The following is a 55,524-nucleotide window of genomic DNA, read 5'->3' as shown; positions in this document are numbered from 1 at the left end:
GGTCGACGACCTGGTCGAGCGCGTCGTCCAGCCGGTCGCCGACGAGCTCGTCGCGCGCGACGCGTCGTTCTCCGGCCTGCTCTACGCCGGCCTCGCGCTGACCTCCGAAGGTCCGCAGGTCATCGAGTTCAACTGCCGCTTCGGCGACCCGGAGACCCAGGTCGTGCTGGCCCTGCTGCGCACGCCGATCGCCGGGCTGATGCAGGCCACCGCCACCGGCAAGCTCGCCGAGCACCCGCCGCTGGAGTGGGCCAGCGGCGCCGCGGTCACCGTCGTGATCGCCGCCGACGGCTACCCGGGCAAGCCGCGCACCGGCGACGTCATCGGCGGTGCCGAGCTGGAAGGCGTGCTGCACGCGGGCACCCGCCGTCGCGACGACGGCGCCGTGGTCTCCTCCGGCGGCCGCGTGCTCTCGGTGGTCGGCACCGGCAAGACGCTCAAGTCGGCCCGCAAGCACGCGTACGAGACCGTCGAGAAGGTCCACCTCGCGGGCTCGCACCACCGCACGGACATCGCGCTCAAGGCGGCGAACGGCGAGGTCGACGCCCCGACGGTCAAACAGCGGGCCTGATTTCGGCGGACCCGGGAACCGGCGAGCGGTGGTCTTCGTCCAAACTCAGCCTGCTGTCACACCCGGGTTGGTAGCCTCGACGGGAGTCGGCCGGTCACTGTCCGTATGACGTCAGGGGAGAGCATGTCAGGACCCTCGTACGACCTCAGCTCGGCCGTCCCCGTGGCGCCGGCGGCCGCGGACGTCCTGGTCCACCCCGACAAGCTCCTGGACGTCGCCCGGATCGTCGAAGAGCAGGCCAACTCCCTCGAAGACCAGCTGCTGACCAAGCTCGGGCAGCTGCGGATCGACGCGCCGTCGGCCGACGTCATCAGCACGCAGTCGATCGACGCCTGGAACACCCTGATCGCCGACGGCGATCGCTCCTACGCGGGGCAGGTCCGCGAGTACGTCGCCGGCCTGAAGCGCCTGGTTTCGCAGCTGCGCGAAGCCGCCAAGGACTACAAAGTCAGCGAAGAGGAGAAGGCGGCGGTGTTCGGTGACCGCGCCAAGCACGGTGCGTAGCCGGAAGGTGCGCATCGTCACCGGGGGCGTGCTCGCGACGGCGGCGCTCGCCGGCTGCTCGGCGGGCACCGAAGGCACGCCCTACCCGGTCGAGACGGCCGCCACAGCGGCGTCGCAGAGCGCCAAGGCGGCCCAGCTGCCGCAACGGCCGGCCGAGCTGACCCTGCAGGGCGTCAACCTGTGCGAGGTGTTCCCGCAGGTGCAGCTCGACGCCATGAAGATCACCAGTGCTCCCCGGGAAGCACCGCCGGAGGACGGGCCGACGTGCGTGTTCGACGCCGACGGCGCCGAGCCGGTGCACGCCTACCACGTGCGCGCCGTCTCGGCGGACCTCGACGAGTGGATCACCGGGGCCCGCAAGAAGAACAGCATGACCACCGAGCCGAAGACCATCGGCGGTTACCCGGCGCTGACGAACTACCGCGCGGCCGGCGACCCGGCCGACTGCGAGGCGCTCGTCGGCGTCGCGCGCGGCCAGACGCTGGCCGTCCAGACCTTCGCCATCACCCGCGGCAAGTTCACGCAGCCGCAGCTGTGCGACCTGTCGGTGCAAGCCGCCGACGTCGCGTTGCAGACCTTGAAAGCACGCAACTAGGGAGGGCGCGTGGAATTCTCCGAGCTCGCGGCCGGGATCCAGAACCACCGGTTCGACGGCTGGACCAACACCGCGATCGCCGACCAGATCACGCGGATGGTCAACGGTGACGGCACCGGCAGCATCGGCACGGCCGTCGACGCGCTGAAGGCCGTCGCGACCGCCCTCGCCCACACCGACCAGACGCTGCGCGCCCAGCTGCTCAAGCTCGGCGTGGAATGGCAGAGCCAGGCCGGCGGTGCGGCCAGCCAGGTGCTCACCGAGCAGGCCGGGTTCTCCCAGGACGCGACGACGAAGGTCGCGCACGCCGCGGAAATGGTGTTCGAGCAGGGCGAGTCGTTCAACCGGACCAAGTACAAGCTCCCGGACGCCGAGACCGTCCGGAAGGGCGCGGGCGGCTACACGCTGGGCGACGGCCTGCTGCTGAGCCTGATCGGTTTCGAGACCGACCACGCCCGGCAGGTCGAGGCCGCGAACGACGCCAAGGCGCAGGCGACGCAGGCCCTGAACGAGTACGCGCAGGACAGCGGCGGCAACCTGCTCTCGACGCAGTCGCTGTCCGACCCCGAGTCGCTGAAGCTGGCCGCCCCGGGCGTGACGCCGGGCGTGCTGGACGTCGCGGGTGCCGCCGTCGCGGTGACGCCGGACGGCGGCGTGAAGCCGGCTTCGGACAAGGTCCGGTCGGTGCACGTCGACCCGCCGGTGGTGCAGCCCGTGTCGCACACGGTGCACGCCGACCCGCCGACCCCGGTCTACGGCGTCGCGGCGCAGCAGCAGCCGTCGAGGCCCGCCGCGCAGCCGCCGCGCCAGACCGGCGCGGGCTCCCCGCCTGCGCAGCACACGACGCCTTCGTCGTCGACGACTCCGGCCGGTGTGCGGCCGCCGACGTCGGCGCCCGGCCCCGGCTGGGTCAACGCGCCGGGCCGCGGCACGGCGTCCGGCGACGCTTCCCACTTCTCGCCGGGCTTGGCCACCGGCGGCGGTGGCGAGCAGTTCGTGCCACCGGGTGCGCCCGGCTCGCTGCCACCCGGCTCGTCACCGGCGACCGCGCCGATCAAGTCGCTCGGCGGCGGTGGCTCGTCCGGCGCCGGCGCGACCGGCGTCGAAGGTTCGCTCGGCAGTGGCAACCGCGGCCCCGACGGCCTGCTGGCGAAGGGCCGCACGGTCGGCGCGATGCCGCAGGCCCCGCTCCCGCCCGGGCAGTTCACGGCCGAACGCGGGTTCGTGGCGAAGCCCGGCGCGACACCGGGCGACATCGGCGCGGGCGCGGCGGCGATCGGCGCGGGCGCGGCCGGCGGCGCGCTGAGCGGCGACAAGGAGCGCTTGCGGCGGGAGAAGGGCGAGGCGAAGGGCCCGGTCCGGCCGCTGCCGGTCGGCGAGCTGCCCGAGGAGGAGGCCGTCGCGCTGCGGAAGTCGGAGCAGATCAGCCCGAAGCAGCAGGCCGGCGAGTCGAAGTTCCTGTCCGAGGCGGCCCCGCAGGAGGACGACGCCGAGCACGTCCGCCGCTTCGGCGTCGACGACCAGGACCTGTTCGCCGACCAGCGGATGGTTTCCCCCGACGTGATCGGCGACCACGGCGGGGACGGGCGCTGACCGTGTCGCTGGTGCTGTCCGCGCGGGAGTTCGACGTGCTCTGGGAGTCGTTGGGCCTGCCGCGCAAGCACGTCGCGCTCGACGTGCCGAGCGAAGGAACGACCCGCGCCGAGCGGCGGGAAGTGGTGGAAGCGGCCTGGGCGTCGCTGAGTGAGCGGCGCCTGGCCCGCAACGGCCGGGTGTCGGGCGAGGTGGCGGACCAGCTGCACCTGCTCGCCCGCCCCCAGTTCGGCATCGACGTGTGGGTGTGGGCCGAGCGCGAGATCCGCGGCCGCGCGGTGAGCGTCCGCAGCCAGGCGGTCCTGGCGGTGGTGGACCACGGCGAGGTCTGGCTGATCCCGGCGACGGAGGACGGTCTCCCGGAGGCGGCGGTCTCGGTGGCGGGCGACCTCGGACCGGGCATCGGCCAGACGGTGAGCATCCCGTACTCGGTACTGCGCGAGGCCGACGCGTCCGCTCGCGGCGAGGCAAAGGCTCTGGTCACGGCGTTGGAGGACCGGGGCGTCGAGCTGTTCCAGGCCCAGGAGCTGTCGGGGATGCTGCTGGGCCAGGAGGCCCGGGGTCAGTTCGGGGCCGAGCGAGTGGGCCGCGACGGAGTGGTCCACCGGGCGGGCCGAGTGGCGGCGTTCTTCGACACGGACGCGGGGCGGTACCTGTTCCAGGTGGTGTCGGACCGCGACGGTCGCGAGTGGGCGACGGTGACCCCGGCGGACAACGCCCTGCTGGCGACGCGGATCCGCGAACTGATGGCGGAGGCCTGATCCCCGCCGGGTGGAAGTTGGCGTGGAGCCGTACCCGCGACCGCGCGGAAGTCATAAAGTAAGCGCGGGAACCGTTCTGGTCATGACGACGTCTGATCGGGCGGACGCAAGTTTGCGAAGGGGATGACGAACCGTGCCTGTCTACGACACCGACTCGATGGCCATCGCGGCCGGCCAGGTGGAGAAGCTGAAGGACGAGTTCGAAAAGTCCAAGCAGAAGGTCACCGGCATGGACCACGAGCACGAAAGCCCCTTCGGTGGAATGGACGACAAGGGCGACGCACACAACGCGGTCGGCAAGTTCAAGGACGGCGTGCACAGCCAGTTCGATGCCGCGGGCAAGCACATGGAGGCGCTGGGGTTCGCCATGCGCAAGGCCGCCGGCCTGCTCGTCGAGACCGACCAGGTCGGGGCGAGCGACCTCACGCTGCACGTGGACAAGTGACGGACTGAGCAGGGGGCACGAGAGTGGGCTTGAACGACGTCGGCGCCGGAGAGCCGGACAATTGGGACGCCTTCATGAAGAAGGTCGATCAGGTCGAAAAGGTCGACCTGAACAAAATCACGGCGGCGGCGACGCAGTTCCGTGAAGCCGGCAAGAACGCCGGCGACCACACCGCTTCCTTGAAGAATTCGACCGACGCGCTCAATGGCGGCGTGTGGGCCGGCCCCGCGGCGGACCAGTTCTTCCAGTACGTCCGCCAGGTGCGCGACGCCGGCACCAAGGTGCAGACCCACCTCGAGGACGTCGCCAAGGACCTCGAGACGCTGGGGACCAATCTCGCGGAGATCAAGCGCAAGGTCTCGGACAAGCAGGACTCCGCCGAGACCGCCGTCAACGCCCGCAACCAGCAGGCCAAGACCGACATGGAAGCGGCGGACCGAGTGGCCGCCGAGCACGCGAAAGACCCGGACAAGCCGGCGCCCAGCCCGACCGCCGCGGAGATCAAGGCGAAGGCGGCGACGGACATCCACACGATCACCGCCGGCTTCGACGGTGACGTGACCGGCCTGCAGACCCAGGCCGACACGCAGATCAAGGCCTCGCAGAAGCTGATGTCCCAGCAGATCGAGGGCGGCTACGACCAGGTCCCCCTGCCGAGCAGCACCCCCGCGGCGCCCAAGAGCACCGGCGGCATCCACAGCAACGGCTCCTCCCACCATGGCGGTGGCGGCGGAGGAGGCGGAGGCGGTGGTGGAGGCGGCGGCCTCGGCCCCAGCGGCGGACCCCCGTCCTCGCCGCCCCCGGGCAACGTCCAGCAGTGGATCCAGGAAGCCATCAAGGCACTCCAAGCCGCCGGCGTGCCCGTCACGGACGCCGACATCCCCAACATCTGGGCGATCATCCAGCACGAGTCGGGCGGGAATCCCAACGCCATCAACAACTGGGACTCCAACGCCGCGGCCGGGCACCCGTCCAAGGGGCTCATGCAGTGCATCGACGGGACGTTCAACGCCCACAAGCTGCCCGGCCACGACAACATCTACAACCCGGTCGACAACATCATCGCGGGCGTCCGGTACTCCTACGACCGCTACGGCGGCCTCGGCAACGTGCCGGGCATCAAGGCCATGGCCCACGGTGGTGCCTACCAGGGGTACTAGAACTAGCCTGGCCGCATGGTCGACCTCGGAGCCTTCGCGGGGCCCGCGCTGCGGGCCGGTGTGCCGCCCTTCCACGTCATGGACGTCCTCTCCGCGGCCGGCGCCCGGCAGCGCAGCCACGGCGATCTCGTGTCGCTCGCCGCCGGGCAGCCGTCCGTGCCCGCGCCGAAACCCGTCCTCGAAGCCGCTCGTGAAGCGCTGGGCAAAAGCACCCTCGGCTACACCGAACAGCTCGGCATCCCGGAGCTGCGGGACGCCGTCGCCGGGCACTACCAGCGGAAGTACCGGCTCGACGTCAGCGCGCAGGACGTCGTCCTGACCACCGGGTCGTCCGGGGGCTTCCTGCTCGCCTTCCTCAGCGCCTTCGACCCCGGTGCCAAGGTCGCGATGGCGCGGCCGGGCTACCCCGCCTACCGCAACCTGCTGTCCGTCCTCGGCTGCGAGGTCGTCGAGTTCGCCACCACCGCCGAGACGAACTTCCAGCCCACCGTCGCCCTGCTCGACGAGCTCGGCCCGATCGACGGCCTGATCGTCGCCAGCCCCAGCAACCCGACCGGGACCGTCCTGCCGCCCGGGGAGCTCGCCGCGATCACCGGCTGGTGCTCGTCGCACGGCGTGCAGCTGATCAGCGACGAGATCTACCACGGCATCTCCTACGGGGCCGAGCTCGACTGCGCGTGGCAGTTCGGCCGCGAGCCGCTCGTGCTCGGCAGCTTCTCGAAGTACTTCGCGATGACCGGCTGGCGGCTCGGCTGGATGCTGGTGCCGCAGCGCCTCCACCGCGCGGTCGACGTCCTGACCGGCAACTTCACCATTTGCCCGCCCGCGGTCTCGCAGTACGCGGCGCTCGCCGCCTTCACGCCCGAGGCGTACGCGGAGGCCGACGCGCACGTAGAGCACTACCGCGCCAACCGCGACCGGCTCTTCACCGGCCTCAAGGGCATCGGCCTCGACCGGCTCGCGCCCGCCGACGGCGCCTTCTACGCGTACGCCGACGTCAGCGCGTACACCCAGGACAGCCTGAGCTGGTGCCAGCGGCTGCTCGCCGACACGGGCCTCGCCATCACCCCCGGCGTCGACTTCGACCCGGTCGACGGCGGCAAGTACGTGCGATTCTCCTTCGCCGGCAGCGCGGCCGACATCGACGAAGGCGTCCGCCGGCTCGGGGCCTGGCTCGGCCAGGGGGAACCCTGATTCATCCCTGAACGTTGGCTCTACGAGGGGAGTTTCCCCGGCCGAGGTGTCACAGTGGAGACATCGGGCCACCAGCGGCCACGGGAGCAATCGGAGGAAGCCATGTTCTGGAAGATCGTCGGCGGCCTGATCGTCGCCTGGGTGGCGTTCATGGTGCTGGGCGCCGTGATCGGCTTCGTGTTCAAGGCCGTCCTGTGGATCGCCATCATCGGTGGCATCGCCTTCCTCGGCGCCGCCGGCTACCGCGCGATCAGCGGCGGCAAGAAGGACCCGAGGCGCATCAACCGCTACTGAGCAAACCCGAAGACCGCGTCACGTCGCCGAGTTCCACCGGCGCCGGGCGCGGTTTTCCGCTGTTCACGGCGATGTTTCTTTGATCAATTCCCAGTCCGGCGAACGTGACATTTCAACGTCATGTCGACGTGCAGATGCACGTGTTCTTGCACGTGCATGACAAGCTCGGTACGCTGAGTAGTGAGTTCGAAGACGGTTTCCGATGATCTTTGACAACAGGAGATTCCCGCGATCGAGGGGTCCGGAACATCGGTTCCGGACCCCTCGATCGACGTGAAAACAGGCGTTTACCGCGCCTTTTCCCGGTGAAGACGTCGGTCTCGCGACCTCCGCCGGCCACCGGTGCCCAAGTGTCGGCATGATCGGTCACTCCTCATAAGATGATCACCTGCCGAGTCTGCGTCTCGGTCTTGATCAGCAGCTCGGCTCCTTCCTCTTTGGTGGCCCGGTAAAGCACTTCGCCGTAACCGATCAACCGGCGAACGGCTTCGGTGAGCGTGACGCCTTCGCGGTCGATGACCCGCTGGAGGGCGTCGACCGTCTCGGGGTTGACCGCGACGTTGATCCGTTTCGGTGCGGTCCCCTTCGTGTGGGCCACTTCCGAACGTTCTCGAGGCGGGGCGGCGGGCTCGATGGTCGTGTCCGGGGCTGTGGTCCTGGCGGCCATGCTCTCTCCTTTGGCGGGTCGTCGCCCCCGTCCGGCAAACGACCGGTGCGTGGCTTCGGTCGCCGCCAGTGTGAGGGGCGTGTCGCGTGCGTGGCAAGTGCGTGGTTAGTCGGTGCGGTGACGCTACCTGTTACGTGCGTGAGCGCTGACTGGTTCAGTGCGTCCGAGCTGCTGCGGACGGGCATCCAAAACCGCACGTCATAGTGCATTTCCAGCCAACTTACCAGTGGATTACACGTGGTGACCACGTACATCCACTCAACCACTTTTCACTCGAAAGGGCCACAGCTTGAGGTGACGTGTTCACATAAGCACACGCTTAGCGAGTGTGCGCTGACGTGCGCATGTGAGAAATCTGCGCAATGAAGGCATGTTTCGAACACGTGCAACGTGTCTGTGAACCACGTATTCGACACAAGTCCGGTAAAGTTTCCGGCGTGGTGAGCTTGCTCACTCCCCTGGCTTGCTCCCGAAAGATCGACTCTCGACCCCCCTCGCGCGAGACAAGGAGTCTGCACATGCCCGCCCCCGATCGTCCCCCGACCGCGATGAAGCTGACCAATCCGTCGGCGGCTGCCTATCCCGACCCCGGCGAGTACTTCGAACCCACCGCTCGCGGCATCGAAGGAGCCGAAGAAATCTCCAGTGACCCGTTGTACGCCGAGTACGACGTATGAGTGGCGAATCCGCCGCGACGGCGGAAAGCGGTCCCGGAAGACCCGGCGACCAGGCGAAGGGCGACGAGTGGATCGACCCCAAGGCGCCGCCGGAACCCGGTGAGGCGCAGTGGGAGGACCTCGAGCACCCGTCGCCCGGCGAGACCGAGCCGACGCATCGGCGCCCTGGCCAGGCACCGTTGTTGCTGGAGCGGCCCACCTTCCGTGAGGTCCAAGAGGCCGCGGACCGGCAGCACCGCGCGGAGATGCAGTCCAGCCAGGCGGAACATGCCGCGCAGTTGCAGCTTCAGCAGACCAGGCACGCGGCGGGCATGCAGCAGAAAGTACTGCTCGGCGTGGGTTTCATCCTGCTGGCCGTCTTCGGGACCATCTTCGCCGCGGTGTGGAACCACGCGGTGGCACCGGACTTCGCGTTGGAGATGAGCAGGATGATCATCCCGGCGTTGCTCGGTTCGGCGAGCACCATCGTCGGCGCGCTCTTCATCGTCGGCGGCCGGAGGCGGCGGTGAGCCGCGTGGCTCAGTCCAGCCAGGCCTGAGCCGCGTCGGCGCCGTTCCACACCTGGGCCTTGAGGCCGACCGCCCGTGCTCCGTCCACATTGGACGGGCGGTCGTCGAAGAACAGGCAGTCGGCCGGCTCCGCGCCGAGCTCGTCGAGCAGGAGGCGGAAGATCTTCGCGTCCGGCTTGACGCACCGGACGTCACCCGAGAAGAGCGTCACGCGGAAGTGGCGCGCCCACTCCTGCGCGCGAACCCATTCGCCGAACACCACTGGGGCGTTCGACAGCAGCGCCAGTGATGCGCCGGCCTCGGAAAGTGTCTCGAACAGCGCCTGCGAGGACGGTTCGAGGTGGCTCCAGCCCTCGACGTCGATCTGCGTCAGCTCGTCCGACAGTTCTTCGCCGACGGACACACCCAGCGCCTTGCCGACCGTCTGCCAGTACTCGAGCGGAGTGCTCCCGGCGTCGTAGGGAATCCGGTAGTCCCAGTACGCCTTCTCGAACTCCGGCAGCGGCGCGCCCATCGCCGCGGCCATGGCCGGGCGGGCCGCGCTCGGCTTGCTCAGCACGTCGCCGTAGTCGAACACGATCCAGTTCACGCTGTCCCCAGTACTCATCGGGCGCCGGTCTTGATCCGGCGCAAGGCTTCTTCGACTTCGGCCGCGCTCAGGTCCCGGTGCGTGACGAACCGGACCTTGCCCGCCATCGGCACCGCCCGGATCCCGAGCGAGTCCAGCCAGGCCAGCGCGGTCGGGATGTCGGGGACCTCGGCGAGCACGATGTTGGTGTCCGGCACGTTCGTCGGCCAGCCGTGCTCGGTCAGGCCTTCGGCCAGGCGCCGGGCGTTCTCGTGCGACTCCGCCAGCTCGGGGACGCGGTCCAGCGCGACCAGGCACGCCGCGGCCAGGACGCCGCCCTGCCGGACGCCGCCGCCGAGCATCTGCCGCATCCGGCGGGCCCGCTCGACGAACGCGACGCTGCCCGCGACGACCGAACCGACCGGTGCGCCGAGGCCCTTGCTGAAGCAGGCCGACACGCTGTCGACGCCGACGGTCAGCGCGGCGGGCGGCACCTCGAGCGCGACCGCGGCCTGCCAGAGCCGGGCGCCGTCGAGGTGCACGGTCAGGCCGGCTTCCTTCGCGACGGACAGCAGCTGGGCGTGCTCGTCGGGCGGCGTCACCGCGCCACCGGCGGCGTTGTGCGTGTTCTCGAGACAGAGGAGCGATGTCCGTAATGTGAAGTACGGCCCGGGTTGTCCGATCGCGGCCGCGAGGGCGTCGGGCGAGGGGCGGCCCGGGCCGCCGTCGTGCTCCAGGATGTCCGGCATCCCGCCGGCCAGCCACGCCGCGGAGCCGAGCTCGTTGCTCAGCACGTGGGCGCCGCGCGTGGCGAGGAACCGGTCGCCGCGCTGCAGGTGGAGGCTCAGCGCGACGAGGTTCGCCATGGTCCCGCTCGGCACCCACAGGGCGGCCGGCATGCCCAGGACGTGCGCGGCGCGTTCCTCCAGCGCCTGGACCGTCGGGTCGCGTTCGAGGACGTTGTCGCCGACCTCCGCGGACGCCATCGCCGCGCGCATCGTGTCATCCGGACGGGTGACGGTGTCGGAACGGAAGTCCAGCGGCGGCAGCGTGAAGGTCACGGAGTGATCACATCACACCCACCCGACGGGGATCAATGAGCCCTCGGGTGGTCGAACCCACTCGGTCCATGCAACCGTGGACGCCCCTGATTCCGTCCTACCCACCGACGACAACAGAGCGGAGCACGACTGCGCGTGGACCAGCGCGACGAGGAGGAGTTCGCGGAGTACTTCGCCGCCAGGCGGGACGCCGTGCGCCGGACCGCGTACATGCTCTGCGGCGACTGGCACCGGGCGGACGACCTCGCGCAGACGGCGTTCGTCGCGCTGCACCGGAGGTGGAAGAAGATCAGGGATCGCGCGGCGACCGACGCGTACGTCCGCACGACGCTCGTCCGGGCGTCGATCGACGAATCGCGGCGTCCGTGGCGGCGCGAATGGCAGACCGAGACGCTGCCCGAGCCCGCCGACGACTCGCCAGGCCTCGACGACCTCGTCGCGACCAGGGAAGACCTGCTCGCGGCGTTGAAGGAAGTGCCGCCCAAGCAGCGGGCGGTGCTGGTCATGCGGTTCTTCGAAGGGCTCGACGTGACCAGCGCGGCGACGGCGCTGGGCTGCAGCGAAGGCAACGTGAAGAGCCAGACCGCACGCGGGCTGGCGAACCTCAAGCAGGTGCTCGAACGGGAGGTGGAGACCAATGGATGAGCAGGAGCTGCGCTCGTTGTTCTCCGCCGCGCCCGGCGAAGCGCCTTCGCCGACGTTCTCGCAGGACGACGTCGTCCGCGAATCCCACCGCCAGACCGTGCGGCGCCGCAACCGGATCACCGCCGGGGTGAGCGCCGCGGCACTGGTGGTCGTCGGGTTCGGTGCGTACGGAGTGTTGTCCGGGGGTACCCCCGAGGCACTGACGTCCGCGGACAACGGCGCCATGTCGTCGCAATCCGGGCCGGGATCGGGGCAACCCGGGCTGAGCCCGGCACGTCCTGAAGTCGGTGGGGGGTCACCGAACTTCTCGTCCGAACCACCTCGGCAGGGAGGTGACCAGGGCGGGAAGACCGGCCAGCTGGCCGAAGGCGCCTCCGGGTGCGAACAGGTGGACGGGGAGCTCGCCATTGCCCTCGCTGGCGAGCTCCCCGGCCACGTCGCCGGTACCCCGGCTGTCCCGGGCGGCGCCTGTTCGACGGGCTCGCGCTCCGCCGGGTTCCCGGTTCCGGGCGGCGAGGTGTCCGCGGCGGTGTACCCGAAGGGCATTCCCGTGGTCTTCAAGTCCCAGCCGGCCGGCACGGTCACGGCCCAGGTGGCCACCGCGTCCGGCGGATCGTTGGTGCTGGTCAGCGTGCCTTCGTCCGGGGCGACGGCACCGTACGCGGGCCAGGTGCAGGCGTTCGCGCACGATCTCGCGCCCCGCTTCTGAGCCCGGGTCCGCCCGGTTGGCAGAATGACCGGTCATGACCGCAGCGACCACCCCGAAAGGGGAACGACGGCGCGCCGCGCTCGTCGAGGCCGCCGCGAAACTGCTCGTCGAGGGCGGGTTCGACGCCGTCCGGCACCGGGCCGTCGCCGAGCGGGCGGGGCTGCCGCTCGCGTCGACTACGTACTACTTCGACTCGCTGGAAGAGCTGGTCACGGCGGCCGTCGAGCACCACGGGCATGGGGAGCTGGAGACGGGCCGCCGCCGGCTGGAGGAGCTGGCGACCCGCAACCGCGGCGTGCAGGCGACCGTCGACCTGGTGCTGGAGATGCTGCTCGGGCCGGAGACGGACGACCCGGAGGCTGACGCGGAAGCCGTGCTGCTGCGGTACGAGCGGCTGGTCGCGACCGGCCGCCGTCCGTACCTGCGGCCGCTTATGCGGACGCTGTCGGCCCAGCTCAACGAGCTGCTGACGGAGATCTTCGCCCGCTCGGGCACGCCGGTGAGCGAAGCCGACCTGGAACGGCTGGTGGCGCTGGTCGACGGCGCCGTCGTCAACGCCCTGATCGCGATCGACCCGGCCCCGCGCGCCGCGGCGTCACGGATGCTGCAGAACGCACTCGACGGCACCTGAGTCGTTACTGTCGTGCAGGTGGATCTGAACCTGCTGACCGCCTTGGACGCGCTGCTGGAGGAGAACTCCGTGCAGGCGGCCGCCGACCGGTTGCACCTCACGCCACCCGCGATGAGCCGCACGCTCGCGCGGATCCGGGCGACTACCGGGGACGACATCCTGGTGCGCACCGGCCGCACGATGACCCCGACGCCTCGCGCGCTGGCGATGCGCGACGAGGTGCGGACCCTGGTGTCCCGCGCGAACCGGGTGCTGGCCCCGGCCCGCACGGTGGACCCGGCGACGTTGCGGCGCACGTTCACCATCCAAGGCCACGACGCGCTGCTCGCGGCGTTGTTCCCGGCGTTGCTGCGCACGGCATCGGCCGAGGCGCCCGGGATCGGCTTGCGGTTGCTGGCGGAGGCCCCGGTGGACACGCCCGACCTGGCCCGCGGGCACGTCGACCTGGAGGTCGGCGCCACGGTGCCGGGCTCGCCGGAGATCAGCCACGACGTGGTCGGCGAGGACCGGTTGGCCCTGGTGACCCGCGCCGGTCGCGCGCTGGACCTCGAGGAGTTCGCGGCGGCCGAGCACGTGATCGTGTCCCGGCGCGGTCGGTTGCGCGACGCGGTGGACAAGGCGCTGGCCGAGCTGGGGATGCGCCGCCGGGTGGTGGCGGCGCTTCCGACGGCGGCGCTGGCGCTGCAGGCGATCGCCCACAGCGAAGTGGTGGGGGTGATGCCGATCCGGGCCACGGCCCAGGCGCGCGCGGACACGGGGTTGGCGGCGACCGAACTGGCGCTGGACCTGCCGGGCGCACCGGTCGTGTTGAGCTGGCACAGCCGTTACGACACGGACCCGGCGCACGAGTGGCTGCGCGGCCACTGCCGCACGGCGCTCGCCCAGGTGCTGGAGCCCGAGACTCCGGCGCCCGAAGGTCTTGAATGAGTCATTCAGGTCTTCCAGCGTCTTGAATGACTCATTCAAGACGTTTCGGCCCGGCCGGCTCACTTGGGCAGCGCCACCAGCACTTCCCCGCGGGGTCCGTCCTCGGCCGCGTCCAACATCGCCGCCGCCACTGTCGCGTGCGTGACCATTGCCGGGAACCACCGGCGTGGCACCGAATCGATGCCCAGCACCCGCCGCGTCGGGCTGATCGGGCCGGCCTTCATCGGGCCCACTTGGACCACCGTCCCACCCATGCCGAGGATCGCCGCGTCCGCGCCCACCTTGTCCGGCAGCTCGGCCTTCATGAACCGCTCCACCAGCGTCCGCGTCAGCCAGCCCGCCGCGCCCGCCGACGGCCCGGTCCCGAACGCCCCCACCGACACCGCCCGCGACGGCCTCGCGGCCACCACCGCACGAGCCCCGGCGGTCAGCACGCCGGGCGGATCGCCCTTCCGCAAACCCAGGGCGTCGAGCACGATTTCGCTTCCTCGCAAGGCATCCGCGATTCCCGCGGCATCATTGACGTCGGCGGCCACCGGAGTCAGCCGCTCGGTGGGAGGCAGCGAGGGACGCCGGCTGATGGCCACCACCTCGTGCCCGCGCGACAGCGCCTGCCGCACCAGCTCACTGCCCACCGCGCCCGACGCGCCGAGCACCGCCACCCGGCTCACTTCAGCACCTCCAGCGCCGCGGCGTGCAGACCCGGGGCGGCGACCAGGATGTCGGCCGAGTTGACGTCCCACGGAGCACCCGCGAGGTCGGAGACGACCGCACCTGCTTCGCCGGCCAAGAGGCTGCCGGCCGCCGTCCCCGGCAAGTCGGGTTCGTACTGCCAGAACACGTCGTACTGCCCGGAAGCCACGCCCAGCAAGGGGAACGTCGTCGGAATCGTGTTGCGCACCAGCAATGCCCGTGACGCCATCGCCGCGAACGCGCCCGCGAACCGTTCGTAGACAACGGAGTCGTTGCCGCCCTGGCTCGCCGTGACCGCCGCCGCCGAGAGGTCCGTCTTGGTCGAGACGCGCAGCCGCTGTCCGTTGAGGAACGCGCCCTGCCCGCGCGTCGCCGTGTACGTCAGGTCGCCGATCGGCTGGCGGAAGACGGTCAGCTCCGGCTGTCCGTCCGTGACCAGCGTGATCGTCACGCCCCACTCCGGCAGGCCGTGGACGTGGTTGACCGCGCCTTCGGTGCCGTCGACCACCCACCAGCGCCCGGCCGGCACGACCCGGCCGCTCTCGTCTTCGTCCCACCAGCCCACTCCGGCGACGCCGTCGAGCGCCTCCCGCACGATCGCCGTCGAGGCCGCTTCGAGGCCGGTGCCGAGCTCGTACATCGCCGTCCGGTCCGCCGGCCGGCTCGCCGGGTCGAACGAATCCAGCAACGCGAGTCCGGCTTTCTCGGCCGCCTGAGTCATCACCGCAAGAACGTTGTCGTTGGTCATGACTCCATTACGGCACGCCGAACGCCCTGATTCCAGTGCAATCTACTTAATCGACGAGTTACCGTCGTGCACTTGACTCAGGACTTGCGCTGAGCCTTCGCCAGGTCGTCGCGGGACTTCGTGACGAGCGCCAGCATCGCCTGCTCGGCCGCGACCGGATCGCCGGCGACGATCGCGTCGAACACCTTCCGATGGCTCGGCACCGGGTCTTCCGCCGCCGATGCCCCGTGCACGAGCTTGTCGCGCTCGGCCAGCCCGATCGCGATGACGCGTTCCATCCGCATCAGGAAGTTGTTGTGGGTGGCGGTCATCAGCCGCCGGTGGAACGCGAGGTCGGCCTGGACGCTCGCCTCCGCGTCGTCGGCCGCGGCCATGTCGGCCAGTGCCTCCCGCAGCGACTCGAGGTCTTCCTCCGACGCGCGTTCGGCCGCGATCCGCGCCGCCGCGGGCTCGACGACCGTGCGGACCTCGGTGAGCTCGTCGAGCAGGCCCGGGTCGTCGGCGGCCGCGGTCTGCCAGCGCATGACGTCGGTGTCGAGCATGTTCCACTTTTCGCGCGGCTGGACGAACGTGCCGCGCTTCTGCCGGGCGTCGATCATCCCCTTCGCGGCCAGCACTTTCAGTGCTTCGCGCAGCGCGGTCAGGCTGATGTCGAGCTCTTCGCGCAGCGCCGGCAGGTCCAGGACGGTGCCTTCGCCCCACTCGTCGGAGAGGATCCGGCTGGCCAGTGCCTCCACGGTCTGGCCGTGCAACCCGCGTGGCCGGTGTTCGGTCAATGGAGGGGCCCTCTCAGCTGGCAGGTCGTGATCGGAGTCATCCTACGCCGCCCGCTAAGTCGTCATAAATTATGAATACATCTTGACACCGGCGTCGCCCGGTTGCACTCTTTGGCAGCAGTCACGCCCGTGAGGGCGCCGAAGACAGCACCATGACAAAGGGGTCACGACATGACGAGTGCAGGCCTGTCCCGCCGTCGTTTCCTGCGCAACGCGAGCCTGGCCGGGCTGGGCGCGATCGGGTCGTCCGGCTTCCTCGCCGCCTGCGCCACCTCCGCGAACTCCGGCCCGGTCAAGCAGGCCGCCGGCGCGGTCACCGTCCAGTCGAACCTGTCCTCGCCCGAGGCGAAGAAGGCGATCGAAGCGCTGGCCCAGGCGTTCGGCGCGAAGGGCGGCGCGACGGCGACGGTCAACACCGTCGCGTCGGAGACCTTCCGCACCCAGCTGCCCAGCTACCTCACCGCGGCCACCCCGCCGGACACCTACACGTGGTACCCGGGTTCGCTGCTGTCCGGCTACGCGCGCAAGGGCCTGCTGCTCGACGTCGGCGACGTCTGGCAGACCATGGGCGACTACAGCGCCGCGTTCCGCGCGCTCTCCGGCGACGGTGCCGGGCACCAGGTCTTCGTCCCGACGTCCTACTACTGGTGGGGCTTCTTCTACCGGAAGTCCAACTTCGCGAAGTGGGGCGTGCAGCCGCCGACGAACTGGAGCGAGTTCCTCGCGCTGTGCGAAACCCTGAAGGGCAAGGGAATCGCGCCGATCGGGCTCGGCGCGGGCGGCAACACGCCGTGGACCGCGTCCGCGTGGTTCGACTACCTGAACATCCGGATCAACGGCGCGCCCTTCCACCGCGAGCTGCTCGCGGGCAAGCAGCGCTTCGACGACCCGCGCGTCAAGAAGATCTTCGACCCGTGGCGCCAGGCCCTGCCGTACTTCGACCCGAACGGCACCGCGATCGCCTTCCAGGACGCGACGACCGTGCTGCTCCAGGGCCGCACCGGCATGGTCCTCACCGGCACGTTCTTCGCCGACGCCGCCCCGAAGGACGCGCTCGACGACCTCGACTTCTTCCAGTTCCCGATCCTCGACCCGGCCGTCCTGGTCGCCGAGGAGGGCCCGACCGACGGCTTCTTCGCCAGCGCGCGCACCCCGCACGTCGCCGAGGTCAAGGAGTGGTTCAAGTACGTCGCGACGGCCGAGGCGCAGGAGCTCTACATCAAGAACTCCTCCGGCACGGTCCTGCCGACGAACCCGAAGGCCAAGGACAACGGCACCCCGCTGGTCCAAAAGGGACGGAAGCTGCTCACCGACGCCAAGGAGATCACGCAGTTCTTCAACCGCGACTCCTCCGACGCGCTGCAGCCGACCGCCGACGCCGCGCTGATCCGGTTCATCCAGAAGCCCAACGAGCTCGACTCGATCCTGAGCGACTGGCAGACGGCCGCGCAGAAGGTCTGGCAGTCCTGAGATGGCGGTGCTGACCGCGAAACGGCCCGACACGGCGTTCCTGGCCGCGAAACGCCGTCGTCGCCGGATCTCGCCCGTGCTGCTGGCGTTCGTCCTGGTGCCGCTCGTTGTCGAGGGGTTCTGGGTGTTCTGGCCGGCGCTGCAGGGGTTCTACCTGGCGCTGACGAACTGGGACGGCGTCTCGGCGCCCACGTTCGTCGGCTTGGGGAACTTCGCCGAGATGTTCTCCGACGACATCTTCAAGACCGCCGCGTTCGACACGGTGATCTGGCTCGTGCTCTTCGGCGGCCTCTCGGCCGTCGGGGGGCTCGCGCTGGCGACGTTGCTGCAGAAGGAACGCCGGGGCGTCGGGTTCTACCGGGCCGCGCTGTTCACGCCGGTGGTGTTCTCGCTGGTCGCGACGTCGCTGATCTGGCAGGTGATCTACCAGCCGGACGGCGTGTTCAACAAGGTGCTCGGCGCGATCGGGCTCGGCAGCTGGCAGCACGCGTGGCTCGCGGACCCGAAGACCGCGCTGTACGCGGTGCTCGTCCCGGCGCTGTGGCGGCAGCTCGGCTACGTCATGGTGCTGTACCTGGCCGGGCTCAAGGGCATCGACCCGGCGCTGTACGAAGCGGCCAAACTGGACGGCGCGACCGCGTGGCAGCAGTTCCGCAACGTGACGTGGCCGCAGCTGCGCAGCGTCAATTCGGTCGTCCTGTCGGTGATCATCATCGACTCGCTGCGGTCGTTCGACGTCGTGTGGTCGATGACGAAGGGCGGGCCGTACCACTCGTCCGAGCTGCTGAGCACGTACATGTACGCGACGGCGTTCCAGTCGCTGCGGCTCGGCTACGCGTCCGCGCTGGCCGTGGTGATCTTCGTGCTGGCGTTCGGCGTGATCGTGACCTACCTCGTGCGCGCCTTCCGGGAGGACTCGTGAGGAGGACGCGCACGTTCGGGTTCCACCTGCTCGCGGGCGGGCTCTCGGTGCTGTGGCTGCTGCCGATCGCGCTGGTGCTGACGACGAGCGTCCGGACGTTCTCCGACATCGCGTCGAACGGCCTGGGCGCGCTGCCGGCGTCGTTCTCGCTCGACGGGTTCGGCCAGGCGTGGGGTGAGGGCGGCGGTGGGCACGCGATGCTGAACAGCCTGCTCGTGACGATCCCGACGGTGCTGCTCGCGCTGCTGCTGAGCTCGGCGGCGGCGTTCGCGCTGAGCCGGTACCGGATCCCGCTCCGCCGCACGATCATCCTGGTCATGCTGGCGGGAAACCTGCTCCCGCCGCAGATCCTGCTCGTGCCGGTCGCGAAGCTGGCCGAACTGCTGGGTATCTACGACACGCTGACGGCACTGATCGTCGTGCAGGTCGGGTTCGGGCTCGGCTTCTACACGTTCGTGCTGCAGGGGTTCATGCGGTCGATCCCGGACGAGATCCAGCAGGCGGCGCTGATCGACGGCGCCGGCGTCGCACAGATCTTCTGGCGGATCATCCTGCCGATGACCCGCCCGGCGCTGGCCGCGCTCGGCGCGCTGGCGTTCACCTGGACGTTCAACGACCTGCTGTGGTCGATCACCGTGCTGCGCACCGGGACGGTGATGCCGGTGACGCCGGCGCTGCTCGGCCTGCAGGGGCAGTACGTGTCCAACTGGAACGTGATCGCGGCGGGCTCGGTCATCGCGGCCGTGCCGACGGTCGCGGTGTTCCTGCGGTTCCAGAAGCACTTCATTTCGGGGCTGGCGATCGGGGCGATCAAGTGACGTGGACCGTGTCCATGAAGTCCACTTCGTACACGGTGGCGCTGGATCCTTCTTCCCGGTGGGCCGAACTCGTCGCGTGGGGGCCGTCCGGGATCGAGGACGGGCCGTCGGTGTTCACGAACGCGGGCTCGGTGCACTTCATCACCGACGCCGACGCGGCGCCGGTGGAATACGCACCGCTGGGGCTGCGGCCGTTCTCCGGCGCGGACGTCTCGGTGCGGGGTGGTTCTTGGTGGCGGTTCGACTCCGCGTCCCACGACGGCGACCTGCGGTTGACCTTTGTGGACGAAGTCGCGGGGTTGCGCGCGGTGCTGTGCTACCGGCCGGTGCCCGAGACCGACGTCCTGACCCGGTGGGTCGAGTTCACGAACGCCGGTTCCGAGCCGCTGGAGTTCGACCGGCTCGGCTCGGCCGGGGTGTGCGTGCCCACCGTGTCCGGTGCGCAGCTGACGTACTTGACCGGGCAGTGGTCGCAGGAGTTCACACGGCAGTCCGTTTCGCTGCCCGCGGGCGGGTTCCGGATGGAGAGCCGGTTCGGCGTCCCGGGGCACGCTCATGTCCCGTGGCTGGCAGTACAGGACTCCTCGGGCGGCGCCGCTTTCGGCGTTTCCCTGGAATGGCCGGGGTCGTGGGAGATCTCCGCCGATGTGGAGCCGTCCGGGCTGACCCGCGTCCGGGCCGGGCGGCTGCCGTCACCGGGTCCGGTGCGGCTCGAGCCCGGAGCTTCGCTGGTGACCCCGGCCGTCGCGCTGGCGTCCAGTGTGGATGGACTGGCTGGGCTCGCGTCGGTGTGGCACGACTACGACCGGGTGCTGGCGGGTGCACGTTGGCGGCGTCCGCGTCCAGTGCTCTACAACTCTTGGGAGGCCACGGGCTTCGACGTCCGGAGTGCGCATCAGCTGGAGCTGGCGAAGCGCGCGGCCGACCTCGGCGTCGAGCTGTTCGTGGTGGACGACGGCTGGTTCACCGGCCGTGACGACGACACCGGCGGCCTCGGTGACTGGACCCCGGCGGAGGAGTCGTTCGGCTCGTTCGTCGATTCGGTGCGTGAGCTGGGCCTGGAGTTCGGCCTGTGGGTCGAGCCGGAGGCGGTCAGCCCGAAGTCGCAGCTCTACGCTTCGCATCCGGATTGGGTGTACCGCATCGACGGGCGCCCGCTCACGTTGATCCGCAACCAGCTCCTGCTGGACCTCGGGCTGCCCTCTGTTGTTTCGTTCATCAAGTCCACTCTGGACTCGTTGCTGTCGGCGTACCCGATCTCGTACCTGAAGTGGGACATGAACCGGCCGCCGACGGAACGCGGCCGGCCGGGCGCACCGTTCGCGGACCTCGACGCCGAGCACGTGGCGGGTTACTTGTCGGTGCTGGACCACCTGCGTTCGGCGCACCCCCACGTGACGATCGAGGCGTGCGCGGGCGGCGGCGGCCGGACCGACCTGGCCACGGTGGCCCGCACGGACGTGGTGTGGCCGAGCGACAACACCGGGCCGCTGGACCGCCTGGCCATCCAGGACGGGTTCCTGCTGATGCACGCGCCGCACCTGATGAGCTCGTGGGTGACGGAATCCCCGGGCGTGTTCGACCCGCGGCCCCGGTCGCTGCGGTTCCGTTTCGTGACGGCGATGGCCGGAGTGCTGGGCATCGGCGCGGACCTGTCTTCCTGGACGTCGACCCAGCATACCGAGGCGGCTTCGCTGATCGCTCTGTACAAGTCGATCCGTGACGTGATCCACCACGGGACGGCCCGGGTCCTGGCCGGCCCCTCGTCCCGGACGGCGGCAACGCAGTACACGTCCGAGGACGGAGACACGGTGGTCGTGCTGGCGTGGAGCACCGGGCAGTTGACCGGCGCGCCGCTGGTGCCGGGCCGGTCGTCGCGGGTGCGCCTCTCGGTACCGGAAGCGTCCTATGTGGATTCGGCGGGCACCCGCTATTCGTCAGCCCACCTGAGGTACGCGGGTCTCCCCTTCGACTGGACCACGGACCACGACGCCGATGTCGTGATCCTGCGGCGTCAGGGCAGCGACACCGGTAGCACGAACGTCGGCGAGCCCGTCGGGTAGCGTCGCAGGTCCGAGCTCGTTACCGGCAGCGTGAACGCCGTGACCGCGTCGTCCGACTGCGCCGCCACGTAACACGTGCCGCCCAGCAGGGCGAAGTGCCTCGGGTTCGCGCCGCACGGCTGGTCCGCCAAGGCGGTCAGATCATCGAGGGTGAACTCCGACATGCAGTCCGGACCGCGGTTCGACACGTAGAGGTTGGAGTCGGTCAGCTCCAGGTGGGCCACCAGGTTCGGCCCGTACCCGTGCGCTCCTCCCAGCGTCGATTCGGTGATCGATACCACCTCGAACGCGCCCGGGGACGTCTCGCGGACCGTCACCACCGTCCCGGCCAGTTCGCCCACCACGTAAGCGAGGTCGGTGCCCGGCCGCCGGACCAGCTGGCGCGGGCCCGTGCCCGGCGGCAGCTGAGACACCGCGAGCAGCTCCAGAGAACCGTCGGAAGACAGCGTGTAGCTGCGGATCTCGTCCGTGCCCAGGTCGACCGCGCTGACCACCGAACCGTCGGCCGACGGGACCGCCATGTGGACGTGCGCCGCTTCCTGGCGCTCGGGGTCGGGGCCGCTGCCCGTGTGCTGGACCAGAGCCGTCCGCGACTGGACAGCGCCGGACGCGGACAGCGAGAACACCGCCAGACTGCCCCCGGTGTAGTTGGCGCACAGCAGGAACCGGCCGTCCGGGGTCACCGCCAGGTGACACGGGTGCGCGCCGCCCGTCTCGGCCGTGCCCAGCACGGACAACGCGCCGGCGTCCGAAAGCGCCAAGGCCGTCACGCCACCGGTCGCGGTCTCGTTCGCCGCGTACAGCACCGGCAACGACGGGTGCTTCGCCAGCCACGACGGCGACTCCATCGGCAGCGAGGCGACCTCCGTCAGATCGCCGGTGGCGGACCGCGAGAACGTCGTGATCCCGGTGCCGTTCCCCGCATCGCCGGTGTAGCACCCGACGAAGACCAGCTCAGCCATGCGCGCTCCTCAACAGCGTTTCGACCCGGGCGGAGATCTCCGCGGCGGTGCCGCGGGTCAGCGCCGAGCCGACCCCGCACGCCACCGCGCCCGCCGCCAGCCAGCCTGGCACGTCCGCCGGTCCGATGCCGCCGGTGGGCACCAGCGGCGCCTGCGGGAGTGCCGCCCGCACGTCCTTCACCCAGGACGGGCTCAGCGCCGAGGCGGGGAAGACCTTTACCGCGTCAGCACCTTCTTCCAGCGCCCGCACGATTTCGGTCACCGAACCCGCGCCGGGGAACGCCGCCGCGCCGTACCGGTGAGCGGTACGGATCACCGCCGCGTCGACCGACGGCGACACCAGGAACCGCGCGCCCGCGCGGATCGCCAGCACCGCCGACGCCTCGTCGAGCACCGTGCCGGCGCCGATCGTCGCGTCCGCGTAGGCCGCGGTCAGCCCCGAGATCGCGTCCAGCGCGCCCGGGTTCGTCAGCGGCAGCTCGATCGAGCGCAGTCCGCCTTCCAGGGCCGCGCGCGCCGCCGAAACCGCCGACTCCGCGTCGTGCGTGCGCACGATCCCGACGACGCCCTGACGCAAAGCGTTCGCCGTGATCTCCCAGCGATAGGTCATCGGTCCACCTCCGTGCCGAGCAGTGCTTTCGTGAGTTCGCCCCGGTCGGGTAGGCCTTCCAGGTCGGTCCGGGTGCCGACTACCAGCGCCGCGCAGGCCGCGCCCGCCCGCAGCGCGTCCTCCGGCGACGCGCCCCGCAGCCACGCCGACAGGTACCCCGAGGTCAGCGCGTCCCCGGCGCCGACCGGGTCGACGACCCGCGTGACCAGGCTCGGCTGCGACCACGAGCCGTCGGCCGTCACCGCTCGGGCGACCTTGTCCCGCTGCTTGACGACCACCGTCTGCGCCCGGCCCGCGAGCAGCGCGTCCGGCGTCTGCCCGAGCAGTTCGAGCTCGTCGTCTCCGGCGAAGACGAGGTCCGCCCTGGTCAGCAGCGGGCCGACGGTCTCGCGCCAGCGGTCCGGCTTCGCGAGTTTCAGCCGGACGTTCGGGTCGAAGGACACCCAAGCGCCCGAAGCGCGGGCCAGTGTGAAGAGGGCTTCGACGGCTTCGCACGCGTCCGGCGACAGCATCGCCGTGATCCCGGAGACGTGTACGAGCCGAGCACCGTCGAGACCTGCGTCGCGCACGTACGCGGGTGTCAGGCGCGAAGCTGCGGAGCCGCTTCGGTGGTACTCGACCGTCTCGGTGTCCCGGATGAGGAACCCGGTGTACGCGTCCGGATCGACTTCGACCTGCGAGACGTCGACGTCGTCCGCGCGCAGGGTGGCGAGCACGTGCGCGCCGGACGGGTCGTCGCCGACGCGGCTCAGCCAGCGGACGCGGTGGCCGAGCCGGGCCAGGCCGACGGAGACGTTGGTCTCGGCGCCGGCAACGGAAGACGTGAAGGTGCGGGCGCGCCGCAGGGCGACGCCGGGCTCGGCGAGCAGCAGCCGCATCGCCTCGCCGAGAGTGACGACTTCGGTGTTCATCGCGGACAGCATAGCGCGTGAAATCTTAATTTAGGATTTATTCTTGACGGAGACCGAGACGCCCCGGCATGCTGCTCCCGGCTTAGCTCGACGCTGTTTCACTGGAGAAGGGTGTCCAGCAACATGTTCCTGAAGAGATCCCTAGCGGTCGTAGCAGCGGCAGCCGCCGCGCTCACCGCCATCGCGATCCCCGCACAGGCAACACCGGCCGTGGACCAAGGCGCTCCCGACTACTACGACAGCGGGGTCGCGAAGACCCCGTACATGGGCTGGAACACCTACTACGGCCTCGGCGCGCCCAGCGAGGCGTCGGTGAAGTCCGTCGCGGACTTCCTCGTCTCCAGCGGCCTGCGCGACGCCGGCTACCGCTACGTCTGGATCGACGGCGGCTGGACCGCCCCCGACCCGCGCGACGCCCAGGGCAACCTCCTCGCGGACAGCGCGAAGTTCCCCAGTGGACTGTCCACTTTGGTCAAATACCTGCACGACCGCCACCTGCTGGCCGGCATCTACACCGACGCGGGCGCCTCCGACGGCAAGAACTGCGCGGCCGGCTCCGGCGGCTACTACGAGCAGGACACCAAGCGCTTCGCGAGCTGGAAGTTCGACGCCGTCAAGGTCGACTTCCTCTGCGGCATCGCCCAGAACCTCAAGCCCGCCGACGCGTTCACGCAGTTCAGCCAGGCCCTCGCCAAGGCGGGCCGTCCGATGGTGCTCAACGTCTGCAACCCGGTCACCGACGAGTGGGGCACCCCGCACGGGCCCGACCAGGTCGCCGGCATCGCCTACAGCTACGGCCCGCTGGTCGCCGACTCGTGGCGCACCAGCACGGACATCGCGTTCGGCACGCCGTACGAGGGCATCTGGACCGATGTCCTGCGCAACATGGACGCCAACGCCGCGCACCCCGAGGCGAACGGGCCGGGCCACTACAACGACCCCGACTACCTGATCCCGATGCGCAAGACCGAGCAGGGTACCTACGAGCTGAACGAGGAGGAGTCGACCACCCAGTTCGTCATGTGGGCGGAGATGGCCTCCCCGCTGATCCTCGGCTCGGACCCGCGCACGCTGCCCGCGTCGATGCTCAAGACGCTGAAGAACCCGGAGATCGTGGGCGTCAACCAGGACCGCCTCGGCATCCAGGGCGTCCGGGTCGCGACGACCGGCGCCACCGACACCTACAGCAAGGTCCTCGACCGTGCCGGCGACCGCGCGGTCGTGCTGCTCAACCGCGGTGAGGCGCCGACGCAGATGACGTTGAACCTCGCCGACGCCGGGCTGAAGGGGCGAGTGTCCATTCGCGACCTCCGCGCCCGCGCCGACCGTGGCAGCGCGACCGGCTCGTACACGGTCACCGTCCCCGCGCACGGCACGGCGTTCCTTCGCCTGCACGGCACCGACCTCGTCCCGGGTGACGACCTCGGCGGCACCGCGTCCGCCAGCCCGGCGATCGTCCGGACCGGCGGCAAGACCGTGACGTTCTTCCGCGACCAGAGCGGGTCCCTGCAGGTCAAGGGCCTCGACGGCCCGAGCCGGGTCGGCGGCGGGTTCCTCGGCCAGCCCGCCGCGGTGGCAACGTCCACCGGCATCGACGTCTACGTCCGTGGCCTCGACAACGCCCTCTACCAGCGCAGCTACTCGAAGCGCTGGAGCGACTGGAAGCGGCTCGGCGGCACGCTCACCGACTCGCCGTCCGTGACCACCGACGGGACGGTCTTCGCGCGTGGCGCCGACGGCCAGGTCTGGCAGCGGACCAGTGCCGGCGAGTGGTCCGGTCTCGGTGCGCCCGGCGGCAAGCCGATCTACGGCCGGCCCGGCGCGGCGACGTCCACGAGCGGCACGGTCGTCGCCGTCCGGACCGCGGACGACAGCGTCTGGGCCCGCACGAAGACCGGGAGTACCTGGTCGGACTGGACGTCGGTCGGCGGCACGGTCAGCAGCAGCCCGACGCTCGTCGCGGTCGGGGCGAAGGTCGCGCTCACCGCGTCCGCGAGCGACTACTCGCTGTGGGCCAACGACTGGTCCGGCTCGTGGGCGGGCTGGTTCAAGCGGCCGGAGTACCCGAGCGGGAGCATCGTGGGAACCCTCGGTGCCGCGTCCGACGGCGCGTCGCTGTGGTTCGCCGCCCGCGGGCCGGACGACCATGTGCATGTAGCGAAGTTCTAGGAACGGGAGAGGCGATGTCCACGCGTACGGCAGTGGTGACCGGTGCGGCGTCCGGGATCGGGGCGGCAACGGCCCTGAAACTGCTCGACGACGGCTACCGCGTGCTGGGCGTGGACATCGCCGAACTCCCCGACGGGGTCGTCCCCATCCGGGGTTCGGTCAGCGACGAGGCGACCTGGGCGGCCATCGGTGAGGTGGACGCCCTGGTCAGCAACGCCTACGTGCCCAGCACCGGGGCGCTGCACGAGATCGGCCGCGGGGAGTGGGAACGCCAGCTCGACGTCAACCTGACCGGCGCGTACCTCGCCCTGAAGGCCTGCCTGCCGTCGCTGCGGGCCCGGGGCGGCGCGGTCGTGCTCGTCTCGTCGGTGCACGCGCACTTCGGCCTGCCGGGCCACCCCGCGTACGCCGCGAGCAAGGGCGCGCTGGTCGCGCTGGCCCGGCAGCTGGCCGTGGAATACGCGCCGTCCGTCCGCGTCAACTCCGTGCTGCCGGGGCCGGTGCTCACCCAGGCCTGGGACCGCATCTCGCCGGAGGACCGCGAACGCAGCGCCCAGGCGACCCCGGCAGGCCGGCTCGGTGACCCGGCGGAGGTGGCGAACGTGATCGCTTTCCTGCTCTCGGGCGCGGCGTCGTTCGTCACCGGGGCCGAGCTGACCGTCGACGGCGGCTGGTCCGCCGCCAAGGATTCCGCGTAGATGGGGGACACGGTTGAAGATCACCGGGGTTGAAACGTTTCTGGTCGCGCCGCGCTGGCTGTTCCTCAAGGTCAACACGGACGAGGGCATCAGCGGCTGGGGCGAGCCCGTGGTCGAGGGCCGCGCGGAGACCGTGCGCGCCGCCGTCCACGAAATGTCCGAGCTGCTGATCGGCCAGGACCCGCTGCGCATCGAGGACCACTGGCAGGTGCTGCGCCGCGGCGGCTTCTACCGCGGCGGCCCGGTGCTCTCCAGTGCGCTGGCCGGCTTCGACCACGCGCTCTGGGACATCGCCGGCAAGGTCCGCAACGCGCCGGTGCACGAGCTGCTCGGCGGCCCGGTCCGCGACCGCGTCCGGGTCTACAGCTGGGTCGGCGGCGACCGGCCGTCGGGCATCCGCGAAGCCGTGTCCGCGCAGGTCGAGGCCGGGTTCACGGCGGTGAAGATGAACGTCGCCGGCCCGCTGACCGCGATCGCGTCGCCCGCGGAGGCCGACGCCGCGGTGGCGCGCGCCTGGGAAGCGCGGGAGGTGCTCGGCCCGCACCGCGACCTCGCGATCGACTTCCACGGCCGCGTCTCACCCGCGATGGCCCGGCGGCTGGTGAAGCTGCTCGAGGACGTCCAGCCGATGTTCGTCGAGGAGCCGGTGCTGCCGGAGACCCAGGGCGACGCGCTGCGCTCGATCGTCGAGGCGTCCACCGTGCCGATCGCGGTCGGCGAGCGGCTCTACTCGCGCTGGGAGTTCAAGCCGGTGCTCGACGCGGGCGTCGCGGTGGTCCAGCCCGACCCGTCGCACGCTGGCGGCATCTCCGAGCTGCGGCGGATCGGCGCGCTCGCCGAGATCTACGGCGCTTCGCTCGCGCCGCACTGCCCGCTCGGGCCGATCTCGCTGGCCGCGTCGCTGCAGGTCGCGTTCGCGACGCCGAACTTCCTGATCCAGGAACAGAGCGTCGGCATGCACTACCACGAGGGCCGCGAGCACGCGTACCTCACGGATCCGTCGATCTTCGCCTTCCAGGACGGTTATGCGGCTCGCCCGCTCGGGCCCGGGCTCGGCATCGAGGTCGACGAAGCGGCCGTCCGCCGCGCCGACGAAGTCGGCCACGCGTGGCGCTCGCCGGTGTGGCGCCACGACGACGGCGGTCTCGCCGAATGGTGACCTGGCTCGAACGCGGCGACCTGCGGCTCGGCCTGGTGCCGGAGCTCGGCGGCCGGCTGCTGTCCCTGTGTCACCGCGGCGTCGAGTTGTTGTGGCGCAACGCCGATCTGCTCGACGACGACCTGCGCGGCGAGTACGCGCCGAACTCCGGGCAGATGGGCGACTGGGTCAACTACGGCGGCGACAAGACGTGGCCCGCGCCGCAGGGCTGGGCCGGTCCGGACCAGTGGCCCGGCCCGCCCGACCCGGTCCTCGACTCCGGGCCGTACTCCGTGGCCGCCGACGGGGACACGGTCACCATGACCAGCGCGCCGGACCCGCGCACCGGCCTGCGCTTCACGCGGGCGATAACCTTGCTCGACAACGGCTACCGGCTGGACCTGCGCGCGGAGAACATCAGCTCGCGTCAGGTGCGCTGGGCGCTGTGGAACGTGACCCAGCTCCCCGGCGGCGGCCCGGTCACCGCCGGGCTCCGGCGGCCCGAGGTGGTCGCGCTGGTGGCCGGCACCGGCACCCCGGAGTACACAGTGGACGGTGACCGCCTGGTCGTGCCGGCTCAGGACGTCGTCGGCAAGCTTGGTGTGCCGGGCACGGCGGGCTGGGTGACGTACGGCGCGCTGACGCTGTCGTTCGACGTCGACCCGGCGGGCGAGTACCCGGACGAGGGCTCGCCGCTGGAGATCTGGCTGGAGCACCCGCTGCCGGCGCCGCTCGCGGAGCTGGGTGACCTCGACCCGCCGGCGCGGATCGTCGAGCTGGAAGTGCTCGGCCCGCTGACCACCTTGGCGCCCGGCGAAGCGACCGGCTTGTCGATTCGTGCCGAAGTCCGGGAAGATGACGTGTGACCTTCACCGTCCGAAGCCTGACCGCCGTGGTGTTCGCGCTGGCGATCACCGCCGCCGTCCCCGTCGCCGCCCACGCGCAGGAAGCGCCGGAGTGCCCGGCGAACCTCGACTGCCGGTTCCTGCCCGCCGCCTACGACTGGTCGAGCACGGACCACGGCAACCCGAACAACTACGGCAACTACGACCCGGCGAACCGGCCCGGTGACGGCCAGCAGATCCAGTACATCGTCATCCACGACACCGAAAGCCTGCCAGGCAGCGGCGTGAGCCCGTACGACCAGGCCATCGCCACCTTCCAGAAGCCGGAGAGCGGTTCGAGCGCGCACTACGTGATCCGCTCGTCCGACGGCCAGGTCACGCAGATGGTGCCGACCGAGGACGTTGCCTGGCACGCCGGCAACTGGACGATGAACGAGCACTCGATCGGCATCGAGCACGAGGGCATCGCGACGCAGGGCGGCACCTGGTACACCGAGCAGATGTACCGCGCTTCCGCGGACCTCGTGAAGTTCCTGGCGGCGAAGTACCACATCCCCCTCGACCGCGAGCACATCCTCGGCCACGAGGACATCTCCCGCGAGCGCACCAGCAACTTCGCCGCCGCGCACTGGGACCCGGGCCCCTACTGGGACTGGGCCCACTACATGGACCTGCTCGGCGCGCCGATCAAGGCGACCGGCGGCCCGGCGAGCGAGGCCGTGACGATCAAGCCGGACTACGCGACCACCCAGCCCGAGCTGACCTCCTGCAGCGCCGGCACCTGCACGCCGCTGCCGGCCCACGGCGCGAACTTCGTCTACCTGCACACCGCGCCGGACGCCGCGTCCCCGCTGATCACCGACTCCGTCGTGCACCCCGACGGCTCACCGGGCACGACGGCGATCGACGACTGGAGCGACAAGGCCGTCGCCGGCCGCACCTACGCGCTCGCCGGCGAGCAGGGCGACTGGACGGCCATCTGGTACGGCGGGCAGAAGGCGTGGTTCTCGAACCCGGGCCACTGCGCGACCGTCCCGGCCCGTGCCCAGCGCGTGACCGCGGTCTCCTCGGTGCCGTTGTACGGGCGCGCCTTCCCCGAGCAGTCCGAGTACCCGGCGGGCATCCCGTTCGACCCGATCTGGACGGTCGGCGCCATCCCGTGGACGCTGCCCGCGGGCCAGAGCTACGTCGTCACGGGCGAGTTCCGGGCGGAGAACTACTACGCGCGGTTCGACCCGGCGGGCGTGCCGGCCAACCACACGCTGGTCACCGGTGCGACGAGGTACCTCCAGCTCTCCTACAACCACCGGGTCGTCTACGCGAAGGCCTCCGACGTCCAGGTGCTACCCGGCTGACCTGCGCAGGTATCGTGAGGGCGTGACGGACAAGCCCCGCATTCCGAACGTGCTCGCCGCCCGCTACGCCTCGGCGGAGCTGGTCTCGCTCTGGTCGCCGGAGCAGAAGGTCGTCCTGGAGCGGCAGCTCTGGCTCGCCGTCCTCAAAGCGCAGAAGGACCTCGGCGTCGCGGTGCCCGACGGCGTCGTCGAGGACTACGAGCGCGTGCTCGACGACGTGCGGCTGGAGTCGATCGCCGCCCGGGAGCGTGTCACCCGTCACGACGTCAAGGCGCGCATCGAGGAGTTCAGCGACCTCGCCGGCCAGGAGCACATCCACAAGGGCATGACCTCGCGCGACCTCACCGAGAACGTCGAGCAGCTGCAGCTGCTCCGCTCGCTGGAGCTCGTGCGCGCCCGCGTCGCCGCCGTACTGGCGCGACTGGCCGCCCTCGCCGTCGAGCACGCCGACACCGTCATGGCCGGCCGCTCGCACAACGTCGCCGCGCAGGCCACCACCCTCGGCAAGCGGTTCGCCACCGCGGCCGACGAGCTGCTCGTCGCCTTCGAACGGCTCGACAACCTCATCGAGCGCTACCCGCTGCGCGGCATCAAGGGCCCGGTCGGCACCGCGCAGGACATGCTCGACCTGCTCGGCGACGAGTCCACTTTGGACCAGCTCGAAGACCGCGTCATGCAGCACCTCGGGTTCGGCCGCCGGTTCGTCAGCGTCGGCCAGGTGTACCCGCGCTCGCTCGACTTCGACGTGCTGTCCACTGTGGTCCAGCTCGCCGCGGCGCCGTCCAGCCTGGCCAAGACGATCCGGCTGATGGCCGGGCACGAGCTGGTCACCGAAGGCTTCAAGCCCGGCCAGGTCGGCTCGTCCGCCATGCCGCACAAGATGAACACCCGCTCGTGCGAGCGCGTGAACGGCCTCGCGGTCGTGCTGCGCGGCTACCTCTCCATGATCGGCGAGCTGGCCGGCGACCAGTGGAACGAGGGCGACGTCTCCGACTCGGTCGTCCGCCGCGTCGCGCTGCCGGACGCGTTCTTCGCGCTCGACGGCCTGCTGGAGACCTTCCTCACGGTCCTTTCCGAGTTCGGTGCCTTCCCGGCGGTCATCGAGCGTGAGCTTGATCGCTACCTGCCGTTCCTCACCACCACGAAGGTGCTCATGGCGTCGGTCCGCGCGGGCGTCGGACGTGAGACGGCCCACGAGGCGATCAAGGAGCACTCCGTCGCCGTCGCGCTGGAGATGCGGGAAGGCCGCGCCGAGAACGACCTCCTCGACCGCTTCGCCGCCGACGAGCGCATCCCGCTCGACCGCGGTGAGCTGGACAAGCTGCTGGCCGACCGCATCTCGTTCACCGGTACGGCCGGCCGTCAGGTCGCGCAGGTGGCCGAGCGTGTGGCGCGGGTGCTCGAGCGGTTCCCCGCGGCCGCGGGCTATGCGCCGCAACCGATCCTGTGAGCTGACGCACCCGTCCACGGAGTGGAACGAATCCACACGAACGGGCGAAATCCCTAATCTCGATCGCTGAACCCGGAGCGTCAGGACCCCTACCCCGTGGCCTGACGTGCTTTCCTCGCGCCCAAGCGCGCCGACCTCTGGAAGAAGCGATGAGATCCACGCTGTCGAAAATCGCCGCGGCCGTCACCGCGGGCGCGTTGACGCTGACCCTGGCCGCCTGCGGCTCGGACAGCTCCGCCGCGGGCCAGACCCTGCGCGTCGGGACCCTGAGCGACGCCCCGCCGTCGATCTACCTCGAGAACGGCCGGTTCACCGGCTACGACAACGAGCTGCTGCGCGACATCGCCCAGCGTGAGGGCTTCGAGGTCGAGTTCGTCGGCACCGAGTTCTCCAGCCTGCTGGCCGGCGTCGCGACCGGCAAGTTCGACATCGGCAGCTCGACGATCTCCAGCACCGAGGCACGCAAGAAGACGGTCTCCTTCTCCAACGGCTACAACACCGGCTTCACCACGATCGTGACCGCGAAGGGCGCGAACCTCAAGGACCCGGCGGCGTTCGCGGGCAAGCGGCTCGGCGTCGTCCAGGGTTCGGTGCAGGACGAGTTCGCGGGCAAGACCGCCGGCGCCCAGGTCGTCCGCTTCCCGGACTACAACGCGGGTTTCGCGCAGCTGAAGAACGGCACGCTCGACGGCTGGGTCGTGCCGCAGGACATCGGCCAGAAGTACCTGGACCAGAACCCGACGGTCCCGCTGGAGCTCGGCTACACGGTCGAGGACAAGGACACACCCTCGGCCTTCGCCGTCGCCAAGAACAACCCCGACCTGCTGAAGAAGCTCAACGACGGGCTCGCCAAGGCGATCGCGGATGGCTCGGTCGCCCGCATCTACGGCCAGTTCTACAAGACGACGCCCCTGTCGAAGGAACTCCGGCAGGGTGGCCCTGGCCTGCCCGTGAAGAACGTGGGTGCGTGACATGAAGAAGCTGATCGTCACCGTGCTCGCCGCCGCCCTGACGCTCACCGCGTGCGGTGGTTCGGACAACGCCTCCTCGACGCTGCGCGTGGGCACGTTGAGCGACGCGCCGCCGAACATCTTCCTGAAGGACGGCAACTACACCGGCTTCGACAACGAGCTGCTCAAGGCCGTCGCGGCCAAGCAGAACCTCAAGCTGGAGTTCGCCGCGACGGACTTCTCCGCGCTGCTGGGGCAGGTCGCGTCGGGCCGCTACGACATCGCCAGCTCGGCGATCGCGCAGACCGACGAGCGCAAGAAGACGGTCGACTTCTCGTCGGTGTACGACTTCGAGACCATGAGCATCCAGGCCAAGCAGGGCACGCCGGTCACCGACGAGCAGGGCCTGGCGGGCAAGCGCGTCGCCGTCATCCAGGCGACCGTCGGCGACCACTGGCTGACCGGCACGGTTCCCACCGCGCAGGCCGTGCGGTTCCCGGACTACGCCGCCGCGCTGACCGCGTTGAAGAGCGGCGCGGTCGACGCGTACATCCTCGACCAGAGCATCGCCGAGAAGAACGTCACCGACAACCCGGACGCCAAGCTCGTCGTCGTGAAGAGCTTCGTCACCGACGTGCCGCACGGCTTCGCGGTGAAGAAGGGCAACACCGAGCTGCTCGGGAAGATCAACGACGGGCTCAAGCAGGTGATCTCCGACGGTACCTGGCTTAAGCTGCACCAGCAGTTCCTGCCGACCGCTCCGGTGCCGGCCGGGTTCCAGGGTTAGGAGAAGCATGAAGAAGACACTGGTCACGGCGCTCACCGCGACCTTGCTGGCCGCGCTCACGGCGTGCGGCGGCTCGGACAGCGGTGGCGACAAGACCTTGCGGGTCGGCACGCTGAGCGACTCGAAGCCGAACGCCTACCAGGAGAACGGCAACTACACCGGGTTCGACAACGAGCTGCTGAAGGCCATCGCGGCCAAGGAAGGCCTGAAGCTCGAGTTCGCCGCGACGGAGTTCTCGGCCCTGCTCGGCCAGGTCGCCAACGGCACGTTCGACATCGGCAGCTCGGCGATCTCCCAGACCGACGCCCGCAAGAAGACCGTCGACTTCTCGGCGCCGTACAACTACCAGTCCCTCGGCATCGAGGCCAAGGAGACCGCCGGCATCACCGACGAGAACTCCCTGGCGGGCAAGCGGATCGGCGTCGTCCAGGGCACGGTCTCGGACTCGTGGCTCGGCACGAACGCGCCGACCGCGCAGGCCGTCCGCTTCCCCAATGACGCGGCCGCCCTCAACGCCCTCAAGACCGGCGCGATCGACGGCGCGGTGTTCGACCAGGCCACGGCCGAGGACTACGCGAAGAACAACGCCGACGCGAAGCTCAAGGTGACCAAGGCGATCACCACGACCATCCCGCACGGGTTCGCGTTCAAGAAGGGCAACACGGACCTGATCGCCAAGGTCAACGACGGCCTCAAGAAGGTCATCGCCGACGGCACGTGGGTCAAGGTGCACGACCAGTTCGAGCCGTCCGCGCCCGTGCCCGCCGAGTTCAAAGCGGGGCAGTAGTCCACAATGGACGATTTCGTCAACACGTTCCTGGACTGGGACTACATCTCCCAGGTCCTGCCGGACCTGCTGAAGACCGGCTTGCTGAACACGCTCATCCTGTCGGTGTCCTCGGCAGTGATCGGCACTGTGCTCGGCATGCTGCTGGCGGTGATGGGCCTGTCCGCCAAGTGGTGGCTGCGCTGGCCCGCGCGGGTCTACACCGACATCTTCCGCGGGCTGCCGGCCATCCTGACGATCCTCCTGATCGGCCAGGGGCTCGGTACGCTCGCGCGGGACGTCGTCGGCACGAACCCGTACCCGATGGGCATCCTGGCGCTGTCCCTGATCGCGGCGGCCTACATCGGCGAGATCTTCCGGTCCGGCATCCAGAGCGTCGACAAAGGACAGATGGAGGCCAGCCGCGCGCTCGGCATGAGCTACACGAAGTCGATGCTGCTGGTGATCATCCCGCAGGGCGTCCGGCGGGTGCTGCCGGCGCTGGTGAACCAGTTCATCGCGCTGGTCAAGGACTCCAGCCTCGTCTACGTGCTCGGCCTGCTGTCCGGGCAGCGCGAGCTGTTCCGGATCGGCCAGGACCTCGCGGCCAACACCGGGAACCTGTCGCCGCTGGTTGCCGCCGGGGTGTTCTTCCTGGTGATCACGGTGCCGCTGACGCACCTGGTGAACTACATCGACAAGAAGCTCCGGACCGGCCGCAAGGTGCGCACCGACGAGCCGGACGACGGTGACCCGGTGGAGATCGGTCCCGGAGGGAGGGTGAGCACGTGGTGACGACGGCGGTGCGCTCGTCCAGCGTGGAGCTGCGCGACATCCACGTCAGCTTCGGCACGCTCGAAGTCCTGCGCGGGGTCGACCTCAAGGTCGAGAGCGGTAAGACGACCTGCGTGATCGGGCCGTCCGGCTCCGGCAAGTCGACGCTCCTGCGGTGCGTGAACCGCCTGCAGGAGCCCGACTCCGGCGACCTCCTGCTCGACGGCGAGTCCGTGATCCGGTCGGACCCGGACGCGCTGCGCCAGCGCGTCGGCATGGTGTTCCAGCACTTCAACCTCTTCGGTCACCGGACGGTGCTGGACAACATCGTGCTGCCGCTGCGCAGCGTGAAGAAGCTGAGCAAGGAGGAAGCGGCGGCGATCGCCCGCGCCCGGCTGGCGGACGTCGGTCTCGCTGACAAGGCGCCCTACCGGCCGAGCGCGCTCTCGGGCGGCCAGCAGCAGCGCGTCGCGATCGCCCGGGCCCTGGCGATGGACCCCGAGGTGATGCTCTTCGACGAGGCCACCAGCGCGCTCGACCCCGAGCTGGTCAAGGGTGTGCTGAACCTCATGGCGGGCCTGGCTTCGCGGGGGCTGACCCTGATCGTCGTGACGCACGAGATGGGCTTCGCGCGCAGCGTCGCCGACGAGGTCGCGTTCATGGACGCGGGCCGCATCGTGGAGCAGGGGCCGCCGGCCCAGATCTTCGATGAGCCGCAGAGCCCTCGTCTGCAGCGGTTCCTCTCCCAGGTGCTCTGACCCGCACCGCAAAACCGGGAGCTTCGTCGCCGTGCCCGCAGGTAGCCTGCGGGCATGGCGAGGATCGCGCGGCTGACGTACTACCCGGTGAAGGGCTGTGCCGGCACTTCGGTGCCGGCCGCCGAGGTCGGGCCGGCCGGACTGGCGCACGACCGGGTCTTCCAGGTCGTGGCGCCGGACGGCGACTTCCGCAGCCAGCGTCGTTACCCGGCGCTGGCGGCGGTCCGCCCGAAAGTCGACGGCGGCAAGCTCGAGCTCGCCGCACCGGGCATCGAAGACCTCGTCGTCGACATCCGGCACGACGGCCCGCGGCACCCGGGCTCGACGTTCTCCTGGCACGGCACCGGCATCCACCAGGGCGAGGAAGCCGCGCAGTGGTTTTCGGAGCTGCTCGGCCGGCCATCCGTCCTGATCGGCGTCGCACCGGACCACGAGCGCGTCACCGGCGGCGAGACGCCCGGCACCGCCGCGTTCGCCGACGGGCACGCGCTGCTCGTCGCATCCGAGTCCTCATTGGACGGCTTGAACGAGCGGATCGCTTCCCGCGGTGGCGAACCCGTGCCGATGGACCGCTTCCGCCCCAACATCGTCATCTCCGGCTGGATCGAGCCGCACACCGAGGACGAAGTCCGAGCGATGACCCTGGGCACCGCAAAGTTCGGCTACGCCAAGCAATGCGTGCGCTGCACGGTGCCGATGGTCGACCAGGAGACCGGCGAGAAAGCCGGCCCCGAGCCGATCCGCACGCTCGCGAGCTACCGCCGCCACCCGGACGGCGGCGTGACTTTCGGGATGAAGGCCGCTGTCCTGCGTCCCGGTCAGGTGACGGTCGGCGACGAGGTGATCGTGCACTCCTGGGCGGGCCCCAGCCCCAGCACGGCCGCGGCCGAACCGCCGTTGACGGCGACGGCGAGCCGTCCGGCGGAGTCGGTGTAGAGCACGCTCGCGCCGGCGGGCACGTCGGCGAAGGTCCGCCCGACCTCGGTGGTCACCGCGACCCGCTCGCTGTGCACGGAAACCGCGCCGGACAACCCCGACAGCTCCAGGTCCGCCGGGGTCGCGGCGAGCTGGACGTTGCCGAAGTGGTCGACCGTCAGCACTTCCGAAACCAGCTTCCCGGGGAACGCCGCCACGAACGGCTCCGGCAGCTCGATCAGGTCGGACACCGGGTCACCGAAGTCGGCCGGTGCGACGCCCAGCGCCAGGTGCGCCGCGGCGGGCGCGAAGACGTCCCGGCCGTGGAACGTCGCCGACGTCACCGGCAGCCGCAGCGAAGGCTCAGCCAGCTCGTACGCGGCCCGGACCCCGCCCAGTGCGTGCGCGGCGGGCAGCAGGAGGCCGTTGTCCGGCCCGACCAGCAGCCCGCGCTCCGCGACGACGACCACGCCGAGCCTGGCCGTGCCGACGCCCGGGTCGACGACGGCGACGTGCACCGCCTCCGGCAGGAACGGCACCGTCTGGGCCAGCGCCATGGCCCCGTGCCGGACGTCCTGGGGCGGCACCTCGTGTGTGACGTCGAGCACCCGCACGGCGGGCGCCAGCCGCGCGATCACGCCGTGGCAGGCCGCCACGAAGCCGTCGCGCAGGCCGTAGTCGGTGGTCACCGAGATCCAGTCGTACGCCATGCCAGCATCATCCATGGTGGCGGAGGGTGCGCGTTAGGGTTCAGCGCGTGACACCCCTCCCCACCCCCGAGCGACTCACCTCCGGCAAGGTCCGTGACCTGTATGCCATGGGCGACCACCTGCTCATCGTCGCTTCCGACCGCATTTCCGCCTTCGAGCGCGTGTTCCCCACCGGCGTCCCGGACAAGGGCCGGGTCCTCACCGCGATGAGCGTGTTCTGGTTCCGCGAGCTGGCCGACGTCCTCCCGAACCACCTGGTGGCCTGCGACGGCCCCGGCATCCCGGACGCCTTCCGCGGCCGGGCGCTGCTGGTCGAGCGCCTCGACATGCTGCCGGTGGAGGCCGTCGTCCGCGGCCACCTCACCGGCCGCGGGTACGCGGACTACCGCCGTTCCGGGGAAGTGTGCGGCATCGCGCTACCGCCGGGCCTGGCCGAGTCGGCACGGATCCCGGAGCCGATCTTCACGCCGTCCACCAAGGCGCGCCCCGGCGAACCCGACGAGAACATCGACTTCGACACCTTCGCGTCGATCCTCGGCCGTGCGCGTGCGGAAGAGGTCCGCGAGGCGTCGCTCGAGCTGTACCGCCGGGGCGCCACGCGGGCCGCCGAGCAGGGCCTGCTGCTGGCCGACACGAAGTTCGAGTTCGGCATCGGCAAGAACGGCGGGCTCGTGCTCGCGGACGAGCTGCTGACGCCGGATTCCGCGCGCTACTGGCTCCCCGACGGCCACCGCCCCGGCCGCCCGCGGCCGTCGTTCGACAAGCAGCACGTCCGGGACTGGCTGGTCGACCCGGCGTCCGGCTGGGACTGCGTGTCCGCGCTGCCGCCGTTGCCGCCCGAGGTGGTGACCGCCACGCGCGACCGGTACCTCGAAGCATGCCGCCGCATCACCGGCCGTTCCCTGGCAGACTGGCTGCGTGATCCTGCTGATCTGCGGCAGCCTGCGAGCAGGCTCCGGCAATGCGGCGGTGCTGGGGACCGTGGCGACGCTCACCGCGAGCAAGACGTACACCGGCCTCGGCGACCTGCCGCACTTCAACCCGGATGACGACCGGGACCCGCTGCACCCGGAGGTCGCGGCGCTGCGGGCGGCGATCAAGGACGCGGACGCGGTCCTGATCTGTACGCCGGAGTACGCGGGCGGCCTGCCGGGCTCGTTCAAGAACCTCCTGGACTGGACGGTCGGCGGCGGCGAGATCTACGGAAAGCCGGTGTCCTGGATCAACGCGTCTTCGGTGGCGGCGCCGACGGGCGGCCGCGACGCGCACGACTCGCTGCGCAAGGTCCTGACGTACGCGGGCGCGAAGATCGTCGACGAGGCGTGCGCGCGGATCCCGGTCTCCCGCGCGGACGTCGCCGACGGCCAGGTCGCCGACCCCGACCTGCGAGGCCGGATCGCGGTGGCGGTGCAGCGGCTGCGCGAAGGCGTCTGACCCTTCCGGCAACGGACGCTCGCCCGTTCTGCGCAGTTCACGGCGACGTCAGACGCGTGCGTCCCAATGGTGGCGTGGACGCTCAGTTGCTGGTTTCGCTGTCGGGAATCACTCCGCGCACGCTGCACCGGTGCGCCGACCTCGCGGCCGAGCTCGACCGCCGCCGCGTGCCGCTCTCGGTGCTGTACGCCGCCCGCACCGGCGGCGGCCCGGTGACGGAATGGGTGCGCACGCGCGCCCGGGCCGGCGATTCCGTGCTGCTGCACGGGTACGACCACACCGTCACGCCCACGCACCGCACGGTGTACCTGGGCAAGAAGGCGGAGTTCGCGACGTTGCCGGCGCACGAGGCGCGGCTCCGGCTGATTGCCGCGAAGGCCGCCTTGGACACCGCGGGCCTGACGGTCGACGGCTTCGCGCCACCGCGCTGGATCGCCTCCCCGGGCACGCTGCAGGCCTTGGCGGAACACGGGTTCCGCCTGTGCGCCGACCTCGGCGCGGTCCGCGACCTCGTCACGGGCGAGGTGCGCCGGGCGCGCGTCCAGGAGTTCACGAGCCAGTCGCACCGCACAGAAACGGTGCGCTGCTTCGCACTGGTGCTGGCGGCGGCGCGCGCGGCCCGCCGGGGCGGGCTGGTCCGGCTGGGGGTGGACGCCACGGACCTCACCCGCCCCGGCCTCCGCCAGGCCCTGCTCGACGCCGTCGACGTCGCCCTGGAGAACCGTGCGTTCGGCGCCACGTACGGCTCGCTCCGGACGGTCGCGGCCTGAGCGACGATCAGCCGCACCGCACAGCCGCCCAGGCACGCCCGGAACCCGCAGCGGTTCCGGGTGCCCAGCGGCCGGCCGCTGTCGCTTCACTCTGGAGTTGTCAATGATCGCCCCTGACGGGGATGGGGCTCGTTCCCGCTTTCAATGCGCCGGGTTCGGGTCGAGGAGCACTTCGAGCCGTCCGAAGGCCATGTCGACCGCCGGGGCGAGCGCGGGTGCGTCGGCCCCGGCGAGCCGGCTGCCTGCCTGGTAGCAGGCCACCGCGACCTGCGCCGCCACCACCGCGACCTCCCGTGGTGTGCCGCGTTCCAGCAGGATCGCCTCGCCCAGCTCGGCGAACCGTTGCAGCTTCCGCGTACTGCGGTCCTTGAGCTCCGGGTTCTCCTCCAGCAAACGCTGGTGCATCTCGTAGTGCGTGGCGTCCGCGGTGGCTTCCGCGCACACCTCCAGCACCAGGGCGCGGACCTGGTCCAGCGCCGCCGGAAGGGTCCGGGGTGCCTCGCCCGGCAACGCCCGCTGCCGCTCCGCCAAGTGGTCCAGCAGCTGCTGCTCGTCCGAAAACACCACCTCCTGCTTGTCGCCGAAGTACCGGAAAAACGTCGTACGCCCCACTTCCGCGCGCTCGGCGATGTCCGTGACCGTGACATCGGTGAAGCCGCGCTCCGCGAACAGTTCGAAGGCTGCCTCGACGATCTGTTCGCGAGCTTGTTTCTGCTTGCGCTCCCGCAGCGAGGGGCGTTGTTCCATGAGCCAACAGTAGCGGAACCGGTATCGAGTCCGCTACGGTACCGAGTACCAGTTCGAATCGAGTACCTGATCGGGTGAAGGGGCGAGGCCATGACCGAACCGACGAAGACGCTGCTCATGACGGGGGCGAGCCGGGGACTCGGCCGGGCCGCGGCGGAACGACTGCTGCGGGACCGGCCGGACCAGCTGCTGCTCATCGTCGTGCGAGGGGAGGAGGCCGGGCGCCGGGTCGCGCGGGAACTGGCCGCGCGCACGGGGAACGCGAACGTCCGGGCGGTGTCGTGCGACCTCGGCTCCCTGGCGGAGGTGCGCGAGGCGGCGGACGCCGTGCGGAAGATGCTCGACGAGCGGGAGATCCCGCCGCTGGCCGGGTTCCTGGCCAACGCGGGCGTGCAGATGGCGTCGGCCACGAAGACGACGGCGGACGGGTTCGAAGCCACGTTCGGGATCAACGTCCTGGCGAACTACCTGCTGATCCGCCTGCTCGCCGACCGGTTCGAGCCGGGCGCGCGCGTGGTGGTCACCGGAAGCGAGTCGCACTTCGGCGACTTCCGGCACAACCTGGGCCTCGTCCCGGCACCGCACTGGACTGGCACGCGGAGTCTCGCCGAGCCGGGCACCGGCCCCGAGGCCGAAACCGTGGCCGCGGGGCGCCGGGCCTATTCGACCAGCAAGCTCGGCGTGCAGTACCTCGTGCACGCCCTCGCGAGGCGGCTGCCCGAGGTCGACGTCTACGCCTACACCCCCGGGCTGGTCCCCGGCACGGGCCTCGTCCGGGACGCCGGCGCGATCCAGCGTTTCGGCTTCCGGTGGCTGCTTCCGCTGTTGTGGGCGACGCCCATCGCGACGAGCCCGCAGACCGCGGGGGTCAAGCTGGCCGCGGCCATGACGGCGCCTCGGCCGGCCGAGTCCGGGGCGTACCTCGACCGCGGCCGGGTCGTGCCGTCGTCGGCGGAGTCCTACGACGAGGAGCGGGAGGAGGAATTGTGGCTTGGCGCGGCCGAGTTGTGCGGCGTGCCGGTCGGTCCGTCGTGACCCGCACGCCGCGCGGCCTAGAACTTCGCCGGCTCGGCCCGGTCCAGCACCTTGACCTCGGTCCCCTCCGGCGCGAGGTTGCCGAACAGGCCGTAGTGCAGAGCCGGGTTGGCCAGCACGGCTTCGTGGATCGGCACGGCCACCCGCGGCGCCACGGCCCGCAGGTAGTCGACGGCCTCGCCGGCCTTGAGCCACGGCGCGCCCGTCGGCAGGCCCAGCACGTCGATCTTCTGCTCGGGCACGAAGAACGAGTCGCCCGGGTGGAAGAACGCGCCGTCGTCGAAGACGTAGCCGATGTTCGGGATCACCGGGATGTCCGCGTGGATGACGGCGTGCTCGCCGCCGACCGCCTTGATCGAGGTGTCCCCGACGGCGAACGCGTCACCCACGTTGGCGATGTCGAACTGGAGGCCCAGCTTTTCGACCTCGGGAGCGGAACCGGGGTCGACGATCAGCTTCGCGTCCGGGTTGGCTTCGAGGATCTTCGGCAGCCGCTTGACGTCCAGGTGGTCGAAGTGCTGGTGCGTGACCAGCACGGCGGACAGCTCCCGCTCACCCTCGAACCCGGTGGAGAACGCGCCGGGGTCGATCAGGATCCGCTCGGAGCCGGTCTCCAGCAGCAGGCAGGCGTGTCCGAAATGGACGATACGCATCGATGTTCTCCTTCGCAGGTGGTCGATTCCAGCCTAGTCCCGGTTCGTCAGCCGGTGCCGGATGTCGTCGAGGTCGCCGCGGCCGACCCCGGCGTCGAGGAAGTACCGCTCGGCGTCGAATCCCTCGAGCGTCTCCCGGATGGCGGCCGCGGTCGTCGTGCCCCGCTCCGCGAGGAGAGCCTCGATGGCCGGTCCTTGCTCTTCCGCGCCCATCGCGGCGAACAGCGGTTTCACGGCAGCGGCGGACAGGTCGTAGTCCGCCGCGATCGCGTCGGGTTCGACGCCGGCGAGCGCCAGCAGCAGGAGCGCGACCAGTCCGGTCCGGTCCCGCCCGGCGCCACAGTGGAAGAGGACCCCGCCGGGGGCGGACCGCGCGATCGCCTCGATGACAGCGGCGCAGCGTTCGGGCTTCCGTTCGAGGAAGACGCGGTAGTAGAGCGGGGTGCCGTTCAGCCGCTCACCGTTGACGTACCGCCAGAACTCGACGTCGTCGATGTCGTCGAGGGGAACCTCCACGCGGTCGATGCCGGATGGCGTGGTCGTGCCGGCCGCGGCGGCGAACTGCGCCGAGCCCGCCAGCGCCGTCGGGCTGTCCGTCGTCGGCCGGATCTCGTCGGCGTTGCGCAGGTCGATGACGGTCCGGACGCCGGACTCCCGCGCCTGGGCCCAGCCGGCGCCGGTCACGAACCGGAGGTCCGCGGCTCGGTAGAAGGCACCGTGGCGAGTCGTGCGACCCGCTCCGGTCGGCAGGCCACCGAGATCTCTGGTGTTGTAAAAGCCTTCCCAGGTCACTGCTCTGCTCATGCGTCACAGTCTGCCGGTGAGCAGGGCGTCACCCAGCTCGGTCCGCCGGTACAGCACCCGGTGGCCACGACGCTCCGAGGCCAGCAAACCCGCGCTGCGCAACGCCGTGAGGTGCGCGGAAACCGTCGCCGGCGCCAAGTCGTGGCGCCGGGCCAGCTCGGTCGTCGCCGCGGGGCGGTCGAGGGTCGTGAGCAGCAGCGCCCGCGTCCGGCCGAGCACCTCGACCAGCGGCTCCGGTGGTGCCGCGGAAGACGTCCACAGCGAGACGACGCCACGAGCGGGGTAGAGCAGTGAGATCTGCCAGGGCGGCACCGTCACGACGCCGACGTTCGGCCACGCGAACACCGCCGGGATCAGCAGCAACCCGCGTGCATCGATCTCCAGCCGCTCGCGAGCCGGAAGGTCGACCAGCACCGACGTGTCCGACAGCCGCACGCGCGGGTGCAGGCCGGCCAGCATCGACGCGAGCCCGCCGGAACCCAGCTGCCGCGTCCGGTGCGCGATGTCCGCCGCCAGCAGCTCGCGCAGGCGGGGCCACTCCGGCGCGAGCAGCGCGTCCCACACTGTCGCCAGCTGGTCGGCCAAGAGGTCGCGCGCGGCCGCCGGATCGTCCGGCAGCAGTGCGAGGTCGGCGTCGACCATCCCCAGCTCCAGCGCGACCTGGTGCGGTGGCGTCGCGCGGACCGCGCGCAGCTGCGCCTCCACCGTCGTCTCCGGGCCGTCGGGCGGCGGGCTCAGGAACTCGGTGATGTAGTGCCGCGCGCTCAAGACCGCCGCCAGTTCGGGCACGTCGGGAGCGTCGGCGAGCCACGGCAGGTGCGCCGGGTGCCGCCGGACGCCGAGCAGCGTCTGGACGGCGCCCAGCACTTCCTCCAGTGGCGAGATGGCGAACCGGACGCGTTGCGCACCGGCCGCCGTCAGCACGAGCTCGATCATCGGTGATTCGTCCTCACCCGAATCAGTGTGCCTCGGGTGAGCCGCGGACGAGCGTGTGAGCATGTCGTTGTTCACCCATCGCGCCTACTGGCGCTGGTCGGCGGGCGTCCAGTTCGCACGGCTCCCGGCGACCATGGCGCCGCTCGCCTTCACCCTGCTGACCACCGCGACGACCGGTTCCTACCGGCTCGGCGGCGTACTGATGTCGGTCTACGTCGCCGCCGAAATGGTCTGCGCGGTGCCGGTCGGGCGGCTGCTCGACCGCGTCGGCCCGGCCCGCGGCCTGCCGGTGCTGCTGCTCCTGACCGCGGCGGGATTCGCGGTGCTCGCGTTCGCCGCCGCGGCGGCCGCACCCGGTGCTGTCTTGCTCGCGGTCGTCCTGCTGCCCGGCATCACGGGCGGGGCGTTGTCGGGCGGGTTCCGGACGCTGCTCGCGGACACGGTCGACGACGGGCTGCTTCCCCGGGCGATCTCGGTCGACGCGATGATCCTCGACGGCGTGCTCGTCGGCGGTCCGGCGTTGGTCGCGCTGCTCGACATGGCCGGTTCGCTCGTGCCGCTGGCCGCGATGGCCGCCGCCTGCGTGGCCGCGGCCCTGCTCGTACCGCGTCGCGCGGGTGAGCGCGAACGGGTGGAATCCGGGCACGACGTCCCGCCGGTGGGGCTCGTCGCCTGCCTGCCGTGGCTGTGCTGCGCCTTCACCATCGGGCTGCTGACGTCGACGATCGAGGTCGCGCCGTTGCCGCTGGTCCAGCGCCTCGGCGCGTCCGAGACGGCCGCGCCGGTGGTGATCGCCGTCCTGACCGGGGCGAGCATCGCGGGCAGCGCGCTCTACGTGTGGCGGGGCAAGATCGGCGATCCGCGGCTGTTCCTCGGCGGGTTCGTCGTCGGCGGGCTCGTGCTCGCTGCCGACCTGGGCTGGGCGGGCTTGATCGCGTCGGTGGCCCTGGTCGGCGTGTGCGGTGGTCCGCTGGTCGCCGCGACCTCGGTCAACCTGCAGCGCGTGCTGCCGAAGAACCGCAGGTCGGCGGGGTTCTCGCTGTCGTTCACGGTCCAATCGGCCGGCTTCGGGCTGGGTTCGCTGGCCGTCGGCGTGCTGCCGTTGTGGCTCCCACCGTTGTTCGGTGTCTTTGCCGCGGCGATCGCGGGTGCAATGCTGGTGGCGAAGCCCGCGAGAGCTATTGGCACGATGTCAGTAACGTCGTAGCCTGGGCTGACCCGCTACCTCCAGGGAGACGCCGATGACTGCCGTCCAGCCGAAGCCGACGTCGGTCGGCGAGACCTTCGACTCGCTCAGCCCGGCGACCGACGAGGTGGTCGGAACCTACCCCGTGCACAGCGCCGAGGACGTCCAGGCCGCTGTCGCGCGGGCCCGTGTCGCGGCGAAATGGTGGGAGGACCTGGGCTTCGCCGGGCGCGCCGAGCGGCTCCGCGCCTGGAAGGGCGTGCTGACGCGCCGGCTCCCGCAGCTGTGCCAGGTGGTCCGCGACGAGACCGGCAAGCCGATCGCCGACGCGCAGCTCGAGAGCGTCCTCGCCATCGAGCACATCTCGTGGGCGGGCAAGCACGCGAAGAAGATCCTCGGCAAGCAGAAGCGCTCGGCCGGGCTGCTGATGTCGAACCAGGCGGCGACCGTCGAGTACCAGCCGCTGGGCGTGGTCGGCGTGATCGGCCCGTGGAACTACCCGGTGTTCACGCCGCTGGGCTCGATCGCGTACGCGCTCGCGGCGGGCAACGCCGTGGTCTTCAAGCCCAGCGAGTACACGCCGGGCGTCGGGAAGTGGCTGGTCGACGCGTTCGCCGAGATCGTGCCGGAGCAGCCGGTGCTGCAGCTGATCACGGGCTTCGGCGAGACGGGCGCGGCGCTGGTCGGCGCGGGCGTCGACAAGATCGCGTTCACCGGCTCGACGGCGACCGGCAAGCGCATCATGGCCGCGGCGGCCGAGACGCTGACGCCGGTCGTCATCGAGGCGGGCGGCAAGGACCCGGTGCTGGTCGACGCGGACGCGGACCTCGACGCGGCGGCCGACGCGACCGTCTGGGGTGCGTTCTCCAACTCCGGCCAGACCTGCATCGGCGTCGAGCGCGTGTACGTCCACGAAAAGGTGCACGACGAGTTCGTCGCGAAGGTCGTCGAGAAGTCGAAGGACGTGCGCGCGGGCTCGGACGAGGCCGCGCAGTACGGCCCGGTGACGATGCCCTCGCAGCTGGGCGTGATCAAGCGCCACATCCAGGACGCGCTGGCCCGCGGCGGCAAGGCGGTCCTCGGCGGCGAGGAAGCGGTCGGCGACCGGTACGCGCAGCCGACGGTGCTGATCGACGTCCCGGAGGACTCCGAGGCGGTCACCGAGGAGACGTTCGGCCCGACGGTGACGATCGCGAAGGTCCGTGACATGGACGAAGCGGTCGAGAAGGCGAACAGCACGAAGTACGGCCTGGGGTCGACGGTCTTCTCGAAGTCCCGCGGCGTGGAATTGGCCGAGAAGCTGCGCACGGGCATGACGTCGATCAACGCACCGCTGTCGTTCGCGGGCATCGCGTCGCTGCCGTTCGGCGGCGTGGGCGACTCGGGCTTCGGCCGCATCCACGGACCGGAGGGGCTGCGCGAGTTCGCCCGCACGAAGGCGATCGCGCGTCAGCGCTTCACAGCGCCGTTGACGCTGACGTCGTTCAGCCGCAAGGAGTCGACGGACGCGCTGGTGGCCAAGCTGGTCACCATCCTGCACGGCAAGCGCTGAGACGGTCCGGGGTTGTGGACAAGTCGCGTCCACAGCCCCGGAACTGTCGGTAGCCCCCGGTAAACTGGATACCGGGGGCCGCGGCCCACCCTCAGCGTTCCCGAATCAGATCGGCCGCCTTCTCCGCCACCATGATCGTCGGCGCGTTGGTGTTCCCGCGCGGCACCACCGGCATCACCGAAGCATCGACCACCCGCAGCCCCTCGACCCCGCGCACCCGCAGTTGAGGATCGACCACCGCCTGCTCGCCGGAACCCATCGAGCACGTCCCGACCGGGTGGTAAAGCGTCTGCGTGTTCTCCCGGATGTGCTCGGCCAGCTCGGCGTCGGTCAGATCGTGCCGCGTCGGCAGGAACGGCTTGTCCAGGAACCGCTTCAGCGGGCCGGCGCGACCGATCTCGATCAGCGCGCGCAGCCCGGCGATCATCTTGTCCAGGTCCGCCGACTCCGCGTAGTACGCCGGGTCGATTTCCGGCTTCCACGAAGGGTTCGCCGACTTCAGCCGCAGCCGGCCGCGGCTCGCGACGTCCACCAGCGTCGCCGCCGACGTGAAGCCCGGGACCGTCGGCTCGCGCATCCCGTTGTCGTAGAACAACGTCGGCGCGACGTGGATCTGCATGTCCGGCGCCGGAAGCCCGTCGGTGGTCGGGAAGAACGCGCCCGCCTCACCGATGTTCGACGTCAGCGGCCCGCGCTTGGTCAGCTGGTAGCGGACGAGCCCGCGCGGCGTGGCCGCGTCGACCAGGTCGGTCGTGCCGCGCGTGGACCAGATGATCCCGCACGCCGGGTGGTCGTGCAGGTTCTCGCCGACGCCGGGGAGCGCCGCGACGACGTCGATGCCGTGCTCGCGCAGGTGCTCGGCCGGGCCGACGCCGGAGACCATCAGCAGCTGCGGCGAGTTGACCGCCCCGCCGCTCAAGATCACCTCGGCCGACGCGCGCGCCGTCGTCTCGACTCCGTTGTCCAAATAGGACACGCCGACCGCGCGCGTGCCTTCGAAGACGACGCGGGTGGCGGGTGCGCAGGTCTTCACCGTGAGGTTCGGCCGCTCCAAAGCGGGCCGCAGGTACGCGTCGGCGGTGGACCAGCGACGGCCCTTCTTGCAGGTGACCTGGTAGACGCCGGCGCCTTCCTGGCTCTCGCCGTTGAAGTCGTCGGTGCGCTTGAGGCCCCACGTGACGGCCGAGTCGACCCACGCACTCGACAGCTCGTGGGTGAACCGGCGGTCCTCGACGTTCAGCGGGCCGTCGGTGCCGTGCAGCGGTCCGTCGAGCCGCTGGTTGCCCTCGGCGCGCTTGAAGTACGGGAGGACGTCGTCCCAGCCCCAGCCTTCGGCGCCGTGTGAATCGCGCCAGCCGTCGTAGTCGGCGCGGTTGCCGCGGATGTAGATCATCGCGTTGATCGACGAGCAGCCGCCGAGCATCTTGCCGCGTGGCCAGTACGCGGGCTTGCCGGTGTGCTTCTGCTCGACGGTCTCGTAGTTCCAGTCCCACCTGGTCTTGAACAGGTTCGGGAACGCGGCGGGGATGTGGATTTCGTCCGCGGTGTCCTCGGCGCCCGCTTCGAGCAGCAAGACCTGGGCCGACGGATCTTCGGTGAGCCGGTTCGCCAGCACGCACCCGGCGCTCCCGGCGCCGACGATCACGTAGTCGTAGGAGTCCACGGTGCCTCCACAGCTGTTGGCGCGATGTCAACGACTCATCATGGCGCAGTGGCGCGCCGTCGGCCAGTCTAGTTTTCCCGGCGGCCCCCGCAGCCTGCGGAACTGGGTGAACTATGCTCGCGGGGTACCCACGACCTGCGTGAATAAGGAGCAGCCTGCCGTGGCCCGAGTCGTCGTCGACGTCATGCCCAAGCCCGAAATCCTCGACCCGCAGGGACAGGCCGCGCTCGGCGCCGCCGGCCGTCTCGGCTTCACCGGGATCAAGGAGATCCGCCAGGGCAAGCACTTCGAGATCGAGGTCGACGACACGGTCGACGACGCGACGCTCGAGAAGATCGCCGAGGGCTTCCTCGCGAACCCGGTCATCGAGCAGTGGACGATCACGCGGGTGGACGCGTGAGCGCGCGCATCGGCGTCATCACCTTCCCGGGCACGCTCGACGACGGTGACGCGGCCCGCGCGGTCCGCTACGCCGACGCGGAGGCGGTGCCCCTGTGGCACGCGGACGAAAACCTCCACGACGTCGACGCGGTGGTCGTCCCGGGTGGCTTCTCGTACGGCGACTACCTGCGCGCGGGTGTCATCGCCCGGTTCGCGCCGGTGATGAACTCGGTGATCGAGGCGGCGCGCGCGGGCATGCCGGTGCTCGGCATCTGCAACGGGTTCCAGATCCTGTGTGAGGCGGGGCTGCTGCCCGGCGCGATGATCCGCAACCAGGGCCTGCACTTCATCTGCCGCGACCAGTGGCTGCGGGTGGAGAACACCGACACGGCGTGGACTTCGCGGTACGAGTCCGGCGCCGAGATCCTCATCCCGATGAAGAACATCGACGGCTGCTACGTGGCCGAACAGTCCACTTTGGATTCGTTGGAAGCCGAAGGGCGTGTCGTCTTCCGGTACGTCGGCGGGAACCCGAACGGGTCGCGCAACGACATCGCGGGGATCCGGTCGGAGAACGGCCGGGTCGTCGGGTTGATGCCGCACCCGGAGCACGCGATCGACGCGCTGACGGGCCCCTCGGATGATGGGCTGGGCATGTTCTACAGCGCGGTGGACGCGCTGATCAAGGCTTGAGGCTGGGCGGTGCCCCCCGGTGATCATGCTACCGAGGGGCACCGACAGTTCCGGGCCTGTGGACGAGAGTTGTCCACAGGCCCGGACTCAGCTCTTGCTCTGGTCGTTCGAAAGCCACTTCTCCGGCCGGACCCGCACCAGCACCGACCGCTCCCCGAGTGCCGAGTCGACGTACGCCTTCGCCTGGTCCGCAGGCCAATACCGGCCCGCGATCCGCAACGCCTGCTCGCGCGTCGGCGGCTCGTCGTTGGCCACCACCGGGCCCTCCACCGTCACGTACTTGTACGGCGGGTTCTCGTCCTGCGCCACCAAGCTCAACCGGCCGGCCGCGCGGATGGACTTGTCCTTCACCGTGTCGCGTTCCATCCAGATCAGCAGCTCGCCGCCCGGTGAATAGTCGTACCAAACCGGTACCGCCAGTGGCGCCCGCCCGGCTCGCTCCACCGCCAGCACCCCGACGTGCGCTCCGCTCAAGAACGATTCGCGTTCGGCCGCGGTCATCACGAAAGACATGTCGCTCCCCAGGTAGAAGATCCTCTACCCAGGGAGCAACACGGCACGAACTCCGGACATTCCGGACTACGAAGCCGCCGCCACCAGCCGCGCGTACGAACCGCCGGCCGCCAGCAGGGATGCGTGCGGCCCCAGCTCCGTGATCCGGCCGCCCTCGACCACCGCGACCCGGTCCGCCGCCGCGGCCGTGTGCAGGCGGTGGGCGATCGCGATCACCGTGCGCCCTTCCAGCACGCTGTTCAGCGACCGCTCCAGGTCCCGCGCCGAACCCGTGTCCAGCAGCGACGTCGCCTCGTCGAGCACCAGCGTGTGCGGGTCGGCCAGCACCACGCGGGCCAGCGCCAGCTGCTGGGCGATCGCCGCCGGTACCGGGTGCTCGCCCGAGCCCAGCTTCGTGTCGAGCCCGGACGGCAGGGTCGCCACCCAGTCCGACGCGCCCGCCGAGGCGAGCGCCGCCAGCAGCTCGTCGTCCGGCCAGTCGCCACCCGCCCGGCGGGCCGGCAGGGCCAGGTTCTGCCGGAGCGTCCCCGAGAACACGTGGTGCTCCTGGGTCAGCAGCAGGACCTCGCCGCGCAGGACGTCGTCGGCCAGGGACGACACGTCCTGGCCGCCGATCCGGACCGAGCCCGACGACGGCGCCGCGATGCCCGCCAGCAACCGGCCGAGCGTCGACTTGCCCGCGCCGGACGGGCCGACGATCGCCAGCCGCTCGCCGCGTGGCACCCGCAGGTCGATGCCGTGCAGCACCTCGCGGTCGGCCGTGTAGGCGAACCGGACGCCGTGCACGTCGATGTCGCGTCCGCGCGGGACCTCCGCCACCTTCGGCGACTCCTCGAGGGACACCGAATGGATGCCCAGGATCCGGCGCGCCGCGGCCGCCGCGACCTGCAGGTCTTCCAGCCAGAACAGCGCTTCGTTCAGCGGGGCCGACATCGCCTGCACGTACAGCAGCATCGTGGTGATCTCGCCGAGCCCGGCCCAGCCGCGCGTGTACGCGAGCAGCCCGAGCGGCAGCATCACCGCCAGCGGCAGCACGTAGCTGATCTCCAGCGACGGCAGCCACCGCAGCTGCAGCGCCCGCATCCGCCGCTCGCCGAGGATGCTCTGGTCCAGCGCGTCGTGCGCCGCGCCGACCCGGCGCTCGGTCAGCCCGAGCGCCTCGACCGTGCGCGCGCCCTCCGCCGTCTCGTGGACGCTGGTCGTCAGGTCCGCCCAGCGGTCGAGCATCCACTGCATCAGCGGCGGGATCCGCCGCTGGTACCAGACGTTCACGCACAGCAGCAGCGGCACCGCGACCAGCAGGCTCAGCGACAGCAGCGGCGACGTCAGCACCATCGCGACGACCGTGAACACCACGGTCACCGCCGCGATCAGGATCTCCGGCGCCGCGAACCGCGCCGCGTGGTCGATCCGGCCGAGGTCGGTCGTGGCGCGGCTGAGCAGGTCGCCGGTGCCGGCCGCCTCGACCGTGCCGAGCGGCAGCTGCAACGCCGTCCCGACGAACTCTTCGCGCGTCTCGGCCAGCACCAGCTCGCCGAACATCGCGCCGCGCAACCGCGCGATCTTCCGCGCTACCGCCTGCAGCGCCAGGATCCCGACGAACACCACGGCCAGCACGTCGACGTGACCCGTCGTCGTGCCGGCCGCGACGTCGTCGACCAGCGCGCCGAGCAGCTGCGGCCCGGCCAGCCCGATCAGCGTGGCCACGGCCAGCGAGCCCAGCAGCAGCCCGAACTCGCGTTTGTGCACCGTCGCCGTCTTCAGCGCCCAGCGCCGGACGTCCCGCCGGGACGCCGTGGGGAGCCGTTTCATACCGTCACTACCTTCGCCGTGAAGACTTCATCCGCCACATGTGTCCACAAGGGACTCTGGCTGAACACCACCGTCGTCTTGCCGCGGCGCAGTGCCGCGACGCGCTCGGTGATGCGTGCCTCCGTGTGCGCGTCGACCGCCGACGTCGGCTCGTCCAGCACGAGCACGTCGGCGTCGGTCGCCAGCGCGCGGGCCAGGTTCAGCCGCTGCCGCTGGCCGCCGGACACCTCGCGCCCGCGCTCGCCGATCACCTCGTCGACGCCCTCGGGCAGCGCCTCGACGATGTCGTCGGCGTCGGCCGCGTACAGCGCTTCGGTGATGCTCACGCCGCTCGGCCGCGCCGGCGCGAGCTGCTCGCGCAGCACGCCCGAGAACCAGATGTCCTGGTTGTGCGCGTAGACGACCCGCCGCCGCACCTCCGCGAGCGCGACGTGATCCGCCCGGACGCCGCCGATCAGCACCTCTTCGCCCTCGGCCGGGTCGGCGAACCGTGCCAGCCGGTCGGCCACCGCTTCGCCGTCGGCGCCGAAGTCGACGACCGTCAGCCGCCCGGCCGCGACGCGCACGCCGGACTCGGTGTCGACCAGCTCCAGCGGCCCCGCGGGCAGCCGGACCGGCGTCGCCGGGTCCGCCAGCTTCGGGTGGATCGCCAGCAGCGCCACCACCTTCCGCGACGCCACCAGGCCCGACGTGATCGAGCCGACGGCCTCGGTCGCGGCGGTGACCGGCCAGATGAGGAACGCCGAAACGCCGTAGAACGCCACCAGCTGCCCGACGCCGATCTCCCCGGCCACGGCCAGTCGCGCGCCCAGCCAGGTGATCACCACGGTGACCAGGCCGGGCAGCGCGATCTCGGCCGCGGCCAGCCAGGCCTCGGCCTTGCCGACCTCGATGCCGGCCCGGCGCACCCGCTGGCTCGTCTCGCGGAAGCGGGTGAAGAACCGCCGCTCGCCGCCGATGCCGCGCAGGATCCGCAGGCCCGACACGATGTCCGCGCCGAGCGCGTTGACGTCGCCGCGCTTCTCGCGCTGCTTGGCCTTGCGCTTCTGCAGCGGCGCCAGCAGCGGCCCGATGCCCAGCACCGCGACCGGCACGCCGACCAGCGCGACCACGCCGAGCAGCGGCGACGTCGAGATCAGCCACACGGCGACCACGACGAACGCCAGCAGCGAGCCGAACGCCCGGCCGGTCATCTCGACGGTGTTGCCGATGTGGTTGATGTCGGTGGTGGAGATCGCGACGAGGTCGCCGGTGGTCGTCTTCTCGCGCAGCCCGGCGCCGACGCGGGTGGTGTGCGCCGAGACGGCGCGCTGCGTCGAGCCCGCGCCGTGCAGCCAGAGGCCGTAGTTGAGGAAGTGCAGCCAGGTCCCGGTGAGCGTCTGCACCACGCCGAGCAGCGCGGCGGCCAGCGCCCAGCGCCAGACGGCGGCACCGTCGTGCGCGCTGACGGCGCCGATGCCCTGGCCGATCACCAGCGGCACCAGCGCACCCGGCAGCGCCCAGACGACACCGAGCGCGGCGGCGCCCAGCACCGTGGCGAGCCGGGCCCGGAACACGGCGAGCAGGAAGCGGCTCGCGCTCGGCCGCGCGGGCAGCCGCAGCGGCGGGAAGGGATACGTGGCGGAAAGCACGATTCCCGACGGTAAGCCGCCGACCAGCGGAAGGCGACCGATTTTCCGGCGCGCGCACCCCGGCCGTCCCGGGGGGACCCCCGGTTTCAACGCTACTCGCGGGGACCGACAGTTCCGGGCCCGCGCACCCGAGTTGTCCCCAGGCACGCCCGGCGCCGCCGAGTTGTCCCCAGGAGCCTCGAAGCTCTCGATGTCAGCTCGGTCACACCCGCCGGCGTCCGCCCGATCCCGGCGAACCCACCGTCCGGGGCGGCCGGGCGCGCCCCGTATCCTGGCGGCCGTGGCGAACCCTGACACGGACACCGTGACCAGCACCGTTGACACCACCGAGCGCGCCGGGGCGACCCCGGACCACACCCAGCCCTATCGCGAGCTCGGGCTCGCCGACGACGAGTACGCCCGCATCCGGGAAATCCTCGGCCGCCGGCCCACCGACGCCGAGCTGGCCATGTACTCGGTGATGTGGAGCGAGCACTGCTCCTACAAGTCGTCGAAGAAGCACCTGCGCTACTTCGGGGAAACCGCCACCGACGAGATGAAGGCCAAGATGCTGGCCGGCATCGGCGAGAACGCGGGCGTCGTCGACATCGGCGAGGGCTGGGCGGTCACCTTCAAGGTGGAGAGCCACAACCACCCGTCCTATGTGGAGCCGTACCAGGGCGCCGCGACCGGTGTCGGCGGCATCGTCCGCGACATCATGGCGATGGGCGCGCGGCCGCTCGCGGTCTCGGACGCGCTGCGCTTCGGCCCGGCCGACGCCCCCGACACCAAGCGCGTGCTGCCCGGCGTCGTCGCCGGTGTCGGCGGCTACGGCAACTGCCTCGGCCTGCCCAACGTCGGCGGCGAGCTCGTGTTCGACCCGTCCTACGCCGGCAACCCGCTGGTCAACGCGCTGTGCGTCGGCGCGATGCGCGTCGAGGACCTGCACCTGGCCTTCGCGTCCGGCACCGGCAACAAGATCATCCTGTTCGGCGCGCGCACCGGCCTCGACGGCATCGGCGGCGTTTCCGTCCTGGCGAGTGACACCTTTTCGGGTGACGAGTCTTCGGGCGGCCGCAAGAAGCTGCCGAGCGTCCAGGTCGGCGACCCGTTCACCGAGAAGGTGCTCATCGAGTGCTGCCTCGAGCTGTTCGCGCAGAAGCTGGTCGTCGGCATCCAGGACCTCGGCGGCGCCGGGCTCTCCTGCGCGACGTCCGAGCTGGCCGCGGCCGGCGACGGCGGCATGCACATCTACCTCGACCGTGTTCCGTTGCGCGCCACCGGGATGACGCCGGCGGAGGTGCTTTCGAGCGAGTCGCAGGAACGCATGTGCGCGGTCGTCTCGCCGGAGAACGTCGAGGCGTTCATGGCGGTCTGCCGCAAGTGGGACGTCATCGCCACCGACATCGGCGAGGTCACCGACGGCGAGCACCTGGTGATCACCTGGAACGACGAGGTCGTCGTCGACGTCCCGGCGCACACCGTGGCGCACCAGGGCCCGGTGTACGACCGGCCGATCGAGCGTCCGTCCACTCAGGACGCGCTGATCGCGGACACGTCGGCTTCGCTGCCGCGTCCGTCCACTCCGGACGAACTGCGCGCGGACGTGCTTCGTCTCATCTCCTCTCCCAACCAGGCTTCGAAGGAATGGGTGACGTCGCAGTACGACCGTTACGTGCGCGGTAACTCCGTGCTGTCGCAGCCGTCCGACTCGGGGATGATCCGGATCGACGAGTCGAGTGGCCGCGGCGTCTCGGTGGCGACGGACTGCAACAGCAAGTTCGTCTACCTCGACCCGTACCGCGGCGCGCAGCTGGCGCTGGCGGAGGCGTACCGCAACGTGGCGACGGGCGGCGCGACGCCGGTGGCGGTGTCGGACTGCCTGAACTTCGGCGCGCCGACCGACCCGGGCGTGATGTGGCAGTTCGAGCAGGCGGTGCACGGCCTCGCGGACGGCTGCGTCGAGCTCGGCATCCCGGTGACGGGCGGCAACGTGAGCTTCTTCAACCAGACGGGCTCGACGGCGATCCTGCCGACGCCGGTGATCGGCGTCCTCGGCGTGATCGACGACGTGACCCGCCGCATCCCGACGGGCATCGGCGCCGAGGCGGGCGAAACCCTGCTGCTGCTGGGCGAAACGCACGACGAGCTGGACGGTTCGGCGTGGGCCCGCGAGCTCCACGGCCACCTCGGCGGCGTGCCCCCGCGCGTGGATCTCGCCCGCGAGAAGCTCCTGGGCGAGATCCTGGTGGCGGGCTCCCGCGACGGCATGATCTCGGCGGCGCACGACCTGTCCGACGGCGGCCTGATCCAGACGCTGGTCGAGACGGTCCTCATCGGACAGTGCGGCGCCCGGGTGTTCCTCGACGACGGCCAGGACCCGTTCGTCCAGCTGTTCTCCGAGTCGGCGGGCCGGGTGCTGGTGGCGGTCCCGCGCACGGAGGAGCTGCGCTTCACGGAGATGTGCACGGCGCGCGGGCTGCCGTGGCGGAAGACGGGCGTGGTGGACCCGGATTCGGGAACGCTGGAGCTGCAGGGCATCACGGAGTTCACGCTGGACGAGCTGCGTGAGACTTGGGAGAAGACGCTCCCGGCCCTGTTTGGGTGACTCTAGTCTGCGACCTGTCCACAGCCTCGTTCGGTTGTGGACAGGTCGCTGATTTTCCGGCGCTCCCAAGGGGTTTGTCGCACCCTGCCGATAGACTGGACTCGGGGACGCCCCCCAAGGTGGGCGGTTTCTGGGGGTGGTTGCAACACCTGAGTTTTCAGGAGTTGCCTCTTGTCCAGACGGGATCGAGACCGGGCCTTGAGCCGGGCCGCGTGTTGTCCTGATCGGCGTGGCCGAGCGTTAACCGCCGAGCGGGTGACCTACTTTGCGCTGGTGGAAGCAGGAACAGGCAGCAGAGAAGCGGCCCGGCAGGTCGGGGTCAACTACC

The 55,524-nt window shown here is 70.8% G+C and carries 58 protein-coding genes (1 of these 58 only partly in view); 40 read left to right on the top strand and 18 right to left on the bottom strand.

The features are described from left to right. From purD to QQ657_RS48095, 9 genes are all read left to right on the top strand, one after another. Window positions 1-571: the 3' end of a phosphoribosylamine--glycine ligase gene (gene purD / locus QQ657_RS48135; RefSeq protein ID WP_284749140.1), read on the top strand. 704 nt of this gene lie to the left of the window's left edge; 571 of the gene's 1,275 nt are visible here — the last part of the coding sequence; its start codon lies beyond the left edge, outside the window; the stop codon is at window positions 569-571. Between the two features lie 123 nt (window positions 572-694). Next, entirely contained in the window at window positions 695-1,075 is a 381-nt protein-coding gene (locus QQ657_RS48130) for a hypothetical protein (protein ID WP_284749139.1), read from the top strand. Between the two features lie 28 nt (window positions 1,076-1,103). Beyond that, window positions 1,104-1,670, top strand: a complete 567-nt coding sequence (locus tag QQ657_RS48125) for a DUF3558 domain-containing protein (RefSeq protein ID WP_284749157.1) — start codon at window positions 1,104-1,106, stop codon at window positions 1,668-1,670. Window positions 1,671-1,679: 9 nt separating this feature from the next. Next, window positions 1,680-3,263, top strand: coding sequence for a hypothetical protein (locus tag QQ657_RS48120; protein WP_284749138.1), 1,584 nt, complete (start codon window positions 1,680-1,682; stop codon window positions 3,261-3,263). A 2-nt stretch (window positions 3,264-3,265) separates the two neighbouring features. After that, a complete protein-coding gene (locus tag QQ657_RS48115; protein WP_284749137.1) occupies window positions 3,266-4,024 on the top strand; it encodes an ESX secretion-associated protein EspG in 759 nt (252 codons plus the stop codon). Between the two features lie 133 nt (window positions 4,025-4,157). Further along, a complete protein-coding gene (locus QQ657_RS48110) occupies window positions 4,158-4,469 on the top strand; it encodes a hypothetical protein (RefSeq protein WP_284749136.1) in 312 nt (103 codons plus the stop codon). 74 nt (window positions 4,470-4,543) lie between these two features. After that, entirely contained in the window at window positions 4,544-5,629 is a 1,086-nt protein-coding gene (locus tag QQ657_RS48105) for a transglycosylase SLT domain-containing protein (protein ID WP_284749135.1), read from the top strand. 15 nt (window positions 5,630-5,644) lie between these two features. Then, entirely contained in the window at window positions 5,645-6,823 is a 1,179-nt protein-coding gene (locus QQ657_RS48100; protein ID WP_284749134.1) for a pyridoxal phosphate-dependent aminotransferase, read from the top strand. 102 nt (window positions 6,824-6,925) lie between these two features. Continuing rightward, the gene (locus tag QQ657_RS48095; protein WP_155548045.1) at window positions 6,926-7,117 is read left to right on the top strand and encodes a hypothetical protein; all 192 of its coding nucleotides are present in this window, start codon (window positions 6,926-6,928) and stop codon (window positions 7,115-7,117) included. A gap of 373 nt (window positions 7,118-7,490) precedes the next feature. On the opposite strand, the gene QQ657_RS48090 is transcribed toward QQ657_RS48095, so the two are convergent. Beyond that, complete coding sequence (locus QQ657_RS48090; protein ID WP_284749133.1) at window positions 7,491-7,784, bottom strand: hypothetical protein; 294 nt, start codon at window positions 7,782-7,784, stop codon at window positions 7,491-7,493. Window positions 7,785-8,302: 518 nt separating this feature from the next. On the opposite strand from QQ657_RS48090, the gene QQ657_RS48085 reads away from it, so the two are divergent. Both QQ657_RS48085 and QQ657_RS48080 read left to right on the top strand, forming a co-directional pair. Beyond that, a complete protein-coding gene (locus tag QQ657_RS48085) occupies window positions 8,303-8,461 on the top strand; it encodes a hypothetical protein (RefSeq protein WP_284749132.1) in 159 nt (52 codons plus the stop codon). Beyond that, window positions 8,458-8,970: a hypothetical protein gene (locus tag QQ657_RS48080; RefSeq protein WP_284749131.1), complete on the top strand. Its 513-nt coding sequence runs from the start codon at window positions 8,458-8,460 to the stop codon at window positions 8,968-8,970. Before QQ657_RS48085 ends, QQ657_RS48080 begins: the two co-directional genes overlap by 4 nt. Window positions 8,971-8,980: 10 nt before the next feature. On the opposite strand, the gene QQ657_RS48075 is transcribed toward QQ657_RS48080, so the two are convergent. Together QQ657_RS48075 and QQ657_RS48070 are read right to left on the bottom strand one after the other, a co-directional pair. After that, entirely contained in the window at window positions 8,981-9,559 is a 579-nt protein-coding gene (locus QQ657_RS48075; protein ID WP_284749130.1) for an HAD family hydrolase, read from the bottom strand. A 14-nt stretch (window positions 9,560-9,573) separates the two neighbouring features. Next, window positions 9,574-10,599: a threonine aldolase family protein gene (locus QQ657_RS48070; RefSeq protein ID WP_284749129.1), complete on the bottom strand. Its 1,026-nt coding sequence runs from the start codon at window positions 10,597-10,599 to the stop codon at window positions 9,574-9,576. 135 nt (window positions 10,600-10,734) lie between these two features. On the opposite strand from QQ657_RS48070, the gene QQ657_RS48065 reads away from it, so the two are divergent. From QQ657_RS48065 to QQ657_RS48050, 4 genes are read left to right on the top strand one after another with little or no spacing between them, the layout of a single operon-like run. Further along, window positions 10,735-11,244 carry a SigE family RNA polymerase sigma factor gene (locus QQ657_RS48065; RefSeq protein ID WP_284749128.1) on the top strand — a complete coding sequence of 170 codons (510 nt, stop codon included), beginning with the start codon at window positions 10,735-10,737 and terminating at the stop codon, window positions 11,242-11,244. Beyond that, window positions 11,237-11,953 carry a hypothetical protein gene (locus tag QQ657_RS48060; RefSeq protein WP_284749127.1) on the top strand — a complete coding sequence of 239 codons (717 nt, stop codon included), beginning with the start codon at window positions 11,237-11,239 and terminating at the stop codon, window positions 11,951-11,953. Before QQ657_RS48065 ends, QQ657_RS48060 begins: the two co-directional genes overlap by 8 nt. A gap of 34 nt (window positions 11,954-11,987) precedes the next feature. Then, window positions 11,988-12,584: a TetR/AcrR family transcriptional regulator gene (locus QQ657_RS48055; protein WP_284749126.1), complete on the top strand. Its 597-nt coding sequence runs from the start codon at window positions 11,988-11,990 to the stop codon at window positions 12,582-12,584. Between the two features lie 18 nt (window positions 12,585-12,602). Next, complete coding sequence (locus QQ657_RS48050) at window positions 12,603-13,511, top strand: LysR family transcriptional regulator (RefSeq protein ID WP_284749125.1); 909 nt, start codon at window positions 12,603-12,605, stop codon at window positions 13,509-13,511. Window positions 13,512-13,570: 59 nt separating this feature from the next. Here QQ657_RS48050 and QQ657_RS48045 read toward each other — a convergent pair whose 3' ends face one another. The 3 genes from QQ657_RS48045 to QQ657_RS48035 form a co-directional block, all read right to left on the bottom strand. Next, on the bottom strand, window positions 13,571-14,182 hold the full coding sequence (locus QQ657_RS48045) for an NAD(P)-dependent oxidoreductase (protein WP_284749124.1): 612 nt from the start codon (window positions 14,180-14,182) through the stop codon (window positions 13,571-13,573). Then, the gene (locus tag QQ657_RS48040; RefSeq protein ID WP_284749123.1) at window positions 14,179-14,952 is read right to left on the bottom strand and encodes an inositol monophosphatase family protein; all 774 of its coding nucleotides are present in this window, start codon (window positions 14,950-14,952) and stop codon (window positions 14,179-14,181) included. The genes QQ657_RS48045 and QQ657_RS48040 overlap by 4 nt, the downstream gene beginning before the upstream one ends. Before the next feature lie 77 nt (window positions 14,953-15,029). Then, complete coding sequence (locus tag QQ657_RS48035; RefSeq protein WP_284749122.1) at window positions 15,030-15,728, bottom strand: FadR/GntR family transcriptional regulator; 699 nt, start codon at window positions 15,726-15,728, stop codon at window positions 15,030-15,032. Between the two features lie 171 nt (window positions 15,729-15,899). On the opposite strand from QQ657_RS48035, the gene QQ657_RS48030 reads away from it, so the two are divergent. The 4 genes from QQ657_RS48030 to QQ657_RS48015 are packed head-to-tail and all read left to right on the top strand — an operon-like array spanning window position 15,900 to window position 21,001. Further along, entirely contained in the window at window positions 15,900-17,198 is a 1,299-nt protein-coding gene (locus QQ657_RS48030; RefSeq protein WP_284749121.1) for an ABC transporter substrate-binding protein, read from the top strand. A gap of 1 nt (window position 17,199) precedes the next feature. Further along, window positions 17,200-18,120 carry a carbohydrate ABC transporter permease gene (locus tag QQ657_RS48025; protein ID WP_284749120.1) on the top strand — a complete coding sequence of 307 codons (921 nt, stop codon included), beginning with the start codon at window positions 17,200-17,202 and terminating at the stop codon, window positions 18,118-18,120. Continuing rightward, entirely contained in the window at window positions 18,117-18,938 is an 822-nt protein-coding gene (locus QQ657_RS48020) for a carbohydrate ABC transporter permease (protein ID WP_284749119.1), read from the top strand. The genes QQ657_RS48025 and QQ657_RS48020 overlap by 4 nt, the downstream gene beginning before the upstream one ends. Before the next feature lie 14 nt (window positions 18,939-18,952). Beyond that, window positions 18,953-21,001 (top strand): alpha-galactosidase, encoded by a 2,049-nt coding sequence (locus tag QQ657_RS48015; protein ID WP_284749118.1) that lies wholly within the window; start codon window positions 18,953-18,955, stop codon window positions 20,999-21,001. On the opposite strand, the gene QQ657_RS48010 is transcribed toward QQ657_RS48015, so the two are convergent. Genes QQ657_RS48010 through QQ657_RS48000 form a run of 3 tightly spaced genes read right to left on the bottom strand, consistent with a single transcriptional unit; the run spans window position 20,953 to window position 23,484 of the window. Then, window positions 20,953-21,963 (bottom strand): lactonase family protein, encoded by a 1,011-nt coding sequence (locus QQ657_RS48010; protein ID WP_284749117.1) that lies wholly within the window; start codon window positions 21,961-21,963, stop codon window positions 20,953-20,955. The two genes, QQ657_RS48015 and QQ657_RS48010, sit on opposite strands and share 49 nt — an antisense overlap. After that, window positions 21,956-22,573, bottom strand: a complete 618-nt coding sequence (locus QQ657_RS48005; protein WP_284749116.1) for a bifunctional 4-hydroxy-2-oxoglutarate aldolase/2-dehydro-3-deoxy-phosphogluconate aldolase — start codon at window positions 22,571-22,573, stop codon at window positions 21,956-21,958. The genes QQ657_RS48010 and QQ657_RS48005 overlap by 8 nt, the downstream gene beginning before the upstream one ends. Beyond that, entirely contained in the window at window positions 22,570-23,484 is a 915-nt protein-coding gene (locus tag QQ657_RS48000) for a sugar kinase (protein WP_284749115.1), read from the bottom strand. The genes QQ657_RS48005 and QQ657_RS48000 overlap by 4 nt, the downstream gene beginning before the upstream one ends. Window positions 23,485-23,607: 123 nt before the next feature. Between QQ657_RS48000 and QQ657_RS47995 the strand changes: the two genes are divergently transcribed. From QQ657_RS47995 to QQ657_RS47940, 12 genes are all read left to right on the top strand, one after another. After that, complete coding sequence (locus QQ657_RS47995) at window positions 23,608-25,653, top strand: DUF8189 domain-containing protein (protein WP_284749114.1); 2,046 nt, start codon at window positions 23,608-23,610, stop codon at window positions 25,651-25,653. A gap of 14 nt (window positions 25,654-25,667) precedes the next feature. Next, window positions 25,668-26,351, top strand: a complete 684-nt coding sequence (locus QQ657_RS47990) for an SDR family NAD(P)-dependent oxidoreductase (protein ID WP_284749113.1) — start codon at window positions 25,668-25,670, stop codon at window positions 26,349-26,351. 13 nt (window positions 26,352-26,364) lie between these two features. Next, a complete protein-coding gene (gene dgoD, locus QQ657_RS47985; RefSeq protein WP_284749112.1) occupies window positions 26,365-27,510 on the top strand; it encodes a galactonate dehydratase in 1,146 nt (381 codons plus the stop codon). Further along, window positions 27,504-28,355 (top strand): DUF4380 domain-containing protein, encoded by an 852-nt coding sequence (locus QQ657_RS47980; protein ID WP_284749111.1) that lies wholly within the window; start codon window positions 27,504-27,506, stop codon window positions 28,353-28,355. The genes dgoD and QQ657_RS47980 overlap by 7 nt, the downstream gene beginning before the upstream one ends. Then, complete coding sequence (locus QQ657_RS47975) at window positions 28,352-29,689, top strand: N-acetylmuramoyl-L-alanine amidase (protein ID WP_284749110.1); 1,338 nt, start codon at window positions 28,352-28,354, stop codon at window positions 29,687-29,689. The genes QQ657_RS47980 and QQ657_RS47975 overlap by 4 nt, the downstream gene beginning before the upstream one ends. Before the next feature lie 22 nt (window positions 29,690-29,711). Beyond that, complete coding sequence (purB, locus tag QQ657_RS47970) at window positions 29,712-31,139, top strand: adenylosuccinate lyase (protein WP_284749109.1); 1,428 nt, start codon at window positions 29,712-29,714, stop codon at window positions 31,137-31,139. 149 nt (window positions 31,140-31,288) lie between these two features. Beyond that, on the top strand, window positions 31,289-32,110 hold the full coding sequence (locus QQ657_RS47965) for a substrate-binding periplasmic protein (RefSeq protein ID WP_284749108.1): 822 nt from the start codon (window positions 31,289-31,291) through the stop codon (window positions 32,108-32,110). Between the two features lies 1 nt (window position 32,111). Then, the gene (locus tag QQ657_RS47960; protein WP_284749107.1) at window positions 32,112-32,876 is read left to right on the top strand and encodes an ABC transporter substrate-binding protein; all 765 of its coding nucleotides are present in this window, start codon (window positions 32,112-32,114) and stop codon (window positions 32,874-32,876) included. Window positions 32,877-32,883: 7 nt separating this feature from the next. After that, on the top strand, window positions 32,884-33,663 hold the full coding sequence (locus tag QQ657_RS47955; RefSeq protein WP_284749106.1) for an ABC transporter substrate-binding protein: 780 nt from the start codon (window positions 32,884-32,886) through the stop codon (window positions 33,661-33,663). Between the two features lie 6 nt (window positions 33,664-33,669). Then, window positions 33,670-34,437 carry an amino acid ABC transporter permease gene (locus tag QQ657_RS47950; RefSeq protein ID WP_284749105.1) on the top strand — a complete coding sequence of 256 codons (768 nt, stop codon included), beginning with the start codon at window positions 33,670-33,672 and terminating at the stop codon, window positions 34,435-34,437. Next, the gene (locus QQ657_RS47945; protein ID WP_284749156.1) at window positions 34,434-35,174 is read left to right on the top strand and encodes an amino acid ABC transporter ATP-binding protein; all 741 of its coding nucleotides are present in this window, start codon (window positions 34,434-34,436) and stop codon (window positions 35,172-35,174) included. The genes QQ657_RS47950 and QQ657_RS47945 overlap by 4 nt, the downstream gene beginning before the upstream one ends. A 54-nt stretch (window positions 35,175-35,228) precedes the next feature. After that, window positions 35,229-36,110: an MOSC domain-containing protein gene (locus QQ657_RS47940; protein ID WP_284749104.1), complete on the top strand. Its 882-nt coding sequence runs from the start codon at window positions 35,229-35,231 to the stop codon at window positions 36,108-36,110. Here the strand turns inward: QQ657_RS47940 and QQ657_RS47935 are convergent. After that, a complete protein-coding gene (locus QQ657_RS47935; protein ID WP_284749103.1) occupies window positions 35,993-36,799 on the bottom strand; it encodes an SAM hydrolase/SAM-dependent halogenase family protein in 807 nt (268 codons plus the stop codon). The two genes, QQ657_RS47940 and QQ657_RS47935, sit on opposite strands and share 118 nt — an antisense overlap. A gap of 47 nt (window positions 36,800-36,846) precedes the next feature. On the opposite strand from QQ657_RS47935, the gene QQ657_RS47930 reads away from it, so the two are divergent. The 3 genes from QQ657_RS47930 (at window position 36,847) to QQ657_RS47920 (ending at window position 39,003) form a co-directional block, all read left to right on the top strand. Next, a complete protein-coding gene (locus QQ657_RS47930) occupies window positions 36,847-37,848 on the top strand; it encodes a phosphoribosylaminoimidazolesuccinocarboxamide synthase (RefSeq protein WP_284749102.1) in 1,002 nt (333 codons plus the stop codon). Continuing rightward, entirely contained in the window at window positions 37,769-38,233 is a 465-nt protein-coding gene (locus QQ657_RS47925; protein WP_284749101.1) for an NADPH-dependent FMN reductase, read from the top strand. The genes QQ657_RS47930 and QQ657_RS47925 overlap by 80 nt, the downstream gene beginning before the upstream one ends. A 74-nt stretch (window positions 38,234-38,307) precedes the next feature. Further along, the gene (locus QQ657_RS47920; protein WP_284749100.1) at window positions 38,308-39,003 is read left to right on the top strand and encodes a DUF2334 domain-containing protein; all 696 of its coding nucleotides are present in this window, start codon (window positions 38,308-38,310) and stop codon (window positions 39,001-39,003) included. Window positions 39,004-39,144: 141 nt separating this feature from the next. On the opposite strand, the gene QQ657_RS47915 is transcribed toward QQ657_RS47920, so the two are convergent. After that, a complete protein-coding gene (locus tag QQ657_RS47915; protein WP_284749099.1) occupies window positions 39,145-39,750 on the bottom strand; it encodes a TetR/AcrR family transcriptional regulator in 606 nt (201 codons plus the stop codon). 90 nt (window positions 39,751-39,840) lie between these two features. Here QQ657_RS47915 and QQ657_RS47910 point away from each other — a divergent pair, with 90 nt between their 5' ends. After that, on the top strand, window positions 39,841-40,785 hold the full coding sequence (locus QQ657_RS47910) for an SDR family NAD(P)-dependent oxidoreductase (RefSeq protein WP_284749098.1): 945 nt from the start codon (window positions 39,841-39,843) through the stop codon (window positions 40,783-40,785). Between the two features lie 17 nt (window positions 40,786-40,802). Here QQ657_RS47910 and QQ657_RS47905 read toward each other — a convergent pair whose 3' ends face one another. Genes QQ657_RS47905 through QQ657_RS47895 form a run of 3 tightly spaced genes read right to left on the bottom strand, consistent with a single transcriptional unit; the run spans window position 40,803 to window position 43,178 of the window. Continuing rightward, entirely contained in the window at window positions 40,803-41,438 is a 636-nt protein-coding gene (locus tag QQ657_RS47905) for an MBL fold metallo-hydrolase (protein WP_284749097.1), read from the bottom strand. A 33-nt stretch (window positions 41,439-41,471) separates the two neighbouring features. Continuing rightward, window positions 41,472-42,242 (bottom strand): tyrosine-protein phosphatase, encoded by a 771-nt coding sequence (locus QQ657_RS47900; RefSeq protein WP_284749096.1) that lies wholly within the window; start codon window positions 42,240-42,242, stop codon window positions 41,472-41,474. A gap of 3 nt (window positions 42,243-42,245) precedes the next feature. After that, entirely contained in the window at window positions 42,246-43,178 is a 933-nt protein-coding gene (locus QQ657_RS47895; protein ID WP_284749095.1) for an ArsR/SmtB family transcription factor, read from the bottom strand. Between the two features lie 61 nt (window positions 43,179-43,239). Here QQ657_RS47895 and QQ657_RS47890 point away from each other — a divergent pair, with 61 nt between their 5' ends. Both QQ657_RS47890 and QQ657_RS47885 read left to right on the top strand, forming a co-directional pair. After that, window positions 43,240-44,385 carry an MFS transporter gene (locus QQ657_RS47890; RefSeq protein ID WP_284749094.1) on the top strand — a complete coding sequence of 382 codons (1,146 nt, stop codon included), beginning with the start codon at window positions 43,240-43,242 and terminating at the stop codon, window positions 44,383-44,385. A gap of 34 nt (window positions 44,386-44,419) precedes the next feature. Further along, a complete protein-coding gene (locus QQ657_RS47885) occupies window positions 44,420-45,916 on the top strand; it encodes an aldehyde dehydrogenase family protein (RefSeq protein WP_284749093.1) in 1,497 nt (498 codons plus the stop codon). Window positions 45,917-46,007: 91 nt separating this feature from the next. Here QQ657_RS47885 and QQ657_RS47880 read toward each other — a convergent pair whose 3' ends face one another. Next, complete coding sequence (locus QQ657_RS47880) at window positions 46,008-47,579, bottom strand: GMC family oxidoreductase (protein WP_284749092.1); 1,572 nt, start codon at window positions 47,577-47,579, stop codon at window positions 46,008-46,010. A gap of 160 nt (window positions 47,580-47,739) precedes the next feature. On the opposite strand from QQ657_RS47880, the gene purS reads away from it, so the two are divergent. Together purS and purQ are read left to right on the top strand one after the other, a co-directional pair. After that, window positions 47,740-47,979: a phosphoribosylformylglycinamidine synthase subunit PurS gene (gene purS / locus QQ657_RS47875; RefSeq protein ID WP_086675945.1), complete on the top strand. Its 240-nt coding sequence runs from the start codon at window positions 47,740-47,742 to the stop codon at window positions 47,977-47,979. Further along, the gene (gene purQ / locus QQ657_RS47870; RefSeq protein ID WP_284749091.1) at window positions 47,976-48,653 is read left to right on the top strand and encodes a phosphoribosylformylglycinamidine synthase subunit PurQ; all 678 of its coding nucleotides are present in this window, start codon (window positions 47,976-47,978) and stop codon (window positions 48,651-48,653) included. The genes purS and purQ overlap by 4 nt, the downstream gene beginning before the upstream one ends. Before the next feature lie 87 nt (window positions 48,654-48,740). Here the strand turns inward: purQ and QQ657_RS47865 are convergent, their stop codons facing one another. The 3 genes from QQ657_RS47865 to QQ657_RS47855 all read right to left on the bottom strand — a co-directional run bounded on the left by QQ657_RS47865 (window position 48,741) and on the right by QQ657_RS47855 (window position 52,609). After that, entirely contained in the window at window positions 48,741-49,166 is a 426-nt protein-coding gene (locus QQ657_RS47865) for a pyridoxamine 5'-phosphate oxidase family protein (RefSeq protein WP_284749090.1), read from the bottom strand. Between the two features lie 66 nt (window positions 49,167-49,232). Then, the gene (locus tag QQ657_RS47860) at window positions 49,233-50,978 is read right to left on the bottom strand and encodes an ABC transporter ATP-binding protein (protein ID WP_284749089.1); all 1,746 of its coding nucleotides are present in this window, start codon (window positions 50,976-50,978) and stop codon (window positions 49,233-49,235) included. Further along, window positions 50,975-52,609, bottom strand: coding sequence for an ABC transporter ATP-binding protein (locus QQ657_RS47855; RefSeq protein ID WP_284749088.1), 1,635 nt, complete (start codon window positions 52,607-52,609; stop codon window positions 50,975-50,977). Before QQ657_RS47855 ends, QQ657_RS47860 begins: the two co-directional genes overlap by 4 nt. 280 nt (window positions 52,610-52,889) lie before the next feature. On the opposite strand from QQ657_RS47855, the gene purL reads away from it, so the two are divergent. Beyond that, entirely contained in the window at window positions 52,890-55,196 is a 2,307-nt protein-coding gene (purL, locus tag QQ657_RS47850) for a phosphoribosylformylglycinamidine synthase subunit PurL (protein WP_434056857.1), read from the top strand. Window positions 55,197-55,524 lie beyond the last annotated feature (328 nt).

Source organism: Amycolatopsis ponsaeliensis (assembly GCF_030182635.1).
Taxonomy (GTDB): Bacteria; Actinomycetota; Actinomycetes; order Mycobacteriales; family Pseudonocardiaceae; genus Amycolatopsis; species Amycolatopsis ponsaeliensis.
This window is presented reverse-complemented; position numbering and strand designations above follow the sequence as displayed.

What these genes read in the sequence shown, in the direction of transcription:
- QQ657_RS47860 (WP_284749089.1), bottom strand. Translation starts at nt 50,978, where the DNA reads ATGAAACGGCTCCCCACGGCGTCCCGGCGGGACGTCCGGCGCTGGGCG.
- QQ657_RS47895 (WP_284749095.1), bottom strand. Translation starts at nt 43,178, where the DNA reads ATGATCGAGCTCGTGCTGACGGCGGCCGGTGCGCAACGCGTCCGGTTC.
- QQ657_RS48080 (WP_284749131.1), top strand. Translation starts at nt 8,458, where the DNA reads ATGAGTGGCGAATCCGCCGCGACGGCGGAAAGCGGTCCCGGAAGACCC.
- QQ657_RS48085 (WP_284749132.1), top strand. Translation starts at nt 8,303, where the DNA reads ATGCCCGCCCCCGATCGTCCCCCGACCGCGATGAAGCTGACCAATCCG.
- QQ657_RS48130 (WP_284749139.1), top strand. Translation starts at nt 695, where the DNA reads ATGTCAGGACCCTCGTACGACCTCAGCTCGGCCGTCCCCGTGGCGCCG.
- QQ657_RS48015 (WP_284749118.1), top strand. Translation starts at nt 18,953, where the DNA reads ATGAAGTCCACTTCGTACACGGTGGCGCTGGATCCTTCTTCCCGGTGG.
- QQ657_RS47865 (WP_284749090.1), bottom strand. Translation starts at nt 49,166, where the DNA reads ATGTCTTTCGTGATGACCGCGGCCGAACGCGAATCGTTCTTGAGCGGA.
- QQ657_RS48005 (WP_284749116.1), bottom strand. Translation starts at nt 22,573, where the DNA reads ATGACCTATCGCTGGGAGATCACGGCGAACGCTTTGCGTCAGGGCGTC.
- QQ657_RS48025 (WP_284749120.1), top strand. Translation starts at nt 17,200, where the DNA reads ATGGCGGTGCTGACCGCGAAACGGCCCGACACGGCGTTCCTGGCCGCG.
- QQ657_RS48100 (WP_284749134.1), top strand. Translation starts at nt 5,645, where the DNA reads ATGGTCGACCTCGGAGCCTTCGCGGGGCCCGCGCTGCGGGCCGGTGTG.
- QQ657_RS47935 (WP_284749103.1), bottom strand. Translation starts at nt 36,799, where the DNA reads ATGGCGTACGACTGGATCTCGGTGACCACCGACTACGGCCTGCGCGAC.
- QQ657_RS48055 (WP_284749126.1), top strand. Translation starts at nt 11,988, where the DNA reads ATGACCGCAGCGACCACCCCGAAAGGGGAACGACGGCGCGCCGCGCTC.
- QQ657_RS47940 (WP_284749104.1), top strand. Translation starts at nt 35,229, where the DNA reads ATGGCGAGGATCGCGCGGCTGACGTACTACCCGGTGAAGGGCTGTGCC.
- QQ657_RS47950 (WP_284749105.1), top strand. Translation starts at nt 33,670, where the DNA reads ATGGACGATTTCGTCAACACGTTCCTGGACTGGGACTACATCTCCCAG.
- QQ657_RS47980 (WP_284749111.1), top strand. Translation starts at nt 27,504, where the DNA reads ATGGTGACCTGGCTCGAACGCGGCGACCTGCGGCTCGGCCTGGTGCCG.
- QQ657_RS48000 (WP_284749115.1), bottom strand. Translation starts at nt 23,484, where the DNA reads ATGAACACCGAAGTCGTCACTCTCGGCGAGGCGATGCGGCTGCTGCTC.
- QQ657_RS47910 (WP_284749098.1), top strand. Translation starts at nt 39,841, where the DNA reads ATGACCGAACCGACGAAGACGCTGCTCATGACGGGGGCGAGCCGGGGA.
- QQ657_RS47995 (WP_284749114.1), top strand. Translation starts at nt 23,608, where the DNA reads ATGTTCCTGAAGAGATCCCTAGCGGTCGTAGCAGCGGCAGCCGCCGCG.
- QQ657_RS47965 (WP_284749108.1), top strand. Translation starts at nt 31,289, where the DNA reads ATGAGATCCACGCTGTCGAAAATCGCCGCGGCCGTCACCGCGGGCGCG.
- QQ657_RS47905 (WP_284749097.1), bottom strand. Translation starts at nt 41,438, where the DNA reads ATGCGTATCGTCCATTTCGGACACGCCTGCCTGCTGCTGGAGACCGGC.
- QQ657_RS47900 (WP_284749096.1), bottom strand. Translation starts at nt 42,242, where the DNA reads ATGAGCAGAGCAGTGACCTGGGAAGGCTTTTACAACACCAGAGATCTC.
- QQ657_RS47915 (WP_284749099.1), bottom strand. Translation starts at nt 39,750, where the DNA reads ATGGAACAACGCCCCTCGCTGCGGGAGCGCAAGCAGAAACAAGCTCGC.
- QQ657_RS47960 (WP_284749107.1), top strand. Translation starts at nt 32,112, where the DNA reads ATGAAGAAGCTGATCGTCACCGTGCTCGCCGCCGCCCTGACGCTCACC.
- QQ657_RS47990 (WP_284749113.1), top strand. Translation starts at nt 25,668, where the DNA reads ATGTCCACGCGTACGGCAGTGGTGACCGGTGCGGCGTCCGGGATCGGG.
- QQ657_RS48010 (WP_284749117.1), bottom strand. Translation starts at nt 21,963, where the DNA reads ATGGCTGAGCTGGTCTTCGTCGGGTGCTACACCGGCGATGCGGGGAAC.
- QQ657_RS48090 (WP_284749133.1), bottom strand. Translation starts at nt 7,784, where the DNA reads ATGGCCGCCAGGACCACAGCCCCGGACACGACCATCGAGCCCGCCGCC.
- QQ657_RS47885 (WP_284749093.1), top strand. Translation starts at nt 44,420, where the DNA reads ATGACTGCCGTCCAGCCGAAGCCGACGTCGGTCGGCGAGACCTTCGAC.
- QQ657_RS48060 (WP_284749127.1), top strand. Translation starts at nt 11,237, where the DNA reads ATGGATGAGCAGGAGCTGCGCTCGTTGTTCTCCGCCGCGCCCGGCGAA.
- QQ657_RS48095 (WP_155548045.1), top strand. Translation starts at nt 6,926, where the DNA reads ATGTTCTGGAAGATCGTCGGCGGCCTGATCGTCGCCTGGGTGGCGTTC.
- QQ657_RS47955 (WP_284749106.1), top strand. Translation starts at nt 32,884, where the DNA reads ATGAAGAAGACACTGGTCACGGCGCTCACCGCGACCTTGCTGGCCGCG.
- QQ657_RS48030 (WP_284749121.1), top strand. Translation starts at nt 15,900, where the DNA reads ATGACGAGTGCAGGCCTGTCCCGCCGTCGTTTCCTGCGCAACGCGAGC.
- QQ657_RS48105 (WP_284749135.1), top strand. Translation starts at nt 4,544, where the DNA reads ATGAAGAAGGTCGATCAGGTCGAAAAGGTCGACCTGAACAAAATCACG.
- QQ657_RS47890 (WP_284749094.1), top strand. Translation starts at nt 43,240, where the DNA reads ATGTCGTTGTTCACCCATCGCGCCTACTGGCGCTGGTCGGCGGGCGTC.
- QQ657_RS48040 (WP_284749123.1), bottom strand. Translation starts at nt 14,952, where the DNA reads ATGACCAACGACAACGTTCTTGCGGTGATGACTCAGGCGGCCGAGAAA.